The 57,671-nt window shown below is 67.0% G+C and carries 47 protein-coding genes, 1 tRNA gene and 1 riboswitch (2 of these 49 running past the window's edge); of the genes, 20 read left to right on the top strand and 28 right to left on the bottom strand.

Going from position 1 to position 57,671, the window contains the following annotated elements; all coding sequences use genetic code 11:
* The 7 genes from C8J40_RS01815 to C8J40_RS01785 form a co-directional block, all read right to left on the bottom strand.
* Positions 1-14 carry the start of an MATE family efflux transporter gene (locus C8J40_RS01815; RefSeq protein ID WP_132736267.1) on the bottom strand. It extends 1,360 nt beyond the left edge of the window, so the window shows 14 of its 1,374 coding nt (coding positions 1-14); it begins with the start codon at positions 12-14; its stop codon lies off the left edge, out of view.
* 381 nt (positions 15-395) lie between these two features.
* Complete coding sequence (locus tag C8J40_RS01810) at positions 396-1,484, bottom strand: PHB depolymerase family esterase (RefSeq protein WP_132895828.1); 1,089 nt, start codon at positions 1,482-1,484, stop codon at positions 396-398.
* Positions 1,485-1,607: 123 nt separating this feature from the next.
* Complete coding sequence (locus C8J40_RS01805) at positions 1,608-2,867, bottom strand: adenosylmethionine--8-amino-7-oxononanoate transaminase (RefSeq protein ID WP_132895532.1); 1,260 nt, start codon at positions 2,865-2,867, stop codon at positions 1,608-1,610.
* A complete protein-coding gene (gene bioD / locus C8J40_RS01800) occupies positions 2,864-3,481 on the bottom strand; it encodes a dethiobiotin synthase (protein WP_132895531.1) in 618 nt (205 codons plus the stop codon). Before bioD ends, C8J40_RS01805 begins: the two co-directional genes overlap by 4 nt.
* Positions 3,478-4,599 carry an 8-amino-7-oxononanoate synthase gene (locus C8J40_RS01795; protein WP_132895530.1) on the bottom strand — a complete coding sequence of 374 codons (1,122 nt, stop codon included), beginning with the start codon at positions 4,597-4,599 and terminating at the stop codon, positions 3,478-3,480. The genes bioD and C8J40_RS01795 overlap by 4 nt, the downstream gene beginning before the upstream one ends.
* Positions 4,600-4,817: 218 nt before the next feature.
* Positions 4,818-5,453, bottom strand: coding sequence for a 2-dehydro-3-deoxy-6-phosphogalactonate aldolase (locus C8J40_RS01790; protein ID WP_132895529.1), 636 nt, complete (start codon positions 5,451-5,453; stop codon positions 4,818-4,820).
* Complete coding sequence (locus C8J40_RS01785; protein WP_132895528.1) at positions 5,450-6,313, bottom strand: 2-dehydro-3-deoxygalactonokinase; 864 nt, start codon at positions 6,311-6,313, stop codon at positions 5,450-5,452. Before C8J40_RS01785 ends, C8J40_RS01790 begins: the two co-directional genes overlap by 4 nt.
* A 286-nt stretch (positions 6,314-6,599) precedes the next feature.
* Between C8J40_RS01785 and C8J40_RS01780 the strand changes: the two genes are divergently transcribed.
* A complete protein-coding gene (locus C8J40_RS01780) occupies positions 6,600-9,689 on the top strand; it encodes a helicase-related protein (RefSeq protein WP_243693186.1) in 3,090 nt (1,029 codons plus the stop codon).
* Between the two features lie 29 nt (positions 9,690-9,718).
* Here C8J40_RS01780 and C8J40_RS01775 read toward each other — a convergent pair whose 3' ends face one another.
* Positions 9,719-10,582: an N-formylglutamate amidohydrolase gene (locus C8J40_RS01775; RefSeq protein ID WP_132895526.1), complete on the bottom strand. Its 864-nt coding sequence runs from the start codon at positions 10,580-10,582 to the stop codon at positions 9,719-9,721.
* Positions 10,583-10,694: 112 nt separating this feature from the next.
* Here C8J40_RS01775 and C8J40_RS01770 point away from each other — a divergent pair, with 112 nt between their 5' ends.
* The 8 genes from C8J40_RS01770 to alr all read left to right on the top strand — a co-directional run bounded on the left by C8J40_RS01770 (position 10,695) and on the right by alr (position 19,726).
* On the top strand, positions 10,695-11,072 hold the full coding sequence (locus C8J40_RS01770; protein ID WP_055881295.1) for a response regulator: 378 nt from the start codon (positions 10,695-10,697) through the stop codon (positions 11,070-11,072).
* A gap of 44 nt (positions 11,073-11,116) precedes the next feature.
* A tRNA-Val gene (locus C8J40_RS01765) sits at positions 11,117-11,191 on the top strand.
* Positions 11,192-11,285: 94 nt separating this feature from the next.
* Positions 11,286-13,367 (top strand): TonB-dependent receptor, encoded by a 2,082-nt coding sequence (locus tag C8J40_RS01760; protein ID WP_132895525.1) that lies wholly within the window; start codon positions 11,286-11,288, stop codon positions 13,365-13,367.
* Positions 13,368-13,683: 316 nt separating this feature from the next.
* A riboswitch (cobalamin riboswitch) is annotated at positions 13,684-13,883 on the top strand.
* A gap of 114 nt (positions 13,884-13,997) precedes the next feature.
* Positions 13,998-15,896, top strand: coding sequence for a TonB-dependent receptor (locus tag C8J40_RS01755; protein ID WP_132895524.1), 1,899 nt, complete (start codon positions 13,998-14,000; stop codon positions 15,894-15,896).
* A complete protein-coding gene (locus C8J40_RS01750; protein ID WP_132895523.1) occupies positions 15,893-16,699 on the top strand; it encodes an ABC transporter substrate-binding protein in 807 nt (268 codons plus the stop codon). Before C8J40_RS01755 ends, C8J40_RS01750 begins: the two co-directional genes overlap by 4 nt.
* 157 nt (positions 16,700-16,856) lie before the next feature.
* Positions 16,857-17,825 (top strand): iron ABC transporter permease, encoded by a 969-nt coding sequence (locus C8J40_RS01745; protein WP_132895522.1) that lies wholly within the window; start codon positions 16,857-16,859, stop codon positions 17,823-17,825.
* Positions 17,816-18,595 carry an ABC transporter ATP-binding protein gene (locus tag C8J40_RS01740; protein WP_132895521.1) on the top strand — a complete coding sequence of 260 codons (780 nt, stop codon included), beginning with the start codon at positions 17,816-17,818 and terminating at the stop codon, positions 18,593-18,595. Before C8J40_RS01745 ends, C8J40_RS01740 begins: the two co-directional genes overlap by 10 nt.
* A 102-nt stretch (positions 18,596-18,697) precedes the next feature.
* Positions 18,698-19,726 (top strand): alanine racemase, encoded by a 1,029-nt coding sequence (gene alr / locus C8J40_RS01735; protein ID WP_207901133.1) that lies wholly within the window; start codon positions 18,698-18,700, stop codon positions 19,724-19,726.
* 169 nt (positions 19,727-19,895) lie between these two features.
* Here the strand turns inward: alr and C8J40_RS01730 are convergent, their stop codons facing one another.
* The 3 genes from C8J40_RS01730 to C8J40_RS01720 form a co-directional block, all read right to left on the bottom strand.
* Entirely contained in the window at positions 19,896-23,171 is a 3,276-nt protein-coding gene (locus tag C8J40_RS01730) for a TonB-dependent receptor (RefSeq protein WP_132895519.1), read from the bottom strand.
* 161 nt (positions 23,172-23,332) lie between these two features.
* A complete protein-coding gene (locus C8J40_RS01725) occupies positions 23,333-24,517 on the bottom strand; it encodes an acetyl-CoA C-acetyltransferase (protein WP_132895518.1) in 1,185 nt (394 codons plus the stop codon).
* 33 nt (positions 24,518-24,550) lie between these two features.
* Entirely contained in the window at positions 24,551-25,546 is a 996-nt protein-coding gene (locus C8J40_RS01720; RefSeq protein WP_243693160.1) for an alpha/beta fold hydrolase, read from the bottom strand.
* A gap of 77 nt (positions 25,547-25,623) precedes the next feature.
* Here C8J40_RS01720 and phaR point away from each other — a divergent pair, with 77 nt between their 5' ends.
* Positions 25,624-26,166: a polyhydroxyalkanoate synthesis repressor PhaR gene (phaR, locus tag C8J40_RS01715; protein WP_107961437.1), complete on the top strand. Its 543-nt coding sequence runs from the start codon at positions 25,624-25,626 to the stop codon at positions 26,164-26,166.
* Positions 26,167-26,169: 3 nt separating this feature from the next.
* The gene (locus C8J40_RS01710) at positions 26,170-26,355 is read left to right on the top strand and encodes a hypothetical protein (RefSeq protein ID WP_132736225.1); all 186 of its coding nucleotides are present in this window, start codon (positions 26,170-26,172) and stop codon (positions 26,353-26,355) included.
* A 4-nt stretch (positions 26,356-26,359) separates the two neighbouring features.
* Here the strand turns inward: C8J40_RS01710 and C8J40_RS01705 are convergent, their stop codons facing one another.
* The 3 genes from C8J40_RS01705 to C8J40_RS01695 all read right to left on the bottom strand — a co-directional run bounded on the left by C8J40_RS01705 (position 26,360) and on the right by C8J40_RS01695 (position 31,195).
* A complete protein-coding gene (locus C8J40_RS01705; RefSeq protein WP_132895516.1) occupies positions 26,360-27,811 on the bottom strand; it encodes a hypothetical protein in 1,452 nt (483 codons plus the stop codon).
* Positions 27,812-27,819: 8 nt separating this feature from the next.
* Positions 27,820-29,043, bottom strand: a complete 1,224-nt coding sequence (locus C8J40_RS01700) for a PDZ domain-containing protein (RefSeq protein WP_165911338.1) — start codon at positions 29,041-29,043, stop codon at positions 27,820-27,822.
* A gap of 601 nt (positions 29,044-29,644) precedes the next feature.
* Positions 29,645-31,195, bottom strand: coding sequence for a CpaF family protein (locus tag C8J40_RS01695; RefSeq protein ID WP_132895515.1), 1,551 nt, complete (start codon positions 31,193-31,195; stop codon positions 29,645-29,647).
* 145 nt (positions 31,196-31,340) lie between these two features.
* Between C8J40_RS01695 and C8J40_RS01690 the strand changes: the two genes are divergently transcribed.
* Positions 31,341-32,843, top strand: a complete 1,503-nt coding sequence (locus C8J40_RS01690) for a trypsin-like peptidase domain-containing protein (protein WP_132895514.1) — start codon at positions 31,341-31,343, stop codon at positions 32,841-32,843.
* On the opposite strand, the gene ada is transcribed toward C8J40_RS01690, so the two are convergent.
* Positions 32,819-33,871, bottom strand: coding sequence for a bifunctional DNA-binding transcriptional regulator/O6-methylguanine-DNA methyltransferase Ada (gene ada / locus C8J40_RS01685; protein ID WP_132895513.1), 1,053 nt, complete (start codon positions 33,869-33,871; stop codon positions 32,819-32,821). The genes C8J40_RS01690 and ada overlap by 25 nt on opposite strands.
* A 113-nt stretch (positions 33,872-33,984) precedes the next feature.
* On the opposite strand from ada, the gene C8J40_RS01680 reads away from it, so the two are divergent.
* Positions 33,985-34,830 carry an oxidoreductase gene (locus C8J40_RS01680; RefSeq protein ID WP_132895512.1) on the top strand — a complete coding sequence of 282 codons (846 nt, stop codon included), beginning with the start codon at positions 33,985-33,987 and terminating at the stop codon, positions 34,828-34,830.
* A gap of 286 nt (positions 34,831-35,116) precedes the next feature.
* On the opposite strand, the gene C8J40_RS01675 is transcribed toward C8J40_RS01680, so the two are convergent.
* Positions 35,117-35,794, bottom strand: a complete 678-nt coding sequence (locus tag C8J40_RS01675) for a dienelactone hydrolase family protein (RefSeq protein WP_132895511.1) — start codon at positions 35,792-35,794, stop codon at positions 35,117-35,119.
* A 297-nt stretch (positions 35,795-36,091) separates the two neighbouring features.
* On the opposite strand from C8J40_RS01675, the gene C8J40_RS01670 reads away from it, so the two are divergent.
* From C8J40_RS01670 to C8J40_RS01650, 5 genes are all read left to right on the top strand, one after another.
* Positions 36,092-36,646: a F0F1 ATP synthase subunit delta gene (locus C8J40_RS01670; RefSeq protein ID WP_121905252.1), complete on the top strand. Its 555-nt coding sequence runs from the start codon at positions 36,092-36,094 to the stop codon at positions 36,644-36,646.
* 4 nt (positions 36,647-36,650) lie between these two features.
* On the top strand, positions 36,651-38,180 hold the full coding sequence (atpA, locus tag C8J40_RS01665; RefSeq protein ID WP_055873607.1) for a F0F1 ATP synthase subunit alpha: 1,530 nt from the start codon (positions 36,651-36,653) through the stop codon (positions 38,178-38,180).
* A gap of 162 nt (positions 38,181-38,342) precedes the next feature.
* Positions 38,343-39,236, top strand: coding sequence for a F0F1 ATP synthase subunit gamma (locus C8J40_RS01660; RefSeq protein WP_132895510.1), 894 nt, complete (start codon positions 38,343-38,345; stop codon positions 39,234-39,236).
* Positions 39,237-39,253: 17 nt separating this feature from the next.
* Entirely contained in the window at positions 39,254-40,735 is a 1,482-nt protein-coding gene (gene atpD / locus C8J40_RS01655; protein ID WP_056065176.1) for a F0F1 ATP synthase subunit beta, read from the top strand.
* A gap of 126 nt (positions 40,736-40,861) precedes the next feature.
* Positions 40,862-41,113, top strand: a complete 252-nt coding sequence (locus C8J40_RS01650; protein WP_132895509.1) for an ATP synthase F1 subunit epsilon — start codon at positions 40,862-40,864, stop codon at positions 41,111-41,113.
* 730 nt (positions 41,114-41,843) lie between these two features.
* Here C8J40_RS01650 and C8J40_RS01645 read toward each other — a convergent pair.
* A complete protein-coding gene (locus tag C8J40_RS01645) occupies positions 41,844-44,015 on the bottom strand; it encodes a primosomal protein N' (RefSeq protein WP_132895508.1) in 2,172 nt (723 codons plus the stop codon).
* Between the two features lie 88 nt (positions 44,016-44,103).
* Positions 44,104-45,564 (bottom strand): diguanylate cyclase, encoded by a 1,461-nt coding sequence (locus C8J40_RS01640; protein WP_132895507.1) that lies wholly within the window; start codon positions 45,562-45,564, stop codon positions 44,104-44,106.
* Positions 45,565-45,718: 154 nt separating this feature from the next.
* Between C8J40_RS01640 and C8J40_RS01635 the strand changes: the two genes are divergently transcribed.
* Entirely contained in the window at positions 45,719-46,588 is an 870-nt protein-coding gene (locus C8J40_RS01635; RefSeq protein WP_132895506.1) for a tyrosine recombinase XerC, read from the top strand.
* On the opposite strand, the gene C8J40_RS01630 is transcribed toward C8J40_RS01635, so the two are convergent.
* The 4 genes from C8J40_RS01630 to rsmI form a co-directional block, all read right to left on the bottom strand.
* Positions 46,589-47,188, bottom strand: a complete 600-nt coding sequence (locus C8J40_RS01630; protein ID WP_132895505.1) for a DedA family protein — start codon at positions 47,186-47,188, stop codon at positions 46,589-46,591.
* Positions 47,189-47,359: 171 nt separating this feature from the next.
* Complete coding sequence (gshB, locus tag C8J40_RS01625) at positions 47,360-48,313, bottom strand: glutathione synthase (RefSeq protein ID WP_132895504.1); 954 nt, start codon at positions 48,311-48,313, stop codon at positions 47,360-47,362.
* A gap of 166 nt (positions 48,314-48,479) precedes the next feature.
* On the bottom strand, positions 48,480-48,893 hold the full coding sequence (locus C8J40_RS01620) for a YraN family protein (RefSeq protein WP_132895503.1): 414 nt from the start codon (positions 48,891-48,893) through the stop codon (positions 48,480-48,482).
* A gap of 48 nt (positions 48,894-48,941) precedes the next feature.
* Positions 48,942-49,799: a 16S rRNA (cytidine(1402)-2'-O)-methyltransferase gene (gene rsmI / locus C8J40_RS01615; RefSeq protein ID WP_132895502.1), complete on the bottom strand. Its 858-nt coding sequence runs from the start codon at positions 49,797-49,799 to the stop codon at positions 48,942-48,944.
* Between rsmI and C8J40_RS01610 the strand changes: the two genes are divergently transcribed.
* Positions 49,798-51,003 (top strand): penicillin-binding protein activator, encoded by a 1,206-nt coding sequence (locus C8J40_RS01610; RefSeq protein ID WP_132895501.1) that lies wholly within the window; start codon positions 49,798-49,800, stop codon positions 51,001-51,003. The genes rsmI and C8J40_RS01610 overlap by 2 nt on opposite strands.
* Before the next feature lie 263 nt (positions 51,004-51,266).
* Here the strand turns inward: C8J40_RS01610 and coaD are convergent, their stop codons facing one another.
* The 6 genes from coaD to clpA form a co-directional block, all read right to left on the bottom strand.
* Entirely contained in the window at positions 51,267-51,773 is a 507-nt protein-coding gene (gene coaD, locus C8J40_RS01605; RefSeq protein WP_132736179.1) for a pantetheine-phosphate adenylyltransferase, read from the bottom strand.
* Between the two features lie 21 nt (positions 51,774-51,794).
* On the bottom strand, positions 51,795-52,685 hold the full coding sequence (locus tag C8J40_RS01600) for a polyprenyl synthetase family protein (RefSeq protein ID WP_132895826.1): 891 nt from the start codon (positions 52,683-52,685) through the stop codon (positions 51,795-51,797).
* Between the two features lie 13 nt (positions 52,686-52,698).
* A complete protein-coding gene (locus C8J40_RS01595) occupies positions 52,699-52,938 on the bottom strand; it encodes an exodeoxyribonuclease VII small subunit (protein WP_056060585.1) in 240 nt (79 codons plus the stop codon).
* 74 nt (positions 52,939-53,012) lie between these two features.
* The gene (locus tag C8J40_RS01590; RefSeq protein WP_132895500.1) at positions 53,013-53,213 is read right to left on the bottom strand and encodes a hypothetical protein; all 201 of its coding nucleotides are present in this window, start codon (positions 53,211-53,213) and stop codon (positions 53,013-53,015) included.
* Between the two features lie 67 nt (positions 53,214-53,280).
* Positions 53,281-54,960 carry a diguanylate cyclase gene (locus C8J40_RS01585; RefSeq protein ID WP_243693159.1) on the bottom strand — a complete coding sequence of 560 codons (1,680 nt, stop codon included), beginning with the start codon at positions 54,958-54,960 and terminating at the stop codon, positions 53,281-53,283.
* A 595-nt stretch (positions 54,961-55,555) separates the two neighbouring features.
* A protein-coding gene (clpA, locus tag C8J40_RS01580) for an ATP-dependent Clp protease ATP-binding subunit ClpA (protein ID WP_132895499.1) crosses the window boundary here: on the bottom strand, positions 55,556-57,671 show its 3' portion. 203 nt of this gene lie beyond the right edge of the window; 2,116 of the gene's 2,319 nt are visible here — the last part of the coding sequence; its start codon lies off the right edge, out of view; it ends in the stop codon at positions 55,556-55,558.

The raw sequence follows: 57,671 nt of genomic DNA, 5'->3' as shown, positions 1-57,671 counted from the left end.
GGGGGCGAGGTCATGTAGCGGCTTTACCCGGGTTGGGCGGCAAGTCGATCATCGTATGGGGACGCTGCGTCGCTGCCGGAGCAACCAATCCTCCCCCGCAAGGGGGAGGATCGATGCGGCGATCCGGCTTGTGACGGGTGACGGGGACGATCGAGTAACCGCGTGACTTAAAAAGACGCGTGTTACGCCAATTCCGTCATCCCAGCGAAAGCTGGGATATCATCGTCGTGGCGATTGTCATCTGCCCCGTGGGATACCCCAGCTTCCGCTGGGGTGACGGATATTTTGAGGCGACGGCTATGCAGCGGTTAAAGCTTTGCAGGGGGTGACCGGTGGCAAATCCTGACCTCGAAGAAACGGCGTTGTCGACCGTATCGGTGCTCTCAGCCGGAACGCTACCGCATCAACCCGGCGGCGCGGAGGGCGTTCTCGATCGTAGCTTGGATACCGGCAGGGGGCTCCGGCCGAGGCTTCGCCGCGGGCTTCGACCAGACCGGGATCGCCATCTTCGCGACGCGTTCGATCGGCACTGACTTTGCCGCAGTCTCCGCCTTCGCCGCCGCAACCAGCCCCCAAGATTTCGCAATCACCGCCGTGCTCGAAATCCCGACATCGAGCATGAACGGCCCCGCGGCCCCCAGACGCTCGCCGCGCAACGGATCGATCGGCGTGCCGTGACCCATGCCCGGCACGGTCCAGTCCTCGACCACGTCGCGCGCCTGCGCGTCCGACCAGATCCGGTGGACGGCGGTGCCGACGCGTTCCGTGCGTACCGCGTTCGCATCGACGCCGTGGATACCGCGCCATTGCCGCGCGATCGTGTCCGCATTCGCGACGCTGACCGTCGCGTCCGCGCCGCCGTGCCAGATCGCCAGCGTCGGCCACGCCCCGTCATGGCCGCGCGCGCCGCTGCGAACCTTGTCGATCAAAGCCGTATCGCTCGTATCGCCATGCCCGCGCATCCGGTCGAGCGCCTGCGACACGCCGGTCGCGGTGCCGTAGGCCAGCCCGCCGATCGCCGCCCCGCCCGCGAACAAATCGGGTCGCGTGGCGAGCATCGCAACCGTCATCGCGCCGCCCGCCGACAGCCCGGTAACGTACACGCGGCTGCGATCGAGGCCGTGGCGTGCGATCATCGTCTCGGTCATCTGCGCGATCGATTCGGCTTCACCGCCTGCTTGCGCGGTGTCTTCGGAGGCGAACCAGTTGAAGCAGAGATTGGGATTGTTCGCGCGCGTCTGTTCGGGAAACAGCAGCGCGAAGCCGGCGCGATCCGCAAGCTGCGACCAACCCGACCCATGATCATAGCCCGCCGCGGTCTGCGTGCAGCCGTGCAGGACGACGACCAACGGCGCGTCCGCAGGAAGGTCGGCAGGCACATAGGCGTACCCGAGCAAGGCCCCCGGATTGGTCCCGAACTCGATCAACGGCGTCAGGCGGCTGGGCGCCGTAGTGCGCGGCGTAGGGGCCCCGGCGCGGGCCATGCGAGCGATGGTGTCGGCGATGTTTCTCACGTGAATCGAGCCTTTCGTCGCAAGGCGTACTCGGCCGCGATCTTATCTCAACGTGGGACGTACATCATTTGTTGCTGCACCGCAGCAAAAACGTCAGGAGTCTTGCCCCAGCACGTCGCACGCCTCGCCGATCGCCGCGTAGATCCGATCGAGATCGGCATCGTCGATGCAATAGGGCGGCATGACGTAGACGGTGTTGCCGAGCGGCCGGAGCAGCAGGTCGCGCGCGCCGAAGAAGGCGAGCAGACGCGGACCTATCTGCGAAAGATAGCCGTCTTCGCCGCGCAGCTCGACCGCGGTGATGGTGCCGATCTGGCGCGCATTGGCGATGCGAGGATGCTCGGCAAGTGCCTCCAGTCGCGAGGTTTGGCGTGCGGCGAGATCGGCGATCCGCTCGCGCACGGGTTCCTCGCGCCAGATCGTGAGATTGGCATTGGCGGCGGCGCAGGCGATCGGGTTGGCGGTGTAACTCGACGAGTGGAAGAACATCCGCGCGCGGTCGGTGCCGTAATGCGCCTGGTAGATCGCCTCGGTCGCCATCGTCACCGCGAGCGGGATCGCGCCGCCGGTCAGCCCCTTCGACAGGCACAGGATGTCGGGCACCACGCCGGCCTGTTCGCAGGCGAGCAAGGTGCCGGTGCGGCCCCAGCCGGTCATCACCTCGTCGGCGATGAACAGCACGTCGTGCGCAGCGCAGATCCGCCGCATCTCGGCGAGGATGTAAGCTGGATAGATGTGCATCCCGCCCGCGCCGAGCAGCAGCGGCTCGACGATGAACGCGGCCGGGTGCGCGGCGCAAGCCTTCTCGAGCGCATCAAGTGTTGCTTGTTCGAGCCCGGCGGCGGGGAAGGGGATCGTGCCGACGTCGAACAACAGCGGTTCGTACGCCCTGTTGAACACGCCGCGCGCGCCGACCGACATCGCGCCGATCGTGTCGCCGTGATAGCCATGCTCCATCACGAGGATACGGTGGCGATCCTCGCCGCGATCGAGCCAATAGCCGAGCGCCATCTTCAGCGCGCACTCGACGCTGGTCGAGCCGGAGTCCGAGAAGAACACGCGGGTCAATTCGGGCGGCATGATCGCGGTCAGTCCGCGCGCGAGGTCCTCGGCAGGCTGGTGCGTCCAGCCGGCGAAGATGATCTGGTCGAGCTTGCCCGCCTGCTCCGCGATCGCCGCCATGATCTTCGGGTTGGCATGGCCATGCGTGGTCACCCACCAGGACGAGATCGCATCGACGATCCGCCGGCCATCCGAGGTGTAGAGTGCGGCGCCCTCGGCATGCGTGACGAGCGGGATCGGCTCGCGCAGGCCGTGCTGCGTGAACGGATGCCAGACGGGGGAGTCACTCACCGGAACGCCTCCAGGTCGAAATTCGCGGCGAACGCCGCGGCCAGCGTCGCGGCGTTCAACGGATCGAGGCGGGGCAGGCGGCCGAGCCTCCGGACCTTGCCGAGTGCGGCGATCGTCGCCTCGCTATCCTCGACCGCGTCGCCAACGAACGCAATGCCGAGGATGGGTACGCCGCGGCTCCGCAACGCCTCGATCGAGAGCAGGCTGTGGTTGATCGTGCCGAGCCCCGTGCGCGCGACGAGCACCACCGGCTTGCCCCAGCGCGCGAACAGGTCGGCGAAGATCAGGTCGCGCGTCACCGGGACCATCACGCCGCCCGCGCCCTCGACCACCAGCGGGGCATCGACTTCGGGCAGCGCGAGCCGGTCGGGATCGATCGTCACACCATCGATCTCGGCGGCGAGATGTGGCGAGCACGGCGTGGTCAGCCGGTAGGCTTCGGGCAGGACGTGGTCTGCGGGAACGCCCAAGGTAACGACCGAAGCCGCATCGCTGCCATCCGCGAGCCCAGCCTGCACCGGCTTCCAATAGCGCGCGCCGAGCGCTGCGGTCAGGCCCGCGGCGAACACGGTCTTGCCGATATCGGTGTCCGTTCCGGTAACCACGATCGTCATTGCAGCGCCTTTCCCATTACCATTCCCAAAGCCGCGCTATCTGCCGCGGTGGCGTTCAAGGTCAACGATATCCGCAACCGCGACGTCCCGTCGGGCACGGTCGGCGGCCGAATGCCGCGCACGTCGAACCCCGCCGCCTGGATCGCGCTCGCGACACGCATCGTCCGTGCCGCATCGCCGAGTACCAGTGGCAGGATCTGCGACCCGGTCGCCGCCACACCGTGCGGCGCCAGCATTCGCTCCGCCGTCGCGATCAGGCCCCACAGCTGGTCCCGCCGCGCGGGTTCGTCGGCCATGATCCGCAACGCCTCGCCGACCGCCAGCGCCATCAGTGGTGACGGTGCGGTCGAGAAGATGAACCCGCGGCCGCGATTGACGATGAATTCGCGCATCACCGCCGGCCCGCACAACAGCGCGCCCTCGCAGCCGAGCGCCTTGCCGCAGGTTCGCAGCGTTATGACGTTCGCGCGCCCGTCGAGTCCCTCGGCAAGGCCGCGGCCATCGGTGCCGAACACGCCGGTCGCATGCGCTTCGTCGATCAGCAGGATGGCGTCATGGCGGTCCGCGACCTGCGCGAGATCGGCGAGCGGCGCGCGGTCGCCGTCCATGCTGTAGAGGCTCTCGACCGCGATCCATACGCGGCCCGTGCCACCCGTCGCACGCCATGCGGTAATCGCATCTTCGAACGCATCGGCATCATTGTGCGCCGCGCTAACGCAGGTCGCCCGTGTGAGACGCATGCCTTCATGCGCACTGGCATGGATCAGTGCGTCGTGGACGATCAAGTCGCCGCGCTGGGGCAATGTCGCGAACAGGATCGTGTTGGCGATGTAGCCGCTGGCGAAGAACAGCGCCGCCTCGGTCCCGAAAAACCGCGCGGCCTCCGCTTCCAGCGTTTCATGCTCGGGCGCGTTGCCGCGCAAAAGCCGCGAGCCGCCCGAGCCGACCGGTACGCCCCTCGACAAGGCTTCGATCATCGCGGCGCGCAGGCGGTCCGACCCGGCGAGCCCAAGATAGTCGTTCGAGGCGAAGTCGATGCCGGTGCGCGGGCGGAGCGATCGATATCGGTCGGCGGCGGCCAGCTTGGCGAGGTCTCGGTCCTGGTCGGCGAAGATCATCGCGCCGCCCTAAACCCAACGCGGCGGGAAGACGATAGCGGGTCCATGATGAGCCCCAATCGGTTGCCCCCTCCGTCACCCCAGCGAAAGCTGGGGTATCTCTATTGTCGCGCGGGAGACCCGAACCAGGAGACCCCAGCTTTCGCTGGGGTGACGAACGGGTGTGCGCGGCCTAGCGTATGCTACGCCCAGTTTCAGCGACGCCAACCGGTACGGCGCTACTCCGCCTTCAACGCCGCCATAAACCCGCGCGCCCGCGCGCCGACATCCGCTGCCGTCATCCCCGGCGCATACAGCGCCGAGCCCAGACCGAAGCCGGCGGCCCCCGCCTTGCGCCACTCGGCCATGATCTCCGGCACGACTCCGCCGACCGGCAGAACGCGCGTATCCTTGGGGAGGACGGCGCGCATCGCCTTCAGCACGGCGGGGCTCGCGGCCTCGGCGGGGAAGAGTTTCAGTGCCGCAGCACCTGCCTCCAGCGCCGCGAATGCCTCGGTCGGCGTCGCGATGCCGGGGAGCGCGACATAGCCGCGCTCCGCCGCCGCCGCGATCACCCGCACATTCGCGTTGGGCGCGATGATCAGCGTGCCGCCGGCCGCGCCGACTGCCTCCACATCCTCGACACGCAACACCGTGCCCGCCCCGACGACCGCGCGGCCCTTCAGCGTGCGCGCAAGGCGGGCAATGCTGTCGAGCGGCTGAGGCGAGTTCATCGGCACTTCGAGGATCGTGAACCCCGCCTCGACCAGCGCCTCGCCGATCGCCTCGACCTCCTCCGGCTTCACGCCGCGCAGGATCGCGATCAGCGGGCACTTCGCAAAGGCGTCGTCGAAAGCTTGGCGGTGCGTGGTCATGCTGCAAGATCCTGGATGCGGGTGATGCCGGCGACGAACGCGGCCTGACTGTCGATATGGTGCGAGGTGCCGCCCAGCGCATCGATCGCGCTGGCATAGAGTGCGCCGAGGGCCGGGTCGGCAAGGATGTGCACCGTCGTGCCGCGCTCGATCCGCGCGGCGGTATCCGCCCCGATCAGCAGACCGCTCGCGAACGACGCGGCATGCGCGTCGTCGGCGATCCCGAGCACGCCGCGCGCGCGGATCGCGAATAGGCTGGCGGCGAGATCGCGTTTCGCGCCCTCCGTGACGCCGTCGCGGAACGCTGCACCGGGTTCGACCGGATGGCCGAGCTGGCTGGCGAGGATGCCGTGCGTCCGCAACAGCGCGAAGAGTTCGCCGGTCATCGCGGTGGTGAAGCGGGTGATCGCGCCCGCTTCGATCGTCGCCCATTTGCAGTGCGTGCCGGGCTGGCACAGCAGTGCGTCGGCGGGCACCAGCCCGGCAGCGACCGCGCCGAGCAACTGCACCTCTTCGCCGCGCATCACGTCGGCATGCAACCCGTCGCGGTAGGACAGCCCCGGTACGATCGCGGTCCGGTCGTCGATCCGGTGGAGCCCTGCGGCAATCTCGGCGAGCCCGGCGGGCGCTGCGACATACGGTACGCTACGCCAGCCAATGGTTGATCCGACCATCCCCGCGAGGAGCATCGGCAGGTCGCCAAGCCGGTCGCGGATGCCCATGACCTCGGCCGCATAGTCCGCAGGCGCGACCGTCGCTGCGCCACGATCGTCGCGTTCCGAGGCAATGACGAGCCCCGCCTCGATCCGGAACGCGCGGCGGTTCGAGGTGCCCCAGTCGACCGCGATGAAAGACGTCATGTTCGCCACCTCACTCCCGTCGCGATGCAACGGTATTGATCGCCGGAATTATACGACAAATCTTCGATGTCCAGCACCGACCGCGTCGAGCACCCCGACAGCGACACGCATCGGCAGCATCCACCGGCAAACGCACTGATCGAGGATAGCGTCGTAGGAACACGCGTCGATGCGTCTCGTTCAGTTCGGACCAGCGAGAGGAATGCGTGTGCTTCAAACCAGCCGTCAGGCCGAGACCGAAACCGGCATCATACCGGCCGCGCCCCTTGCAGCGCCCCCTGCGGCGATCGCGGCGGCAATCGCCGATCGGCTCGCACAGGGTGATCTTGTCTACGTCGCGCTGGATGATCAGCGCGCGACCGATATTGCGGCGATCGCCACGGCGCTGGTGCCCGACGCGGTGGTCGTCCAGTTGCCGTCGAGCGATGCCTTACCCGGTGACGACGCGCCCGCCTCGCCGGCCAATGTCGGATTGCGCGTGGCGGCCTTGCGTCGTGTGCGCGCGGCGACCTTGGGCGATACCGGACCGATCCTGCTGGTGACTACCGCTGAGGCGACCGCCGTGCGCTACCCTGAGCCGGCGATGTTCGACGCCGCCCCGCCGCGGCTCGCGGTAGGCGATGCGATCGACGTCGAGGCGTTCGCGGCGACCGCAGCGGAGATCGGTTACATCGTCGACGATCGGATCGACGAGCCGGGCGAGATCGCGGTGCGCGGCAACGTCATCGACATTTTCCCCGCCGATCGTGCGACCCCCATCCGTATCGAATTTGCCGAGGGCCGGATCACCGCGTTGCGCGAATATGATCCCGTCTCGCAATTGGGATCGGCCGATATCGCCTGTATCGAGGTTGGCCGCGCGACCGAGCCCGTGGTCGAGAAGGGGGTCGCCCTCCTCGCGCATCTCCCCGACGCGGCGATCGCGTGCGACCCCGGCGTCGATCGCCGGCGCGCGCGGTTTATGGATCTTGCCGCCGATGGCCTGCCGCGTCGCAAAGCCAGTGCCGATCTGGTTGCGACCTGGTCATGGGACGCGGCGGTCGCCAAGCGTGACATGGTCGCGATCGATCCGGGCGACGCGCCGTCGCCCCGTTTCGTCGAGCACCGCGATCCCGCCCGCGCGTTTGCCAAGCTTGCGCGCGACGTGCTTGCCGATTCGCGCTTCGTGCTGGTCGGCTCGCCGCGCGACCTGCGGTTCCTCCAGCCGCGGCTCGAGCATCGTACCAAGATCGCGTTCACGGCGATCGAGCGATGGTCCGACATCGCCGCGGCCAAGCCCGGCACCGCGATGCTGCTGGTCGCGCCGATCGACCGTGGTTTCGTGGCGCCCGGCGTTACCGTCATCGCGGGCGCCGACCTACTCGGCGGCCGCGCCCGCGGCGACGAGATCGGTGCAAGCGGCCTTGGCGCGCTGGCCGGCCTGTCGAGCGAACTGCGGTGCGGCGACGTCGTCGTCCACGAGGAGTTCGGTATCGGCATCGTCCGCGGGCTTGAGGCGCTGCCCGATGCGGGCGGCGACGCGATCGTGCTGGGCTATGCGAAGGACGGTCGCCGCCTCGTGCCAGTGGCGGAAGCCGACCGGATCTGGCGCTATGGCGCGGATGCCGACGCGGTGACGCTCGACGCGCTGGACGGTTCGTCGTGGCAGAAGCGACGTGGCGCGATCGATGCGGCGATCGCCGAAAGCGCGCGTGATCTTGCGGCGATCGCGGCGGAGCGCGCGGCGCGCACCACTGACCCGATCGTCCCCGACCGCGCGGCCTATGAACGCTTCGCCGCCGGCTTCGCGTTCACCGAGACCCCGGATCAGGCACGCGCGATCACGACCACGCTGGCGGATCTGGCCAGCGGCAAGCCGATGGACCGGCTGGTGATCGGCGATGTTGGTTACGGCAAGACCGAGATCGCCTTGCGCGCGGCGGCGGCGGTTGCCTTGTCGGGCCGACAGGTCGCGATCGCCGCGCCGACGACCGTGCTCGTGCGGCAGCATATCGAGACCTTCGCGCGGCGCTTCGAAGGGACCGGCATCACCGTTGCCGGGCTGTCCCGCCTGTCGAGCACGACGGAAAAGACGCGTGTGAAGGCGGGGCTCGCGGATGGTTCTATCGGCGTCGTCATCGGCACCGGGGCGATCGCCGGCAAGGGAGTCGCCTATAAGGATCTCGCGTTGGTCGTGATCGACGAGGAGCAGCGGTTCGGGGCGGCCGACAAGACCAAGCTGCATACGCTCGGGGCCGGTCACGTGCTGACGCTCAGCGCGACGCCGATCCCGCGGACGCTGCAATCGGCGATGATCGGGCTTCAGGGCATGTCGGTGATCGCCACCCCGCCCGCGCGCCGCCAGCCGATCCGCACCGCGGTCGCCAGCTTCGACGATGCCACCGTCCGCGCTGCGCTTCGGCGCGAACGCGCGCGCGGCGGGCAGAGCTTCGTCGTGGTGCCGCGGATCGACGACATGGCGCCGCTCGCCGCAAAGCTGGCCAAGCTGGTGCCCGAACTCGGGCTCGTCCAGGCGCATGGCAAGATGCCTGCGGCCGAGATCGATGAGGCAATGGTCGGCTTTGCGGCCGGCGACGGCGATGTGCTGCTCGCCACCAATATCATCGAGGCGGGGCTCGACGTGCCGCGCGCCAACACGATGATCGTCCATCACGCCGACCGGTTCGGCCTGTCACAGCTCCATCAGTTGCGTGGCCGGGTCGGGCGCGGCGGGCGACGGGGGCAGGTGATGCTGTTGACCGACGGCGATGCGACGATCGCCGAGGCGACGCTGAAGCGGCTGCGGACGTTGCAGGCGTTCGACCGGCTCGGCGCAGGCTTCGCGATCAGCGCACGCGATCTCGATCTGCGCGGTGCGGGCGACCTCGTCGGCGAGGCACAGGCGGGGCATATGAAGCTGATCGGGATCGACCTGTACCAGCATCTGTTTGGCCGTGCGTTGCGGCTGGCGCGGGGGGAGGCGGTCGACGACTGGGTACCCGACCTGCACCTCGGGGTTGGCGGCAGCCTGCCCGACACCTGGATACCCGAGGAGGAGGTGCGCCTGTCGCTCTACGGGCGGTTGGCACGGCTGGAGGACGTCGCGGCGCTCGACCAGTTCGAAGCGGAGCTGGAGGATCGCTTCGGGGTGGTACCCGATTCGGCGCGTCGGCTGCTGTTGCTGGCGCGGATACGGTTGCGCGCCTGTGTTGCGGGTATCCGGCGGATCGACGCCGGTCCTGCCGCGATCGCGTTCACCCCGAACGACCGTCGCGCCGACGCGCCGCTTGAGGATCTGGTCGAGAAGAACGGCCGCTGGATCGCGCAACGGGCGGTGGCGGATCCGGTCGAGCGTGCCGCGCAGGTCGAGGCGTTGCTCGATGCGTTGACCGACTGATCGGCCTGCCAGTTGGAATCAGGCGAGGCCTATTCGGCCGCCGCGGCAAGCGGTGTCGAAAGGGCCTCGTCGGCAAGCCCGGCAAGCATCGCGCCCACCATATCCACCACCCGCGCGAAACCGGCACCCGGTGCATGCAGTTTGCGATCGAGATAGATTGTGCGGTCGAGCTCGAGCTGGATCGCGTGGATGCCCAGGTCGGGGCGGGCGTGGCGTTCGAGGATGTGCCCGCCCGCATAGGGCGTGTTGCGCGCGACCGAAAAGCCATGCGCGGTGCAGACCGTTTCGGCGCGGTCGACGAAGCGCGGCGCAGCGGCATGGCCGAACCGGTCGCCGAGCACGATCCGCGTCCCACCAGGGCCGAGCGGGGGCATCGAATGCACGTCGAGCAGCACCGCCACCCCGAACCGCGCATACGCTGCCTGCAACGCCGCCGCGATCGCCGCGTGATAGGGCCGGTGGTCGTCGACGATCCGCGCGGTCACTTCGGCATCGGTGAAGCGGCGCGCCCACAGGTCGCCGGCGCCCGAGACGCGGCGCGGCACCAAGCCAAGGCCGCTGCGCAATTTGGCGGACTGCTGCGCGGGCGGGATCGATCGCGCGCCTTCGTCGAGTTGGGCGTCGCGTTCGTCCTCACCGCGGTTGAGATCGATCCAGGCACGTGCGCGACGCTGGATGATCATCGCCTGATCCGTCCGCGCGCTCCGTGCCACCGCATCGACCAGCCGGTCCTCGAGCGGGAGCAGCGCCGCCAGCGGTACGCGCAACGCGGTCTTGAGCGAGAGCGGATAGTCGCGTCCGGCATGGGGTACGGAGATCACGACCGGGCTGGTCGGCGGCGCGGTATCCTGGTGTTCGAAAGGGGGCAAGCGCTCGAAGGGGGGCGATGACATGGCGAGCACGCTAGGGCGACGCGTCGGAACGGGCAATCGATCTGGAAATGTTAACCACTTTGCGCGTAGGGAAAGCGCGTCAATGTACGCGTGAAAACAGGACTTTAGATCGATGTTGCGAATTCTGCTGGCCGAGGACGATCAGGTCATGCGCGAATATCTGACGCGGGCGCTCGAGCGCTCTGGGTATGCCGTCACCGCCGTGGACCGCGGGACCGCGGCGATTCCGCTGCTCGAGACCGAGACGTTCGACCTGCTGCTCACCGATATCGTGATGCCCGAGATGGACGGGATCGAACTGGCGCAGAAGGCCGGCGAGATGTGCAAGGACCTGCGCGTGATGTTCATCACCGGTTTTGCGGCGGTCACCCTGAAGGCCGGGCGGGCGATGCCGCAGGCCCGCGTCCTGTCGAAGCCGTTCCACCTGCGCGACCTCGTCGCCGAGGTCGATCGGCTGTTCGAGATGGATAATGTCACCGGCATGCATTGAGCGCTTGCACCCCGCGATAAGCGCGGCTAGTGGAGCCCTCCGGCGGGCGTGTAGCTCAGTGGTAGAGCACTGTGTTGACATCGCAGGGGTCGCAAGTTCAATCCTTGCCACGCCCACCATAGAAAGCCCCGCTAACCTCTGGGTTAGCGGGGCTTTTTGCTGTCCGGGCGTTTCCGACCTTCCGGTATCGTGAAAAGCTGTCATGCGGCACGGATGATCCGCTTCTCGATTTCCGCCACCGCTATCCTGTCATCCAGCGCCCTGCTGTTGCCTGGCGCCGTGCTTGCGCAGTCCGACGTGCCGCCGCGCGCCGCCGACAGTCCGGCCGAGATCGTCGTGACCGGGCGCGGATTGGCCGACGCACCCGGCGACCGCGCCTATTCGATCGTCACGATCGGGCGCGACCGGATCCAGGCGAATGCGAGCAACCGGCTGGAGAGCGTGCTGGCCGACGTCGCCGGGTTGCAGCAGTTTCGTCGTTCGGATTCGCGCAGTGCCAACCCGACCAGCCAGGGGATTTCGCTGCGCGGGATTGGCGGCAACGCCTCCAGTCGCGCGCTGCTGATCTTCGACGGCGTGCCGCAGGCGGATCCGTTCGGCGGCTGGGTCGCATTCCCGGCCTATGCGACGGGGCGGCTAGGGCGCATCCGCGTGACGCGCGGCGGTGGCAGCGGCTATCAGGGACCGGGCGCGCTGGCCGGGACGGTCGAACTGGAGAGCGCGACGCCTGACGACCTGACACCGTTCCAGGGCAGCGTCGCCTATGGCAGCCGCGATTCGGTCGATGCGCAAGGGTCGGCGGCGCTGGTGCGCGGGTCGGGGTTTGCGACCGTGTCGGGCGCGTACGCGCGCGGTGACGGCTTTACGCCGACCGTCGCGGAGAGCCGCGGGATCGTCGATCGGGCCGCGCCATACGAGCAGGCGTCGGGCGCGTTGCGGACCGTCGTCGGGATCGGCGCGAAAACCGAATTGCAGATGAATGCGAGCGCGTTCACCGATCGGCGCGACCGGGGGAGCGACTTCACCGCGAATAAGAGCGAGGGGGCCGATGCGAGCATCCGGCTGATCGGGCGGGGCGCGTGGGGCTATTCGGCGCTGGCGTATCTGCAGACGCGCGCGTTCGCGAGCAGCTTCAACAGCATCACTGCCGCGCGCACGACCGCGATCCAGTCGCTGAACCAGTACAATACGCCGGCGACAGGGCTTGGCGGGCGGATCGAGATCGCACCGCCGCTGGGCGAGAGCATCACGCTCAGGCTGGGCGCGGATATCCGCGACGTGAGCGGCAAGACGCAGGAGCTCTATACGTTCGTCAACGCGGCGCCGACGCGGCGGCGGGAAGCTGGCGGGAGTACGACGACGACCGGCGTGTTCGCCGATGGAAGCCTCGTCGCGGGCTACCTCACGTTCAGCCTAGGTGGGCGGGTCGATTGGTGGTCGATCGATGGCGGCTATCTGACGGAACGGCCGCTCGCGACCGGCGCGGCGCTGACCGACCTGCGCTACGCGAACCGCGACGGCAGCGAGACTACCGGGCGGGCAGGCGTCGCGTATCAGCCTATCGAGGCGGTCACGCTGCGGGCCGCCGGCTATCGCGGATGGCGACTGCCGACGCTCAACGAACTGTACCGCCCGTTCCGGGTCGGCAACGACGCGACCGCGGCGAACGCGTTGCTGTCGCCGGAGCGACTGACCGGGGTCGAGGGTGGCGTCACGCTGACGCCGGCACCGGGCGTGAGCATCGCCGCGACCTATTTCTACAACCGGCTGAAGAACGCGATTGCCAACGTCACGACGACCAACCCGCCGCAGGTGCTGCCCGGGGTCGCCACCTACCGCGTCCGCCAGAACCTCGATGGGATCCGCGCGCATGGCTTCGAACTGGATGCGTCGTATCGACCGGGTCCGCTGGGCGTGCAAGCATCGTGGTCGCACACGAACTCGAAGGTCGAGGGTTCGGGGATCACCGCCGCTCTGGACGGCTTGCGACCAGCGCAGACCCCGCGCGACCAAGTGTCGGGGACGGTCGACTGGCGGCACGATGCTGCGGCGCTGTCGCTGACCGTGCGGCATGTCGGCCGACAGTTCGACGACGACCAGAATACGCGGGTGCTTAGGGCCGCGACGACACTGGATGCCTATGCCGCGCTGCCGATCCTGCGCTCGCTGGTTGCCGAGTTTCGGGCGGAGAATTTCCTCAACGAGCGCGTCGAGGCAGGGATCAGCGGCGCCAACATCGTCGAGCGCGCCACGCCGCGGACAATCTGGGTGGGGCTGCGCTACGGCGGGCGTTGATATTCGATCCGTCGCTTGCCAAGAGAAACGAAGACAGCATGTTTCCCCGCGAAGGCGGGGACCCAGTCTGGGCTCCCGCCTTCGCGGGAGAACAATTTCGGGGAACGTCACTATTTGGTACTAGTCACCACCCCGGCGAAGGCCGGGGCCCAATTGGAAAGGTGGAAATAACGGGGCACTGCGCTCGGTTATCGCCGTTCCCCACTTGGGCCCCGGCCTTCGCCGGGGTGGTGCGATAGACCATGAGTCTACTGAACCACGCCCCGGGTGGGGAGCATGAGTAGGCGCTGCGTTGACCCGTGTCTGGCGTGCGACTAATGCCACTCCCGTGAAGGGTTCCCGGCGACGGGATCAAAAGGGAAGTCGGTGCGCGGGAATCCGCAAGACCGGCGCTGTACCCGCAACTGTGACCGGATAGCGGCCACCCCGAATATGCCACTGGGTTTCGACCTGGGAAGGCGGGGTGGGCGCGATGACCCGGAAGCCAGGAGACCTGCCTTTCACGGTCGATCCACTGCGCGGGCGGGTGTCCGGCGCGGACGAGTGCTCCGGTCCAGCCGGGTTTCCTCGAGCGAGAGACGTCTGGCCGCCCCGCGAATGGTCGCAGGCGGTTCTGCTTAGGACGTACCCATGACGAAATTCTTCCTTCTGCTCGGCGCCGCGGCGATCGCAGCGCCCGCTTATGCCCAGACCATCCCCGATCCCGACGCGCCCGAAGTCGTCGTCACCGCAACCCGCGCCGCGCAACCGCTGAGCGAGATCGGCCAGGCCGTCACCGTCATCGACCGCGCCGAGATCGAGCGCCGCCAGACCGTTATCGTCTCCGATCTGCTCGCGACCACGCCGGGCGTGACGGTAACGCGCAATGGCACCATCGGCGCGCTGACCAGCGTCCGTATCCGCGGCGCCGAGGCGGACCAGACGCTCGTCGTGATCGACGGCGTCCGCGTCAACGATCCCTCGTCGACCGGCGGCGGCTTCAACTTCGGCAATCTCCTGTCGAGCTCGGTCGAGCGGATCGAGGTGTTGCGCGGCCCGAACTCGGTGCCATGGGGCAGCCAGGCAATCGGCGGCGTCGTCAACATCATCACCGCCGCGCCAACCGAAGGCGTCCAAGCGCGCGCCAACGCCGAATATGGCTATGCCGACAGCGTGTTCGCCAGCGCGGGCGTGTCGGGCAAGACCGGTCCGGTATCAGGCTCGCTGACCGGCGGCTATCTGCGCACCGACGGCATCTCGTCCGCCGCCAGCGGCACCGAGCGCGACGGCTATCGCCAATATGGCGCGACCGGGCGCGTGGGCGTCGAGTTCGCGCCGGGCATCGGCCTCGACCTGCGCGGCTATTTCGCCGACAGCCGCGTCGAGATCGACGGCTTCCCAGCGCCCGATTACGTGCTAGCCGACACGCCCGAATATTCGAAGACGCGCGAGGCTTACGGCTATGCCGGGCTGCACGCGAACTTCGCCGATGGCCGGTTCAACAACCGCGTCGCGTTCACGATCGCCGACATCAACCGCGACAATTACGACCCGAGCTTCGGCAGCGATCCGACCTTCATCGGCCGCGGCCGCAGCGAACGCTACGAATACCAAGGCGACTTCCGCCCGCTCGACCAGGTCCGCGTGGTCGCCGGCTTCGAGCGCGAGAACAGCCGCTTCAACGACGGCTTCACCTTCGCGGATACCGGCATCACCAGCGTTTACGGCCAGCTGATCGTCAAGCCGCTCGATATCCTCACCATCACCGGCGGCGTCCGCAACGACGATCACGACGATTTTGGCAGCCACACCACATTCGGCGCGAACGCGGCGCTGGCGTTGCGCACCGGCACGACGATCCGCGCAAGCTATGGCGAAGGCTTCAAGGCACCGACCCTGTACCAGCTCTTCTCCGACTACGGGAATCGCGGCCTCGATCCGGAGACCGCGCGCAACTTCGACGTCGGGGTCGAGCAGGCGTTCCTCGACAACCGGGTCCGCGCAAGCGTGACCTATTTCAACCGCCGTACGCGCAACCAGATCGACTTCCGCGATTGCAGCCCGGCGGAGCAGGTGACCGCCGGTTCGATCTGCGTCGGCCGCCCGTTCGGCGTCTATGACAACATCGCCCGCGCCGAGGCGGACGGCGTCGAGTTCACCTTGGCGCTGCGCCCGGTCGACGCGCTGACGCTGACCGCGAACTACAGCTATATCGACACCGAGAACCGCTCGATCGGCAGCGATTTCGGCAACGATCTCGCGCGCCGTCCCAAGCAGACCGCGAGCGTCGACGCCGATTACCGGTTCGCGTTCGGGCTGTCGGTCGGCGGCACCGTGACGATGGTCGGCGACAGCTTCGACGACGCCGCCAACACCGTACGGCTCGACGGCTATGCGCTGGCGGGTGTCCGCGCGGAAATGCCGATCACCGACCAGATCGCGCTGTACGGCCGCGTCGATAACCTCACCGACTCGCGGTACGAGACGATCGCGGGCTACGGCAATTACGGTCGCGCGGCGTATGGCGGCGTGCGGTTGCGGCTGAAGTGAGGCGCGGGGCGATCCTCCTCGCGCTCCTGCTCGGGGGCTGCGCATCGCCGCCGAGCGGGGGCGGGGGGATCGTCTCGACCAATCCGTGCGTGGATTCGGTGCTGGTCCGCATCCTGCCGCCTTCACGGATCGCCGCGATCAGCCATTATTCGCAAGATCCGTCCGCGACATCGATCCCGCTCGCCGTCGCGCGCCGGTTTCGCGGCATCGCCGGGACCGCCGAGGAGGTGATCGCGCTCCACCCCGATCTCGTCATCGCCAGCACGTATACGCCGCCGGCGACCCAAGCGGCCTACGCGCGGGCCGGGCTGAAGACGCTGCTGCTCGGCATCCCGGACTCGATCGCGGAGAGCCAGGCACAGGTGAAGCAGATCGCCGACGCGGTCGGTGCGCCCGCGGGTGGCGCGCGGATCAATGCCGATATCGATCGCGCGGTGGCGCGCTGGAGTCGCAAGGATGGGCCCAAGGATGACATGCCGCCCAGCGCTCTGCTCTATATCAGCGGCGATCTCGCAACCGGGGGGAGCACGTTGCTGAACGAGATGATGACCCGTGTCGGCTTCCGCAACGCCGCCGCGAGCTACGGCCTGACGCATACCGGCACGCTGTCCGCGGAGACGATCGTGACGCAACCGCCGGCCATCGTGATCGCCCCCGAACGCGCCAGCCGCGGCACCGCGCTGCGCCGCCGCCTGCTGCCGCGTACGCCGCAAGCCGTCTTCCCCCGCGTCCTGATCAACTGCGGCGGCCCGACCATTCCACCGGCGCTGGAACGCCTCGCGGCGATACGGGCGGCGCTGTAATGCGACACCCATACCAAAACCACCCCGGCGAAGGCCGGGGCCCAATTGGAATGGCGGAAATAATGGAGCGCTGCACGCCGTCACGATCGTCCCCCAATTGGGCCCCGGCCTTCGCCGGGGTGGCGGCAGTCGCCGGTATGCTTGCGGTGGACCTGTGATGACCCGCACGCCCAAACTCATCACCCTTGGCCTGCTGGTTGTCCTCCTGTTCGGCCTGTCGCTCGGCTGCGGGAAAGTCTGGGTGCCGCTCGACGCCTGGTTCTCGAGCGACCCGCGCTGGTGGATCATCCTCGAACTCCGCCTGCCACGCGCGGTACTCGGCCTCGTGCTCGGTGCCACGCTCGGGCTGTCGGGCGCGGTCCTGCAAGGCTATCTCCGCAACCCGCTCGCCGACCCCGCCGTCGTCGGCATATCGTCGGTCGCAGCACTCGGCGCAGTCGCCGCGATCATCTTCGGGGCCGGTTCGGGACCTGCCATCTTCGCCGCTGCAATGCTCGGCGCGGGCGGTGCGGTCGCGCTCCTCGCCGCGCTGACATGGCGATCGCCGAGCGCGATCACCTTCATCCTCGCCGGCACCGTGCTCGCCAGCCTCGCCGGCGCGCTGACCGCGTTCCTGATCTCGATCGCGCCCAACCCCTATGCGGTCGCCGAGGTGATCGACTGGATCATGGGCGCGCTGACCGATCGAGGCTGGGACGATATAAAGCTCGCGCTGCCGCCGATGCTGCTCGGCGGCGTCCTGCTGATGCTCACCGGCCGTTCGCTCGATGCATTGTCGCTAGGCGAGGCGGCGGCGCGATCGCTCGGGATACGGATGGGCCGCATCCGGTGGCTGGTCGTGCTCGGCACCGGGCTCGTTGTCGGTGCAGGCGTCGCGGTGACCGGCGTGATCGGCTTCGTCGGCCTCGTCGTGCCGCATCTGCTGCGCCCGATCTTCGGCCACCGCCCGAGCGCCCTACTGCTCCCCTCAGCGCTCGGTGGAGCCGCGCTCGTGCTCGCCGCCGACAGCCTCGTCCGCCTCGCCCCCGGCGCAGGCGAAGTCCGGCTCGGCGTCGCAATGGCGATGATCGGCGCGCCGTTCTTCCTCGGGTTGCTGGTCAAGGAACGAGGCCGGGCATGGATCTGATCGTCGACGCACTGCGCGTGAAGCTCGGCAAGCGCACCGTCCTCCACGACGTCTCCGCGCATCTCCGCCCCGGCCGAGTCACCGCGATCCTCGGCCCCAACGGCGCCGGAAAGAGCACGCTCGTCAAGGCCGCCGCCGCGCTCGTCGGTGGCAGCGCGGGCAGCGTCCGACTCGACACGCAGGACGTCGCGACGATGGACCCGCGCGCCCGCGCCCGCGCGATCGGCTACCTCCCGCAGGATGCGACGGTGCACTGGAACATCGTCGCACGCGATGTCGTCTCGCTCGGCCGCCTGCCGCACCTCGGCGCGCATGCCGCCCCATCGCCCGACGACCACGCCGCCGTCGATCGTGCGATGCACGATACCGAGACCGCGCACCTCGCCGATCGCCCGGTCGGCGAACTCTCCGGCGGTGAGCGCGCCCGCGTCCTGCTCGCGCGCGTCCTAGCAGGCGAACCGCGCTGGTTGCTCGCCGACGAACCGCTCGCCAGCCTCGACCCCTCGCACCAGATCGACCTGCTCGCCCGCCTGCGCGCCTACGCGGGCGGCGGGGCAGGGGTCGCGATCGTTCTCCACGACCTCGTCCAGGCGCAGCGCGCTGCGGACGACGCGCTGCTGATCGCCGACGGTCGCATCGTCGCGTTCGGTCCGGTCGCCGAGGTGATGACCGCGGACACGCTCGCCCAGGTGTTCGGCGTCCGCGTCGCGCCGCTCGACGATGGCGGCCGCCGCCTGCTGGTCCCGGTCGGGCGTGTCGAGATCGGCTAGCCAAGCGACACGCCCGGTGGATCGGGGCCAAGTCGGGGCCGGCGGGGTGAAAGATCATCGACGCGCGGAGCCCGGTTCACTATCCCGCGCCGGGTGATCGACATTCCCGCCCCCCTCCGCCTGCGCCTCGACGGCGACGCACTCGTCCAGAACTGGCGTACGCTCGACCGCATGAGCGGCACCGCGGCATGCGGCGCGGCGGTGAAGGCAAACGGCTACGGCCTCGGCGCGATCGAGGTCGCCCGCCGCCTCGCCAACGCCGGCTGCCGCGATTTCTTCGTCTCCAACTGGCAGGAAGCCGCCGAACTCGCGCCGCTGGGCCTGACCGTGTCCGTCCTCCACGGCGTTCGCGAAGACGACATGCCCGCCGCCGCAGCCGGTTTCGCCCGCCCGGTCCTCAACACCCCCACCCAGGTCGCCCGCTGGAAAGCCGTGGGGGCAGGCCCGTGCGACGTCATGGTCGACACCGGCATGAACCGCCTCGGCATCTCGACAGACGACATCGCCGGCGGCTTGCTCGACGGTGTCGAAATCGAAACGCTGATGAGCCACCTCGCCTGCGCCGACGAAGACTCGCCGATGAACGCGGCCCAGCGCGATCGGTTCGCCGCGTTGGCCGGCGCGACGTCGGCGAAGCGCACAAGTCTCGCCAACTCGGCCGGCATCGCACTCGACGGCTATGCGTTCGATCTCACGCGACCGGGGCTAGCCCTTTACGGCGGTGTTCCCCGGCCCGAACTGAGCACGATCCGGCAGGTCGTCCGCCCCGAAGCGCAGATCCTGCAACGCCGCCGCGTGCGCGCTGGCGACAGCGTCGGCTACAATGCGCGCTGGACGGCCGAGAACGACACCGAGGTCGCGGTCCTCAACCTCGGCTATGCGGACGGCTATCGACGGCATTTCACCAATGTCGGTGCGGCGTTGGCGTTGGGCCGGGTGTTGCCCGTCCTCGGCAGGGTCTCGATGGACCTGGTCGCGATCGACGTCGATGCGGCCCGTGAGTTGGAGGAGGGCGACTGGGTCACGCTGGACTACGCCCTGCCGACGAGTGCTGCGGCCTCGGGCCTCTCGCAATATGAGTTGCTGACCGGCCTCGGCCAGCGGTTCGACCGGGTGTGGTCGGTTAGCTGATCGTAAAAGGTTACCCGACCATCGGGGCCAACGCGTCCCGATGTGTCGCAGAGTAGGCGATCAGCCGCCTTGCAGCCGCCAGCTCACCGCATCCATCGCCTCGACCTGAAACGAAAAAGGACCGGGAATGCCCCGGTCCTTTCTCGTTTTCATCGCTGGTCCGGAGGGATCAGAACTTGGCCTGGAACCCTGCGTAGAACTTGCGACCCAGCGGTTCGAAGATCGCGGTGCCGGCACCGATACCCGTCGAGCCGAGCGGCGGCAGGCGATCCGTCAAATTGTCGATACCGAAGTAGAAGTTGGTATCGCGCGTGACGTTCAGGCCCAGCTTGATGTCCATGTAGAAGACATCGGGATAGTAGGGGATGTCGAAATCATCGAGGTTCTGCGCCACGCGGCCCTGGAAGGACTGGCGGTTCTCAATCGCGCCAACCGACTGCTTGGTGATGTAGCGCATCTGCAGGTTGCCGAAGAGCGTCCCGAAGTCTGCCCCCAGGTTCCAGTTGACCTGATCCTTCGGCGAACCGATCTCACCAACCGTCGTGTCGGCAAAGCCGGGCTGCGTCGGATCGGTGAACGAGCTGTTCGTGAACACGTGCGTGTAGACGATGTGGCTGTTGAAGCGGACATCACCAAAGGTGTGCGAGTAGTTCAGATCGACGTCGATGCCGCGGACCTGCAGCTTGGCGTAGTTCAACAGCGTCTGCTGAAGGCTGCCCTCGACAATACGATACTGCTCCTCGCCAACCGCGCCGGTCTGGCCAGCGCCCACGCGGGTGAAAAGCGAGCAGAACTGGTTTGCCGTCGTCGGCGAGTCATAGCAGCTGTTGATGATCCCCTGTGCCGATGGCGCGGTGATCACGTTGTTGACCTTGATGTTGTAGTAATCGACCGACAGCGTCAGCCCGGGGGTCACCTTCGGCTGGAACACCACGCCGTACGTGTAGGAGTCCGACTTTTCAACGTTGAGGTCGGGATTGCCGCCGCTCAGGATCTCGAGCGTCTGCGCGTAGACGTAATCATAGGTGGTCGGGATGCCAGCCGCCGCGCAATTTGCCGCACGGAACTGCGTACCGCCGGCCAGGTTGCGGGCCGAGCAGGGATCGCTGACGCTGGCGAAGTTCTGCGACTGCGGCGAGTACAGCTCCGACAGGTTCGGCGCACGCACCGACCGCGAATAATTGGCCCGCAGACGGATCCCGTCGATCGGCGCGTAAGTGACGTTGCCGCTATAGGCGTACACCGTGCCGGCCGATCCCTTATAGTCGGAGACGCGGCCCGATCCACTGAGCGTCAGCTCGCGGATCAGCGGAAGATCCTTCAGCAGCGGGATCTGGATCTCGCCAAACGCTTCCTTCACCTCGAACGAGGTCGGATCGAGCTTACCGATCGCGTTGTAGAAGGTGTAGCCGGCCGAAACCAACGGATCCTGCTCGTAGAACACCGTCTCACGACGATATTCACCACCCAGTGAGAAGCCGATGTCGCCACCCGGCAGCGTGAACAGCTGGCTCAGGTCACCCGACACGAAGCCGTTGATGTCGAGCTGCGTGATCTTGCCGCTCGAAGTGGTATCTTGCAGCACGTAGTTCTTCGCGGCCTGCGAGATGTTGCCGGTACCGAACGGGTTCAACGGCTGGCATGCGGCAATATCCGCGGCCTGAACCGCGGCGTTACCCGCGAGATCGCCACCGAACGATGCATCGGCGCGAGCCTGTCCAACGCCCGCCAGTTGCGAACCGCAGACGATCTGGCCGGTGGCCGGATTGGTGACCGCATCCAGCGCCAGCACCATGCGCTGGACGTTCAGATTGCCGAGAACCTTGGTGCGCTCGCGGAACTCGCCGTAGTTCCCCGACAGCTCGTAATGCCAATCGCTGTTGAAGTTGCCGCGGATGCCGCCGACCAGACGGTAGGTTTCACGACGTGCCTGCTCGGTGCGGACGCCAAGATCGGTCAGGTTCTTGCGCAGGATGAAACGGTAGGAACCATTGTTGATCGCCGCGATGTTGGCTGCGGTCAGCGGTGCATTGGTCGTAGGATTGATGCCACTGGCCAGGATCTGTGCGGCGATCGTGTTGCGCGCGTCCGTCGACAGATAGGGGTTGTCCAGGCGCGGACGCTCATACAGCAGATCGAGCGTACCACCGGTAAAGAATGCGGGGCCGGAGCTTCCCTGACCAACCGAGTCGGTCCGCGAATACTTTGCTTCGATGAACGGAACGAAGGCGTCCGAAACTTCGAAATGACCGATCAGGTTTGCCGAATAGCGATCAAGCTGCGGCAGGATCTGAACGAGCTGACCTTCACGACGCGTGTCGCCGTTGCCGCCGAGATAGTTGCCGGCTGGAACCGCGCTGGCGCGGAACGGGTTGGTGGCCGACCCGGTACCTGCCGTGGCGGCGAGCCCGACGCGCGTGCCCGTCTCCTGGGCCAATGCCCCTGACGACTGGAACAGATAGTTGCAGGAGAACGGCCGCCCGGCGTTGTTGAAGACCGCGCTTGGTGCGTTGTCACGTCCGCAGGCACCCGTTGGGCTCGCAAAAGCGACGAGGCCACCGGCCGATAGAGTGGCCGACCGGATATCGTTGAAAAATACCGAGTCGGGGATGCCGTCATAGTTCAGTTTCGTCTGACCGGCCGCAACGCCTGCGGTGTCCGAATCGGTCGCGATGAAACCGTTTACTTGGCGAAGATAATCGCGCTGCGAGGCGTACAGCGAATTCTGACGCGAATATTCGAGATCGACGGCGAGGTTGCCGCGGCCGTCGGCGAAGTTCTTGCCGGCGAGGACGCTGCCGAAATACGAGCCGGCGTCACCGCGCTCGCTGATCGCGCCCTGGCTGCGGATCTGCAGACCTTCGTAATTGTCCTTCAGGATGAAGTTGACGACGCCGGCCAGCGCGTCCGAACCATAAACGCCGGAGTTGCCGCCGGTCGTGATATCGACACGCTGGATCAGGTCGGTCGGAATGGTGTTGGTATCGACCGACACCGCGTTGTTCAGGACGTCCGAGCCGACATGGCGGCGGCCGTTGACCAGAACGAGCGTGCGCTGCGTGCCCAGCCCGCGCAGATCGAGCAGGTTAAGACCTGCGGTGCCGAGAAAGCGGGTCGAGTTCGCTTGGCTGAAGGTGCTCTGAAGCTGTGGCAGATCGTTCAACACGTCGCCGATCGACGTCTTGGCGGTCGAGGTGAGTTCGGCCACGCTGACGCTGGTCACGGGGACTGCGGACTGACCGTTGGGGCTTGCGATACGCGAGCCGGTGACCAGGATTTCCTCGCCGGCCTGCGGCGAAGCCTCCGTCGGGGCCTGCGTCGGGCTGGCCTGCTGCGTATCTGCAGGCAGGGTCTGATCGGTGGCGGACTGTGCGTGCGCTACGTTCGGCAGACCCGCAAAGGCACCGACAAGCGCCGTCGCGCTCAGAAAGCGTGAGAACTTCATAAAAACCCCCGTTTATCGGCGTTTACGCCTTATTTGATAACCAACGGTGATCGCATCATTGGAGTGAATCAACCGGTTTGTTGCGCCAAGATGAACGAGACGTAATTTCAGGTCCAAATTGTATCTTATTTGCAACAAACCGACAGCATGACTGGATTATCCTATCGTTCCAGACACATTGCGATCCCCATGCCGCCGCCGATGCACAGCGTCGCGAGGCCCTTCTTCGCGTCTCGCTTCTGCATCTCGTAGATCAGCGTCGTCAGGACGCGCGCGCCGCTGGCACCGATCGGGTGGCCGATCGCGATCGCGCCGCCGTTCACGTTGACCTTCGACGCGTCCCAGCCGAGTTCCTTGCCGACCGACAGCGCCTGCGCGGCAAACGCCTCGTTGGCTTCGATCAGGTCGAGGTCGGCTAGCGTCCAGCCGGCTTTCTCCAAAGCGCGTCGAGTGGCGGGGACGGGGCCGATGCCCATCACCGACGGATCGACGCCGGCCGAGGCCCAGCTCCTGATCGTCGCGAGGATGGTCGAGCCGCGGCGTTCGGCTTCATCGCGGCGCATCATCACGAGCGCAGCCGCGCCGTCGTTGAGGCCGCTCGCATTGGCGGCGGTGACGGTACCGTCCTTCTTGAACGCGGGTTTTACGCCCGAGACGCTCTCGATGGTCGCGCCGGCGCGGATGTATTCGTCGTCTGCAACGACCGTGTCGCCCTTGCGGCCCTTGATCGTGACGGGTGCGATCTCGTCCTTGAAGCGGCCCGATCCGCGCGCCGCCTCGGCCTTGTTCTGCGAGGCGACCGAGAACGCGTCCTGCTCGCCGCGCGTGACCTGGTATTGCTCGGCGAGGTTTTCGGCAGTGATGCCCATGTGATAGCCGTTGAAGACGTCGGTCAGGCCGTCGCTGACCATCGTGTCGACAAGGGCAAGGTTGCCCATCTTCTGCCCGCCGCGGATCGACTGCGCGTGCGCGGAGAGCGACATCGATTCCTGGCCGCCCGCGACGACGATGGTCGCGTCGCCGGTCTGGATCGCCTGTGCCGCGAGCGCGACCGCGCGCAGGCCCGAGCCACAGACCTGGTTGACGCCCCAGGCGGGGATTTCCTTCGGCACGCCCGCCGCCATCGACGCCTGGCGCGCGGGGTTCTGGCCTTGGGCCGCGGTGAGGACCTGGCCGAGGATCACTTCGGAAACGTCCTCGCCGGCGACGCCTGCCTGTTCGAGCGCGGCCTCGATCGCGATGCGGCCGAGTTCGTGCGCTGGCGTGGTGGCGAAGGCCCCCAAGAAGCTGCCGACGGGCGTGCGCTTGGCAGCGGTGATGACGACGTCGGTGGGGAGATCGGTCATGTCAGGATCCTCTATGGTTGGACCCCATGTAGGTCACCCGAGCGCGGCGATCCAGTTGGCGAGCGGCTCCCAGAGGCGCGCGCGGGCGCTGCGGCCGACGATCATGCCGACATGACCTGCGCCGAGATCGCGGCGGTCGGCGAGCCCGATCGCGGTGGCGGCGGGCACGATACGGTCGCTCAGCGACACGAACTCGACGGTCGGGCAGGCCAGCGTGAGCGGATCGACCGAGGTGCCTGCGATGACCCAGCCGCCCTTGCCGGGGAGGTCGTCGGCGATGCAGTCCTCGAACAGCGACGCGGCGGCGGCGTAGGGGAGGGGGGCACCCGCGTTCGCCCAATCCTCGAGTCGCACGAACGCGCGCGCCGCGTCGCTGTCGGGAGCGAGGTCCGCGAACGCTTCGTATTTGGCGATCGTACGGGCCGGGTCGAGCTGCCAGAAGCCCGCTTGCAGGACTTCCATCGGGAGCACGCCGAGCATCGCGGCCGCGGGTTTTACCGTGGCCCAGGTTGCGGCGAGTGTGGGGCGGCCTTCGCCGTAGCCCGCGAAATGCCACGGCGCAGCGATCGTCGCGACTCCGGCTACTGGCGTGATCGCAGCGGCACCAAGTGCGAGCGTGCCGCCGAGGCAATAGCCGACCAGTACCGGCGGTTTGGGCAGCGCCCGGAGCAACGGGACCAGCAAGCGCTCGACATGCGCCGCCAGATCGAGATCGCGGTCGTCGCTGCCGGGTGATCCCCAGTCGACCAGCCAGACACGAAATCCCTGCGCGGCAATCCATCGCACCAGCGAAGTCGCGGGCGAATGGTCGAGGATGTCGGGCGGATTTATCAGCGACGGGACGAACACGACGGGGCGCCCGCTGCCACCGTAATCGCGCAACGAAACTCGACCTGCGCGGTGAATTGCGGGCATCGGATCGGGCCGCTGCTCTCGTGGTGCGGCCTGATAGGCGCGCAATCCGGCTAGCGCGCGGGCCATCCGTTCGGGCGATGCTGCGGTCTCGCTGCGCAGCACATTAAGGAACAAGGGTAAGGGCCTCGGACCTTGTTGCGGTGCGTCATCAAAGACTGTAGCCTCCGTTTCAAACATAAGACGGGGGATCCATGAAGAAGCAACCGGCTGCCGACGGAATCGTCATCATCAAGAAATACGCCAACAGGCGGCTCTATAACACCGAGTCCTCATCCTACATCACACTCGATCATCTCGCGACGATGACCCGCGAGGGCCGCGACTTCAAGGTGGTCGATGCCAAGACCGACGAGGACATCACGCACAACGTCCTCACCCAGATCATCATGGAGGAGGAGAGCCGCGGCGAGACGATGATGCCGGTGAACTTCCTGCGCCAGCTGATCTCGATGTACGGCGACTCGATGCAGACGATGGTGCCGGGGTATCTGGAGGCGTCGATGGACAGCTTCCGTCGCAACCACGATCAGTTCAAGTCCGCGGTCGAGGGTGCATTCGCCAACTCGCCGTTCGCCGATATCGCCAAGCGCAACCTTGCGATGTTCGACGTCGCCGCGCAGGCGATGACGCCGGCCGCGACGACGCCGGCCCCAGCCGCCAGCAAGGACGACGAGATTGCAGCATTGCGCAGCGAACTCGCCAAGTTGCAGGAAAAGGTCGAGAAGCTCGGCTGAACGATGAGCGCGGTGTTGTGGAGCGCGAGTGGCGGGCTCGCCGCATTAGCCATCGCCGCCGGGTTCGGCGAACGACGCCGGCGACGGCGGCACGATCCGGACTCGGTCGGCTGGGTCGACTGGCCGACCGTCCAGATGCTCGCGCTGATCGCCCTCGCGGTCACGATCGGGCTCGCGTTCAAGTCCTGACCGCTCAGCGGTTCAGGCGATACACCGTGTGCGGCAAGGCGCCGACCTTCACGACGCCCACCAACCGATAGCGGTCGGCGATTGCCGCCGCCACGCGTGCCCGGGTTGCGGGGTTGGTATCGGCTTTATCCGCACGGACGACGATCACGCCGGGATTGGCGGCGAGCAGGCGCGCGGTCTCGGTGGCCGGATCGATGCCCAGACCATGCGCCTCGGTCATCCGGCTGAGATGGCTGCGGAAAATGTACGGCGTCGGCAAGCAAGACTGCGTCAGGTAATAGAGGATCGGTTCGCTGCCGAACGTGAACAGGCAGCCCGGGGGATGCTGTCCGACCATGTGGACGAGTGCGGCGACCTGTCGGGCCGTGCCGCGACGGGCGACGCGTATCCCGCCGAGGACCGCCGCCGCGACCACGCCGAACAGCAGCACCGCGATCAGCGATCTGCGGCGTGCACGTGTCGAAACGCGAGCCAGACCGGTGCCTGCGGCGACGGCAAGCGGAAGCGCGACGGGTAGCAGGTACAGCAGCTCGAAGTTGCGCATGATGATGACGGCAAGACCCGCCGCCACGAGCCAGCCCATCGCGAACGGTGCCGATCGCCGACCGTGCCACGCCGGCACGACCAGCGGACAGCTCAACGCAAGCGCGCCTGCCAGTTTCAGCAGGCTGGAGCCGAAACCGTCATCGTTCTGCTGGCCGAAGATCGACAGGAAGTTCGCGAACACGAACGCATCGTTGTGGCCCGCCAGCGCATAGACCGCCCACGCGATCGCAGTCGGGAATAGCGCCGCGGCGACCCAGAACGCAGCGTTGCGGATCAGGCGCGCGATCGAGCGATCGGTTGCATGGGACTGTTTGAGCAGGACCAGACCGAAGAATATCCCCTCGAACATCGCGGTATATTTGATCTGCATCGCCAGGCCGATCAGCAGCATGGCGCCGACCCCGCGCGAACCGACGCGACGATCGTCGGCATCGCGGCCGAGCACCAGCAACGCGGCGCCGGCCATGAGCGCGTTGCCCCAGATCGCGGATTGCCCCCCTGCGCCGTCGAAGATCATCACCCAAACGAGGTAGATCAGGCCGGCGCCGAGCTCTGCCGTGGATGCCGTCGTAGACGATCGTGTGGCCGATCCGGGGGCGGTAAGTCGGTGCACGATGCGACCGACCAGGAAGGCCGTCCCCGCCGCAACGAGCGTCGCGGCAAGCTGATACATCACGATGCCGTTACCGCCGACGCTGCGGATGCCGGCGAAGATCAGGAACAGCCCGACCGGTTTGCGATCGAAGATATCGACGAACGGCCACGCCCCGTGGAGCAGGCGATCGCCGACCAGCAGGTAGAATTGCTCGTCGCTATGGATCACCGGATTGCCGAATAACGGGCTGCGGAGGGCGAAGGCGATGAGGAGCAGGACAAAAGCCTGCCCCGATCGGTGACGCAGGCTAAACATGGGCAGTCCTAATAAAAATGCGTCAGTTCGAGCCGTCGCACAGTGCCGTCGCACAGTCCGAGCGTGACGATCCGGCCGGGCGCACCTGCCGACCATGCTGCGATCGGGCTGGTCGCATAGTCCGCGGCGATCGGCACGCCGTCGATGCTGCAGATCAGGTCGCCGTCCTTCCAGCCCGCCGCGGCCGCGGGGCCGCCGCGCATGACATGGAGAACTTTCAGCCGGTCCTTCTCGATGCCGATGAGCAAGCCGCTGGTCGATCGCGGCGGTGGCAGGTCGGCTTTGGGACCGCGGCTGAATACCATCCGCCGTGCGCCGGGGTCGAGCAGCACGCGGTAGTTCTGGAGAAATCCCGAGCCGATCCGGCCTGCGGTGCCGATCGCCTGCGAGAAGCCGCCCGCGGGCTCGATCCGGACTTCGGCCTCGCGCGCGACCATCTCGCCGACGCGAATCTCGGGAACGATCGCGAGGCCGCTGACCGCCGGGCCGGCGAGCCCGAACGAGATCGCGCTGGTCGTGCGCAACGCCGTCAGGTTCGCCGCCTGCCATCCCGCGGCCGTAACGGTGACCGACGAGCCGTCGCCGGTGTCGACCACGATCGGCGCGAGGCGTCTGCCCCCCAGCGTGATCGTGCTTTCGTAGACGCTGCGCTCGGTCGAAACGCGGAGCGGCGCGGTTTCGCCCTTGAACGGCAGGCGCCCTGAGCGGAGCAGGCGAAAGCGCTTGGCGGCATAATCGATGTCGAGCGCGTGGCCGGCGAGCATGTCTGCGCCGACCAGCAGGTCGACGGCTGACATGCTGCCGGTGGCGATCGCGGGCAGGTCGGCGACCGTCACGCCGCCGCCGATACGCGCAAGACCGCCGAGCGCGATCGTACGCGTCGGCATCCAGCCGAGCGCAACCGATCCGCCGATCGCGGTCGCGCTGCCGCCGGCCACCAGCTTGGCGGTGTCGAGCGCGGGGGAGGCCTTGGCGAGCAAGCTGTAGCTGACGCCGGTGTCGAGGATCGCGGTGACGTCGCGTCCGTCAAGCTGCATCGTGAAGCGGATCTGGTTGCCCGGGGTAAGGTCGAACGGAATCCAGCGCGCCTCGGCATCGGTCGCGAGCCGATAGACGCCGCGATCTCGCGCGGCCGGGGAGATGGCAGGCGCCGTCGCCGATTTCGAGGGCTCGCGCGCCGAGACGAAGAGGACCGCGATCAGCGGGACGAGGGCTAGCAGGGCGCGACGCATGTAGGGGCGTCCCTAACGGGTCGGTCGCTGCGCACAAGCGTGGGCAGGGCGTGCCCGTAGAAGAAGCTGCCTACCCCCTCGCTGCAAGGACGTGGCTCGTGGCTAGTGACGAGGGATGGTCCGCGCTTCCATGTTCTCCCGCGAAGGCGGGAGTCCAGTCTGGGTCCCCGCCTTCGCGGGGAAACAATCTTCTCTCGTTCTGAGCGCAAAAGTCGATCGATGATCCTCCCCCGCCAGGGGGAGGTGGCTGGCCCTTGCCAGTCGGAGGGGGCGGAAAGGACTCCCGTCTGTTGCCCGTCCTCCCCCTCCGTCACCTTCGGCGACACCTCCCCCTGGCGGGGGAGGATCATTGGGGTTGCACCGTTATGTGAGGACGGCAGAAGGTAGGTCGAGGCTGTCGAAACCAACCGGCAAACTCAGACAACTATCCAGCCCGGGGACGATGCGCAGCGCATAGAAAACACACCACCCCGGCGGAGGCCGGGGCCCAGTTGGGAGACGTCGCCAACTGCGGACTGCGCTTCGTTATTACCACCTTGCCGACTGGGCCCCGGCCTTCGCCGGGGTGGTATTGGGAGGCTAAGGGCGCCAAAAAAACGCCTTACAGGCACGCCTCGAGATACGCCTGATCGAACCCGAATTGCTTGGCCTTCTCCAGCGTATACGGCCGCAACCCCATCGAGCGGTATTCCCCCAGGATCTTCCCGTCCGCCGACTCGTCCATGTATTCGAACTTGAACAGCTCCTGCGTGACGATCACCGGGCCCTCCATGCCGATCACCTCGGTGATGTTGGTCACCCGTCGCGAGCCGTCGCGCAGGCGCTTCACCTGGATGATCAGCTCGACCGAGTCGGCGATCTGCCGCGAGATGGCTTCCTTCGGCACCTTGATGTCCGACATCATCACCATGTTCTCCATACGCGCGAGCGCCTCGCGCGGGGAGTTGGCGTGGAGCGTGCACATCGAGCCATCGTGACCGGTGTTCATCGCCGCGAGCATGTCGAAACACTCGGAGCCACGAATTTCGCCCAGGATGATCCGGTCAGGCCGCATACGCAGCGCGTTCTTGACGAGATCGCGGATCGAGATCTCGCCCTGACCCTCCAGATTGGCCGGCCGCGTTTCGAGCGGCAGCCAGTGCGGCTGTTGCAGGCGAAGTTCGGCGGCGTCCTCGATCGTCAGCACGCGCTCGCCGGGGTCGATCATCTTCGACAACGCGTTGAGCATCGTCGTCTTGCCCGAACCGGTACCGCCGGAGATCACCACGTTGAAGCGCGACGCCCCTGCGATCTTCAGCGCGGTCGCCATCTTCGGCGACATCGATCCGAACCCCGCCATCATGTCGAGCGTGATCGGCTTGGCGGAGAATTTACGAATCGAGATCGCGGTACCGCGAAGCGACAGCGGCGGCACGATCACGTTGACGCGCGAGCCATCCTTCAGGCGCGCATCGGCGAGCGGCGAAGTCTGGTCGACGCGACGGCCGACCGAGTTCACGATCCGCTGCGCGATCTGGAACAAATGCTCCTCGTCGCGGAACTGAATCGGCGCGAGTTCGAGCTTGCCCTTGCGCTCGACATAGGTCTGCTCCGGCCCGTTCACCATGATGTCGGTGATGTTCGGATCCGCCAGCAGCTCCTCCAACGGCCCGAGCCCGAGCAGCTCGTCGACCAGCACCTTTTCCAACGCGAACTGTTCGCGGCGGTTGAGCGTCAGCTTCAGTTCGGCGAGCACTTCGCCGATGATCGGGCGGAATTCCTCGGCGAGTTCGTCCTTGCCGAGCGTCGCCGCCGCCTCAGGATCGACGCGTTCGAGCAGGCGCGGGAGCACCTGTTCCTTGATCTTGTGGATCGACTGCTCGAAACCCTCGACGCGGCTGTTGCCCGCTTCGCCGCTCGCGTTCTGGCGGTCCGACAGGCGCTGCATCGCGTCCATCTGCGTGCCGGGCATCGTGCCGGGGCCGAAGCCGTCGGATTCGCCGGGCATCGGCAGCGATTCGATCGGCGGGAATTGCGACCCGCCCTCGGGCTCGGATCGCGGCGCGGGGCCGCCGCCTTGCATAGACCCGCCCTGCATGGGACGGGCGACGCCGAATGCGGGCCGGGCCGCTTGCCCCCCGCTCATGCCATTACGACGCCCGAATGCACTCATGCCCAAATCCCCGGATAAGTGCAGACAGGGTTAAGCGCGAAGGCTTGATAATTCGCTAACCAAACCGGAATGGTGCCGGAGTGGTGGGTGTCGTCGGATCGGCTGCAGGGTTGATCGCGGTCGAGAACTCCCCGAAGGCTGGGGAATGATCCGCCTGCTGCTCCTTCTCGCGCTGACTTTCGGGTTGGCGAGCTCCGCGTCTGCCGACGACATCGCCGCCACCGGGCGCGGCGTGGTGCGCGTCGTGACGATCGCGGTGGTCGACGATCAGGTGGTCGGCTTCGGTCACGGCAGCGGCTTCGCGATCGCGCCCAACCGCATCGTCACCAATGCGCACGTTGTCGATCTCGCCGAGCGCTATCCCGACAATGTCGTCGTCGGGATCGTCCCTACGGAGGGCACCAAGTCGTACCAGGGCAAGGTGATCGCGTATGATTCGCAGCGCGACCTGGCGCTGATCGAGTTCACCGGCGCGCGCCTGCCGCCAAGCGCGCTCTATACCGGGCCGATGAGTGAGGGCGACGCGGTGGTGTCGCTCGGCTTCCCGGGGAACGTCGATCTGGCGACCGCGCGGTCGGCGGCGGATTACATCCGGCCGATGACGCCGGTGCGGTCGGAGGGCGTGCTTTCGGGCCGCCGGGTGCTGAGCAGCGTCGAAGTCTTGCTCCATACGGCCAGCATCGCGCGGGGTAATTCGGGCGGGCCGTTGCTCGATCGCTGCGGGCGAATAATCGGCGTGAACTCGGCGATCACGCGCGGCGAAGAGGGCGATTCGACATTCGGCTTCGCGATTGCGGATACCGAGCTGGCGGGCTTCCTGCACGACGCGAAACAGCCCTACGCGTCGATCGGCACGGGCTGCACCTCGATCGAGGATCGGTTGCGGCAGGATAGCGACGCGGACGCGCGCGCCACCGCCGATGCGGCGTCGGCCAAGCGCGATGCCGCGACGCAGGATGCGATGGCACGCGAGGTTGCGCTGGAGAAGGCGCGGACCGAGGCGTCGCGCAGCCGCGAGAACGTGATGGCGATCGCCGGGCTGCTGCTGGTGGCTGGCGCGCTCGTGATCGGAAGCGCGGGGCTGCTCGAATCGCGGGGCCAGCGGCGGCAGGCGGTCTGGGCGCTCGGCGTTGGCGGGCTGAGCGTGCTGGTCGCGATCGTCGTGTTCGTGTTGCGGCCCTCGGGTGAGGTCGACGTACCGCTGTCCGCATTGCCCAAGACACGGATCTCGACGCCCGATGCGGCGCTCGGCAAGCTGATGTGCACGCTGATCCCCGAGCGCAGCCGCATCACGATCTCGTCCAGCGACGACGTGCCGATCGACTGGGGCGCGAAGGGCTGCGTCAACGGCAAGACGCAATATGTCGAGGCGAACGGGCGATGGGACCGCGTGCTCGTGCCCGACGCCGAGCAGACCGTGTCCGTCCTGTCGTTCGATCCGGCGACGCGGGTGTATTCCAACACGCGCTATCTGCTGTCGGCGGCGGGGATGACCGCGGCATGGACTGCGCGTGGTGTCGTGCCTAACGTGTGCAACATGGACGATGCGGCGCTGGGTCGGCTTGCGGGCCAGCAGGCTGCGGTGCGGGCGGTATTGCCGCCGTTGCCGAACGAGAAGCTCGTCTATTCCTGCAAGTCGGCGCGCTGAGCTTCGGAGGCTAGGAGAGCACGCTTGCGGTCCAACCCATAGGCATAGCCGCCAAGCGCGCCGCCGATCCGCTGCGCACGGTGGCAAGGGATGACGATCGAGACGGGGTTTTGCCCGCACGCGGTGCCCGCGGCGCGGACCGCGGCGGGGCGGCCGGCGAGGGCGGCGAGTTCGCTGTAGGTGCGGGTTTCGCCGATCGGGATGGTGCGTAGGGCTTGCCAGATCGCTTCCTGGAAGGCGGTGCCGCGGACGTCCAGCGGGAGGTCTTGGTCGCGCTCGGGGGATTCGACGGCGGCTACGACCTGTGCGGCTAGATCGGCGAGCGCGGCATCGCCGGGTTCGATCTTGGCGTTGGGGAAGCGGCGGTGGAGTTCATCGGCATCTTCATCGAACGACACGCGGCACAGGCCCTTGTCAGTGGCTGCGACGAACAGCGCGCCGAGGCTCGTGTCGGCGACCGTCCACCGGATCGTCACGCCTTCGCCGCCGTGGGCCCAGGCGCTGGGCGCCATGCCGAGCCGCTTGGCGTCGGCTTCGTAGAAGCGGCTAGGGGCGGAATAGCCGGCGTCGTAGATCGCTTCGGTCACGGTCGAATCCTCCGATAAGGCGTCGCGCGCCCGCCCTGTGCGCAAAGCGCGGGCGTAGGCCGCTGGGGTGACGCCGGTGGCGCGCTTAAACAGGCGGTGGAAATGATGGGGGGCGTAGCCGACGCTGGCGGCGACCTGGTCGAGCGATAGCCTGTCCTCGGCGGCTCCGAGCAGCGCGACGGCGGCGGCGACGGCGGTCCGGTCGCGGCCGACTTCGTCCGGGGTGCAGCGCAGGCATGCGCGGAAGCCAGCGGCGCGGGCGCTCGGCGGATCGGGGTGGAAGGTGACGTTCTCGCGCTTTGGGTGACGCGCGGGGCAGCTTGGCTTGCAGTAGATGCCGGTGGTCTTCACGCCGACGATGAACCGGCCGTCCCACGCGCGGTCGCGGGCTTCGAACGCGGTCCAGGCGGTGTCGTCGTCGAGGCGAGGGGCGGTGCTCATCGCGTCATTATAGGCGCTGGTTGCCCGCGCGCATCCCGTGGCTTGCGGTCAAAGCGGAGCCAATCGCCAACCCGGCCGTTCTCTTGGACATACCCCATAACGAAAGATGTCTCATGGCCTCCGACACGCCCGTCTGGTTCATTTCCGGCTGCTCGACCGGTTTCGGTCGCGAACTCGCCAAGCTCGTGCTTGCGCGCGGTTGGCGTGCGGTGGTTACCGCGCGGGATGCGGATCGGGTCGCCGATCTGGCGGAGGGGGCCGAGGATCGTGCGCTGGCGGTGTCGCTCGACGTGACCGATCAGGCGCAGATCGACGATGCAGTGGCGCAGGCCAAGGCTAAGTTCGGGCGGATCGATGTGCTCGTGAACAATGCGGGCTACGGCTATCAGGCGTCGGTCGAGGAGGGCGAGGAGTCCGAAATTCGTGCGCAGTTCGATGCGAACGTGTTCGGGTTGTTTGCGCTGACTCGCGCGGTGCTGCCGGTGATGCGCGCGCAGAAGAGCGGGCATGTAATCAACATCACGTCGGTCGCGGGCCAGGTCGGGTTCCCGGGGTCAGGCTATTATGCCGCGTCGAAGCATGCGGTCGAGGGCTGGTCCGACGCGTTGCTCGCCGAGGTGAAGCCGCTCGGGATCAACGTGACGTGCGTTGAGCCGGGACCGTTCCGGACGGATTGGGCCGGGCGTTCGCTGAAGCAGACGCCGGTGAAGATTGCGGACTATGCGAACACGGCGGGCAAGCGGCTTGATGGGACGCGTGAGGTTAGCGGGACTCAGGCCGGCGATCCGAGGCGGGCCGGCGAGGCGATGATCGCGCTGACCGAGGACGCGAACCCGCCGCGGCACTTGGTGCTGGGGGCTTGGGGGTATGATGCGGTGACCAAGAAGCTGGCGGAGCGGTTGGAGGAGATCGAGGCGCATAAGGCGGACAGCCTTGGGGCGGACTATCCAGCGGAGTAATCTGGAAGGCGCGACAGAGAGTTGTTTCCCCGCGAAGGCGGGGATCCAGACTGGGCTCCCGCCTTCGCGGGAGAACAAGGAAGTAAGGGGTGGCCTTCGCGTCTGAAGTGCCGGCCTGCGCCGAGGCCTTCGACTGTCCTTTAGCCCCTCTACCAGAGCCACCACCCCGGCGAAGGCCGGGGTCCAATTGAGGGACGTTGCTAACGGAGCGCATCCCTCAATTATTGCCACCTTTCCAATTGGGCCCCGGCCTTCGCCGGGGTGGTGCCAAAGGGAATGAAGTGGCTCAGCCGCCGTTAGCGCGGAACAGGTCTAGCGTGCGTTGTTTGGCCAAGTCCGCGCTCGGCTCGTGGTAATCCTTCCGGCGGTCCGAATTGAACCCGTGGCCCGCCTCGTAGACGTACACCGTCGCGTTCGGCCAATCCTTCGCGATCACCTGCTCGACGCCCTCCATCGGGATACCGTGGTCGTGGCGACCGAAGTGCAGGATCACCGGAACCTTCGGCTCCTCGTCCGCCGCGGCGGGGATCATGCTGCCGTAATAGCCGCTCGCCGCCGCGACGCCGGTCAGCTTGGTCGAGGCGAACCATGCGACCGAGCCGCCATAGCAATAGCCGACCACGAACACCGGCCCGGCGGGGGCGAGCGTGTCGATGCAGGTCTGGACGTCCTTCAACGACAGGTCGAACGGGTGGAGCTGCCGCGCGAGTTCGACGCCGCGCGCGAGGCCGTCGCCCGAATAGTCCGCCTCGAAGCCGGGATGCTCGCGGTCGAACAGGGCGGGGGCGAGGACCTCGTAGCCATCGGCGGCGTACTCGTTGCAGAGGTCGCGGATGTGGTCGGTGACGCCGAAGATCTCCTGCACCAGCACGAGGCCACCGCGACGCTCGCCGGTCGGCTGTGCGTGATAGACCGCGACGGTCGCGCCGTCGGACATCGTCATCGTTTCCATCGTGCCGGTCATTCTGTTTCCCTATCCGTCATGCCGGACTGGTTCCGGCATCCACCGTGCCGCATCGGCAACAAGCCGTAGGGTTAGCGGAGCGGTGGACCCCGGAACAAGGCTCTCTTGAGCGAAGCCGAAAGACCCGGGGTGACGGAGAGTGAATGACAAAACAGTCACAAACCCGTCCCCCCGACCCTCCCGCCGGGTTGCCAATCCGACAACCCGATGCTAACCGCGCCGCGTCCCAGGAGAGGTGCTTTCGCGCCCTCTCGTCCTTTGGGTCGGTTATTCGTTGCAGGCGAGGATAGAGGTTCCGTGGAGACATCCGGCGGTATTCAAGCGAGCTTAGGCGGGCGTTACGCGCTGGCCCTGTTCGAACTCGCGCGTGACGCGAAGACGATCGACGCGGTCGAGTCGAGCCTGGCGAACGTGCGTGACGCACTCGCGCAGTCGGAGGACTTTCGCACGCTGACGTCCAGCCCGATGGTCTCGCGTGGCGCCGCCGTGAAGGCAGTCTCCGCGGTCGCCGACGAGCTCGGTGTCGATGCGACCACCAAGAGCTTCCTCGGCGTGCTCGCCGAGAACCACCGGCTTGGCGCACTGCCGAAGATCATCAAGGCATTCCGGACACTTGCCGCGCAGCATCGCGGTGAAATTGCCGCCGAGGTGACGTCCGCGCATCCGCTGACCGACGAGCAGGTGATCGAGCTGAAGCATCAGCTCCGCCAGCGCGTCGGTCGTGAAGTTTCCGTCGACCTCAGCGTCGACCCATCGTTGCTGGGTGGACTCGTCGTCCGCGTCGGCAGCCAGATGATCGATTCGTCGATCAAGACGCGTCTCAACACTCTCGCGCACGCGATGAAGGGCTAAGCTAATGGATATCCGCGCCGCAGAAATCTCGAAGATCATCAAGGATCAGATCGCCAATTTCGGCACCGAGGCTCAGGTCAGCGAGACCGGCCAGGTGCTGAGCGTCGGCGACGGCATCGCGCGCATCTTCGGCCTCGACAACGTCCAGGCCGGCGAGATGGTCGAATTCTCGAACGGCGTGCAGGGCATGGCGCTCAACCTCGAGGCCGATAACGTCGGCGTCGTGATCTTCGGGAGCGATTCCGAGATCAAGGAAGGCGACATCGTCAAGCGCACCGGCACGATCGTCGACGTGCCGATCGGCAAGGAGCTGCTCGGCCGCGTGGTCGATGGCCTCGGCAACCCGATCGACGGCAAGGGCCCGATCCACACCACCGAGCGCAGCCGCGTCGAAGTGAAGGCACCGGGCATCATCCCGCGCCAGTCGGTCAGCGAGCCGGTCCAGACCGGGCTCAAGGCGATCGACGCACTCGTTCCTGTCGGCCGTGGCCAGCGCGAGCTGATCATCGGCGATCGCCAGACCGGCAAGTCCGCCGTCGCGATCGACGCGTTCATCAACCAGAAGATCGCCAACGCCGGCGACGACGAGTCGAAGAAGCTGTATTGCGTCTATGTCGCGATCGGCCAGAAGCGCTCGACCGTCGCACAGCTGGTCAAGACGCTCGAAGAGAACGGCGCGATGGAATACACCATCGTCATCGCCGCGACCGCGTCGGACCCCGCACCGCTCCAGTATCTCGCACCGTACACCGGCGTCGCGATGGGCGAGTATTTCCGCGATCGCGGCATGCACGCGCTGATCTGCTACGACGATCTGTCGAAGCAGGCCGTCGCGTATCGCCAGATGTCGCTGCTGCTGCGTCGTCCTCCGGGCCGTGAGGCGTATCCGGGCGATGTGTTCTATCTCCATAGCCGCCTGCTCGAGCGTGCGGCGAAGATGTCCGACGCGAATGGCGGCGGCTCGCTGACCGCGCTGCCGATCATCGAGACGCAGGCGGGCGACGTTTCGGCGTACATCCCGACCAACGTGATCTCGATCACCGACGGCCAGATCTTCCTCGAGACCGATCTGTTCTTCTCGGGCGTGCGTCCGGCGATCAACGTCGGCCTGTCGGTGAGCCGCGTCGGTTCGGCCGCTCAGACCAAGGCGATGAAGAAGGTGTCGGGCTCGATCAAGCTCGAGCTGGCGCAGTACCGCGAGATGGCGGCATTCGCGCAGTTCGGGTCGGATCTCGATGCGTCGACGCAGAAGCTGCTCAACCGCGGCGCGCGCCTGACCGAGCTCCTCAAGCAGGCGCAGTTCTCGCCGCTGCCGTTCGAGGAGCAGACCGTGTCGATCTTCGCCGGCACCAGCGGCTATCTCGACAAGGTGCCGGTCGCCGACGTGACCCGCTACGAGCAGGCGCTGCTGGCCGACATGCGTGCGAACCATGCCGACGTGCTGAAGCTGATCCGCGATACCCGTGACCTGGGTAACGAGGCGAAGGACAAGCTGAAGGCAGCGCTCGAAGCGTTCGCGAAGACTTTCGCCTGATTAGCTCCCTCTCCCCTGCGGGGAGAGGGCTGGGGTGAGGGGTTGTACCGGGCGTTGCGCTTTGCAACTGCCCCTCACCCCGACCCTCTCCCCGACGGGGAGAGGGAGCAGAGCGTGTAATCCGACCCTCCTCTGTGAGGAGCGAGGGAGCAGGAAGAGAAGATGGCATCACTTAAGGCCCTCAAGATCCGCATCGGCTCGGTGAAGTCGACGCAGAAGATCACCAAGGCGATGAAGATGGTCGCCGCTGCGAAGCTGCGCCGTGCGCAGGACGCGGCAGTTGCCGGGCGTCCGTATGCCGAGCGCCTCGAAGCGGTGATGGCGAGCCTCGCGGGGCGCGTCGGCATCGCGCCGGGCGCGTCGCCGCTGCTCGCGGGCACCGGCAAGGATCAGGTCCACCTGATTGTCATCGCGACGTCGGAGCGCGGCCTCGCGGGCGCGTTCAACACCAACATCGTCCGGGCGGCACGCCGCAAGGCCGAGGAACTGATCGCGGCCGGCAAGACGGTGAAGTTCTACGTCGCCGGCAAGAAGGGGCGCGTGATCAAGCGCTTCTTCCCGAACGACATCCTCGCCGATCACGAGATGGGCCAGATCAAGCGGCTCGCGTTCAGCCATGCGCAGGAAATCTCCGAAGACCTGATCAAGCGCTTCGGCGAAGGTCAGTTCGACGTCGCGCATCTGTTCTACGCGAAGTTCGTCTCGGCGCTGGTGCAGGTCCCGACCGGCATCCAGATCATTCCGATCCCGCTGTCGACGATCCCCGGTGCAGAAGCCAAGCCCAACGCTCCGGCGGAGGCTGTCGTCGAGTACGAGCCCGACGAGGAAGCGATCCTCGCGGATCTCCTGCCGCGCAACGTCGCGATCCAGATTTTCCGTGCGCTGCTCGAAAACGCAGCGTCGGAGCAGGGTTCGCGCATGAACGCGATGGACAACGCCACGCGCAATGCCGGCGACATGATCACGCGCCTCTCGATCCAGTATAACCGTACCCGCCAAGCCGCGATCACGACCGAGCTGGTCGAAATCATCTCGGGCGCCGAAGCGCTCAAGTAAGTCCAAGGAAGCAGACAATGGCAACCGCCCCAGAGACCCTCGGAACCACGCTCGCCCCCAAGGCCACCAACAACACCGGCCGCATCTCGCAGGTCATCGGTGCGGTCGTCGACGTGCATTTCCCCGACAATTTGCCCGCCATTCTGTCGGCGCTCGAAACCGACAATAACGGCAACCGGCTCGTCCTCGAAGTCGCGCAGCATCTCGGCGAGAACACCGTTCGCACGATCGCGATGGACGCCACCGAGGGTCTGACCCGCGGCCAGACCGTCACCGACACTGGCTCGCAGATCCGCGTGCCGGTCGGCCCGAAGACGCTCGGCCGCATCCTCAACGTCATCGGCGAGCCGATCGACGAGCGCGGGCCCGTCGGCGCAGAGACGACCGCCCCGATCCATGCGTCGGCACCGCTGTTCGTCGACCAGTCGACCGAGAGCGCGATCCTGGTCACCGGCATCAAGGTCATCGACCTGCTTGCACCGTACGCAAAGGGCGGCAAGATCGGCCTGTTCGGGGGCGCAGGCGTCGGCAAGACCGTGCTGATCCAGGAGCTGATCAACAACATCGCCAAGGGCCATGGCGGCACCTCGGTGTTCGCAGGCGTCGGCGAGCGTACCCGCGAGGGTAACGATCTGTACCACGAGTTCCTCGACGCGGGCGTCATCGCCAAGGATGCCGACGGCAATCCGCAGTCGGAGGGCTCGAAGGTCGCGCTGGTGTTCGGCCAGATGAACGAGCCGCCAGGCGCGCGCGCTCGCGTCGCGCTGTCGGGCCTGACGATCGCCGAGTATTTCCGCGACGTCGAAGGCCAGGACGTGCTGTTCTTCGTCGACAACATCTTCCGCTTCACGCAGGCGGGTGCAGAGGTTTCGGCACTGCTCGGCCGTATTCCTTCGGCGGTGGGCTATCAGCCGACGCTGTCGACCGACATGGGCGCGCTGCAGGAGCGCATCACGTCGACCAACAAGGGGTCGATCACCTCGGTGCAGGCCGTGTACGTTCCCGCCGACGATCTTACCGATCCGGCGCCGGCGACGTCGTTCGCGCATCTCGATGCGACGACCAACCTCAACCGTGCGATCTCGGAGCTGGGCATTTACCCGGCGGTCGATCCGCTCGATTCGACCTCGCGTCTGCTCGAGCCACGCGTCGTCGGGCAGGAGCATTACGATACGGCTCGCGCCGTTCAGTCGACGCTGCAGAAGTACAAGTCGCTGCAGGATATCATCGCGATTCTCGGCATGGACGAGCTGAGCGAAGAGGATAAGCTCACCGTCCAGCGTGCGCGGAAGATCCAGAAGTTCCTAAGCCAGCCGTTCCACGTCGCCGAAGTCTTCACCGGCATCAGCGGCAAGTTCGTCCAGCTCGAGGATACCGTCCGCTCGTTCAAGGCAGTGGTCGAGGGCGAGTATGATCACCTCCCCGAGGCCGCGTTCTACATGGTCGGCGGCATCGACGAAGCCGTCGCCAAGGCCGAGAAGATGGCTGCGGAAGCGTAAGACTATCTAGCTCCCTCTCCCCTCCGGGGAGAGGGCTGGGGTGAGGGGCCGCCACGAGCGCCTTCGCCCGGTACTGCCCCTCACCCCGACCCTCTCCCCGCAGGGGAGAGGGAGAAGGCGAACAAGATGCTGCATTTCGAACTCGTCACGCCAGAAAAGCTCGTCCGCTCGGAGGAGGTCTACATGGTCGTCGTCCCCGGCACCGAAGGCGATTTCGGCGTCCTCGAAGGCCACGCGCCGTTCATGTCGACGGTCCGCGACGGCGGCGTGCAGATCTTCCGCACGCAGAACGGCACGCCGGAGGTCATCGCGATCAAGGGCGGTTTCGCCGAGGTCAACGCCAAGGGCCTGACCGTCCTCGCCGAACACGCCGAGTAAGCTCTCTAACTGACCTAAGCTTGTTTCCCCGCGAAGGCGGGGACCCAGACTGGGCACCCGCCTTCGCGGGTGAACAAACTTCCTCGATTTGAGACGGCGAGCGCGCCCCTCAAACCGTCATCCCATCGAAAGCTGGGATCTCCCCGTTCCGGGTCGCAGCGCCCGCCCCGATGGTATCCCAGCTTCCGCAGGGATGACGGTCGTGAGAGGGGACGCGCCCCAAAGAAATATGCGGGCAGACGTCTATCGGCTTGCGAGCTTGCGCCGGCCAGCCGCGCCCCGCCAGTCCGTCATCCCAGCGAAAGCTGGGATCTCCCCGTTCCGGGTCGCAGCGCCCGCCCCGATGATATCCCAGCTTCCGCTGGGATGACGGTCGTGGAAGGGGGCGCGCTCCAAAGAAACATGCGGGCAGACGTCTATCGGCTTGCGAGCTTGCGCCGGCCAGCCGCGCCCCGCCAGTCCGTCATCCCAGCGAAAGCTGGGATCTCCCCGTTCCGGGTCGCAGCACCCGCTCCGATGATATCCCAGCGTTCGCTGGGATGACGGTCGTGGAAGGGGGCGCGCTCCAAAGAAACATGCGGGCAGACGTCTATCGGCTTGCGAGCTTGCGCCGGCCAGCCGCGCCCCGCCAGTCCGTCATCCCAGCGAAAGCTGGGATCTCCCCGTTCCGGGTCGCAGCACCCGCCACGATGATATCCCAGCTTCCGCTGGGATGACGGGTGGGGCGCCGCTACAGGAAATTATACGGGTCGACGTCTACCGTCACGCGAACCTTCGACGGCCAGTCCAGCTTCCCCAGCCATTCCCGGATCACATCCTGCACATCCAGCGCCCGCCGCGCATGGACCAGCAACCGATACCGGTGCCGCCCCCGCAACATCGCCAACGGCGCCGGCGCAGGGCCATAGACGTTCATGCCCTCGACCTCAGGCGCACTCCGCCCCACCAGCTTGGCCGTATCGTGCGCACACCCCTGGTCCTCCGACGACACCACGATCGCGGCGTAACGCCCGAACGGCGGCGCCCCCGCATCCTTCCGCGCATCCGTCTCCGCCGCATAGAACGCATCCGCATCGCCGGTGATCAGCGCCTGCATCACCTGCGCCCCCGGACTATGCGTCTGGATGAACACGTGCCCGGGCTTCTCGCCACGCCCCGCACGTCCCGACACCTGCCGGATCTGCTGGAACGTGCGTTCCGCTGCACGCAGGTCGCCGCCATCGAGTCCGAGATCCGCATCGACCACGCCGACCAGGGTGAGGTTCGGAAAATGATACCCCTTCGTCACCAGCTGCGTGCCGACGACGATGTCGATATCGCCCGCCTCCATCCGCCCGACGAACTCCGCCGCCTTGGCCGGCGACCAGATCGTGTCCGACGTGACCACCGCGGTTTTCGCCTCCGGAAACAGCGCCGTCACCTCGTCCGCGATTCGCTCGACGCCGGGCCCGCACGCGACCAGCGTATCCTCGCCCTTGCATTCCGGACACACCCGCGGCGTCGGCTCCGCATGCCCGCAGTGATGGCACGCCAGCCGCCGCGTCAGTCGATGCTCGACCATCCACGCCGTACAGTTCGGGCACTGGAACCGGTGCCCGCAGGTCCGGCACAACGTCAGCGGCGCATAGCCCCGCCGGTTGAGGAACAGCAGCGACTGCTCCCGCCGCTCCAGCGTCGCCTGCATAGCCTTCACAAGCCGCGGGGCCAGCCAGCGACCACGCTCGGGCGGTTCCTTGATCAGGTCGATCGGCTCGATCGTCGGCATCTCCGCCGCGCCGAACCGCCCCGGTAGCTTCAGCTCCGCATATCGCCCGGTCACGACCTGTTGCCGCGTCTCGATCGCCGGCGTGGCGGAGGCGAGTATCACCGGGCACCCCTCGAACTTGCCGCGCATCACCGCCACGTCGCGCGCGTGATAATGCACGCCCTCCTCCTGCTTGAAGCTGGTCTCGTGCGCCTCGTCGACGACGATCAGTCCAAGATCGCGGTACGGCAGGAACAGCGCCGAGCGCGCACCGACCGTCACCAGCGCCTCGCCACTCGCGATCGCCCGCCACGCGCGGCGGCGTTGGGTCGAGCGCAGCCCCGAGTGCCAAGCGATCGGCTCGCACCCGAACCGGTCGTGAAAGCGCTTGAGGAACGGCTCGGTCAGCGCGATCTCGGGCAGCAGCACCAAGGTCTGCCGACCATCGCGAATCGCCTGCGCCACCGCCTCGAAATACACCTCGGTCTTGCCCGAGCCCGTGACCCCGTCGAGCAGCGTCGGGTGGAACGCGTGTTCCGCCACCCCCGCTACCAGAGCATCCGCCGCCGCGCGCTGGTCGTCGGACAGGACCGGCTCGTGATGCGACGGATCGGGCGCGGGGTAGGGGGCGTCGATACTCACCTCGACCGCCTCGATCGCACCGACCTTCACCAGCCCGCGAATGACGGCGTCGCTCACCTCCGCCAGCGTCGCCAGTTCGCGGATCAGCCCTTGCCGATCGCCGATCCGTTCGAGCGCCTGCTCCCGCTGCGGCGTCAGACGCGGCGGCACCACTCCCGTAGAACGATATTCGATAGCCGTCCGCGCGCCCTCCAGCGCCGAGGTCGAGGCGAGCGTCATCCGCAACACCGACGCCGCCGGCGCGAGATAATAATCCGCGGTCCACTCGACCAGCCGCCGCAGCGGCGCCCCCAAGGGCGGCACGTCGGCGACCGCGAGCAGGTTGCGCAACCGGTTGTCGCCGACCTCGGCATCCGACGGCATCCGCTCCGCCTCCCACACCACGCCGAGCAGTTGCCGGGGCCCGAGCGGCGCGACGACGATCGAGCCCGGCCCGACGTCCATGCCGGCAGGCACGCGGTAGTCGAGCGGCCCGAGGGCGGCGTTGAGGATCAGGACACGGGCGCGGGACGACATCGTCTCGGTATATGGGGGCAGATCGACTCCGCGTGAACCGCCTACGCGACCTGTGCGTCAGACCCGGCCTGGACGGCGGCGCCGAGAGCTAGGCCGCGGTCTTTCGATCGGAGCGTCGGCGCTCGCCGACCCGTTCGCGTTTCGCCTGATACAGGATCGTATCGGCGCGGTGGACGAAATCGCGGATCGTGTGACAGTCGTGATCGAGCATCGCGATCCCGACCGTGCCGGCACTGACCATCGCCAGTCCGCCCATCGCGATCGGAAAGCGCAGCGCCTCCTCGAGTCGTCGGCGGACGTGGCTCATCGATGTGGCCAGCACCGGATCGTCGACGATCACCGCAAACTCGTCGCCGCCGAGCCGTGCGGCAAAGCTGCCCTTGAGCCACGGCGCTTCGAGCACGCGTCCGACTCCGCGCAACACGTCGTCGCCCGCGGTATGGCCGAGCGTATCGTTGATCGCCTTGAACCCATCGAGATCGACCAGCGCCAGCAATAGCGGCGTGCCTTGTTCGTGCGCGCGGAGCATCGCGCTGTCCAGCGCACGATCGAACGCAGCCCGGTTGGCGATTCCCGTCAGCGAATCGGTGTCCGCCGTGCGGCGCAGCGTCACTTCGAGCGCGTGGCGTTCGGTCACGTCCTGGAACACGCCGACCAGCGCGGCGGGCGTGTCGCCGTCGCCCTCGCATTCGCCCATCACGCGGACCCGGCGCAGTTCGCCCTGCGCGGTGGTGAAATCGACCTCGATATCGAGCGGTGCCCCGGTCTCGACCGCGCGCGCCAACCCGGCGCTGATCTCCGCGCGCGCATGCGGGGGATAGAAGTCCATTGCCGTCGCCATCGTCGGCCGCTCGGACATCGGCAAGCCATAGATATGATAGACCCCGTCAGACCATTCGATATCGTCGTTGGCGAAATTGACGCGCCACGATCCGAACGCCGCCATCCGCTCCGCTTGGCGAAAGATCCGGTCCTGCCGGGCCAGCGCGGCGGCCTGCCGGTCGGCGATGGTCGCGATCGTTATCGCCTGATGCGCGGCGGCGCGCGCCGCGATCGTCGTCTCGGCCAGCGTCGCAAGATGTTGCAACGCGCGCCGTCCGGCGTCGCTGAGGCTGCGCGGGGCGGTATCGATGATGCACAGCGCGCCGATCGCGTGACGCTCGCCGGTGTCGTCAATCGCGTGGATCGGCGCCCCCGCATAAAAGCGCAGGCCGTTGTCGGGAACGACCATCGGGTTCGATTCGAATCGCGGGTCTAGCGTCATGTCGTCGATGACCATCGGACCGCTGCCCCGGATCGTGTGCGCACACATGCCGACGTCGCGCGCGATCTCGCCCCGCGCGCCGGTGTTCGATGCCTTGATCCAGAGCCGATCGGAGTCGACCAGCGTCAACATCGCGGTCGGGCAATTGAGCATCTCTGCGGCCAGCGCCACCAGCGCATCGAAATCGCGCTCGGGTTCGCTATCCAGCAGCGCGAGCGCGTGCAGCGCGGCTAACCGCCGTGTCTCGTCCGCGAACATGTCGGCCGGGGGCAGTGCTGAAGACATGATGTTTCTAATAAAGCGAGGGCGTTAATTTTCTTTGCCGGTTCCAGCGGATACTGTCCACCGCATGACCATCGCCATCCCCCCGTCTACAGTCTTGCTGCCGCGCGATGGGTCGACATCCGATGATGTTGATTTTTACAATAAGCCGCCATCAATGCTCTGGAGCGACCATTTGGCCCGCGATCGGCGCCGATCGGTCCATACGGTGCGCGCCTACCAGGCGACCGCGGAGCGCTTGACCGCGTTCCTGCAGGCGCATTGGGGCGAGCGCATCGACCGCGCCGACCTCGCTCGGGTCACCGCGTCCGATCTCCGCGCCTATCTCGCCGACCGCCGCGAACACGGGCTCGGCAACGCGTCCGCCGCGCGCGAATTGTCGGCGGTGCGCGGGTTCCTCGCTTGGGCGAACGACCGCGCCGAGCAACCGCGCATGCGGGGGCCTCGCGTCAAGACCGGCGTGCCGCGGCCGATCTCGCCGGCCGAAGCCGTCGCGCTGGCCGAGGAGGTGGCGGACGATGCGACCGAGCCGTGGATCGGCGCGCGGGACTGGGCGGTGCTGATGCTGCTGTACGGGGCAGGGCTGCGGATCGGCGAGGCGCTGACGTTGCGCGGCGATATCCTCCCGCTCGGCGAGACGATCCGGGTGACGGGTAAGCGCGCCAAGACCCGCATCGTACCGCTGTTGCCGCAGGTGCGTGCGGCGATCGAAGCCTATATCGCGCAGACGCCGTGGCCGGTCTCGCGCGACGAACCGCTGTTCCGCGGCGCGAAAGGGGGTCCGCTGTCCCCGGTCGTGATCCGTCGCGCGGTACAGGCGGCGCGGACCAGGCTGGGGCTGGGCGATCGGACGACGCCGCACGCGCTACGCCATAGCTTCGCGACCCACCTATTGGGTCGGGGGGCAGACCTGCGCGCGCTCCAGGAGCTGCTCGGGCATGCGAGCCTCAGTTCGACGCAGGTCTATACGCAGGTCGATGCCGGACACCTGATGGACGTCTACCGCAACGCGCACCCCAGGGCCTGATTACCCCTTCGGCTTCCACGTCACGACGCGCCAGCCATAGCCGAGGATGATCACGACGAACGTCGCCACCGCGACCGGCCCGACATAGCGGTCGAGCTCCTCGAAATGCGAGCCGAGCAGGATGCCGGCATAGGCGAGCACGGTGTTCCAGATCGCACTGCCAGCCGCGGTCCAGATCACGAACTGCCAGATCGGCATCCGCGTCATGCCCGCGGGCAGCGAGATGACGGTGCGGAAGGTTGGCATGAACCGGAAAACGAAGATAACCCACCCGCCGCGCTTCATGAAGAACCGGTGGATTGTCTCGACGTCCGACCATTCCATCGTCAGCCAGCGCCCGTTGCGCTCGATGAACGGGCGGAAGCGCTCGTAGCCGATGTTGCGGCCGATATAATACCAGAAGTAATTGCCGACCACCGACCCCGCGGTGCCCCAGGCGATCAGCGGAACGACGGTCATGTCGCCGCGCGCGACCGCCATGCCGCCGAGCCCCATGATGACTTCGGACGGGACCGGCGGAACGATATTCTCGAGCGCCATTAACAGGAAGATACCGAAATATCCGCCCCAGGCGATCAGATCGAGGATGAATGCGGTCATGGGTATGAGATACTGCCGGGACGCTGGATGGGTTCCGCGAGGCGTTCCACCATTGCACCACCCCGGCGAAGGCCGGGGCCCAATTGGGGGACGGTTACGACGGAGGGCGGCGCTCCGTTACTGCGACCTTTCCAATTGGGCCCCGGCCTTCGCCGGGGTGATGTTCGGCGACTATCGCGCCGCGACCTTCGCCTCGATCGCATCCCAGATCATGCCGGCGACATCGGTCCCATCGAACTTCTCGATCGCCACGATCCCCGTCGGCGACGTCACGTTGATCTCCGTCAGCCAGGTGCCCCCGATCACATCGATCCCGACGAACAACAGCCCGCGCTTCTTCAACTCCGGCCCGAGCACCGCGCAGATCTCGCGCTCCTTGTCGGTCAGTTCCGACTTCTCCGCCGACCCGCCGACCGCGAGGTTCGAGCGGATCTCGCCTTCGCCCGGCAGCCGGTTGATCGCACCCGCCACTTCGCCGTCGATCAGCACGATCCGCTTGTCGCCCTTCGCCACGTCGGGGAGGAACGCCTGCACCATGTGCGGCTCGCGCCACGTCATATTGAAGACCTCCATCAGCGCCGACAGGTTTGCGCCGTCCGACTCGACCTTGAAGATCGCCTTGCCGCCATTGCCGTGCAGCGGCTTGATGACGATCGCGCCGTGCTCGGCGAGGAATTTCCGCGCCTCGTCGAGCGAGCGCGTGACGAGCGTCGGCGGCATGAACTGCGGATAGTCGAGCACGAACACCTTCTCGGGCGCGTTCCGGACCTGCGCCGGATCGTTCACGACGAGCGTCTTGGCGGCGATTCGCTCGAGCAGGTGAGTCGCGGTGATGTAGCCGAGGTCGAACGGAGGATCCTGGCGCATCAGCACGACGTCCGCCTCGTCGCCGAGATCGAGGTTCACGGGCTCGCCGACGCTGAAATGATCGCCGACGACGCGCTGCACGGTGACCGGATGCGCCTTCGCCCAGACACGGCCGTCGCGGTAGTTCAAATCTTCGGCCGAATAATGGAAGAGCGTATGGCCACGATCCTGCGCGGACAACATCAGCGCGAAGGTCGAATCGCCGGCGATGTTAATGCTGTCGAGCGGGTCCATCTGGACGGCGACGGTGAGGCTCATTCTCGCATTCCTTCCATGCACCCCGCTTTGGCCGTTACCCCAGCGGACGCGGGGGTCTCCCAGTTACGGAGAGACCCCAGCGTCCGCTGGGGTGACGGGTTGGGATGGTTCGGATCGGGACTTAGGAAGGCGGGCGGGATTTGTCACCTACGCTCGCCTGATCGCCTCAGCCTATCCCGCCTCCGATCCACGCATTCTCGATATGCCGCGGCCGCGTACCCGGTGCGAGCAGGATGACGTCGACGCGGATATCGTCGCCCGGCCCGGCATAGCGCGGCATCAGATACTCCGCCGCCGCCGCCACGCGCGCGAGCCGCCGCTCGTCGATCGCGAAGTCGAGTTCGGCAGCGGTCGCGCGGGTCTTGACCTCAACGAACGCGATCAGGTTACCTTTGCGCGCGACGAGATCGACCTCGCCGGCGGGCGTCCGCACGCGGCGATCCAGGATGCTCCAGCCCTTCAGCCGTAGCCACCACCCCGCCAATCGCTCGCCCCGACGACCGGCGGCTTCCGCAACTTGTCGGTCCTGCGTGTTCCCCTTCCGCTTGCGGGAGGGGTTAGGGGAGGGGAAGGGCGGCACGTCCGTGGCATGCCCTCCCCCGACCCCTCCCGCAAGCGGGAGGGGAGATCAGCCCTCTGCCTTCAATTCCAGCGCCCGCGCATAGAGCGCCTTCCGGTCGAGCCCGAGCTTCTTCGCCACCTCACTCGCCGCCTGCCCGGTCGACAGTCGCGTCAGCGCCTCGACCAGCGCCGCGTCACCATCCTCCGCGCTCGCCGGCGGCGCTTCACCCGGCGGTGCGACGACGATCACGATTTCCCCGCGCGGCGGCGCGTCCGCATAGCGCTCGGCCAAAGTCGACAGCGTCCCCGTCACCGCCTCCTCGAACTTCTTGCTGATCTCGCGAGTCACCGCCGCCTCGCGGTCGCCGAGCCCCTCCAACAGCGCCGCCAGACACGCCCCCAACCGCGGCCCCGACTCGTACATCACGAGGGTCGCGCGGATCGTCGCCACCTCCGCGATAGCCTCCGCCCGCGCGTGCAGCTTCGACGGCAGGAACCCCACGAACAGGAACCGGTCGGTCGGCAGGCCCGCCAGCGTCAGCGCGGCGACGGCAGCACAAGGGCCGGGAATCGTCACCACCAGGTGCCCCGCCGCGCGCGCATCGCGCACCAGCTTGAAGCCCGGGTCGGAAATCAGCGGCGTCCCCGCATCCGACACCAGCGCCACCGCCTGCGTCGCCATCCGCGCGATCAACGCCGGGCGCACACCCTCCGCGCTGTGGTCGTGATACGGCACCATCGGCGTTTTCGTGCCGATATGGCGGAGCAGACCGGCGGTCACGCGGCTGTCCTCGACCGCGATCACGTCGGCGCGGCGGAGGATGTCGGCGGCGCGCGGCGACAGATCGCCAAGATTGCCGATCGGGGTCGCGACGATGTAGAGGCCGGGATCGAGAAGAGATTCAAGGTTCATGGGGATGGTCATGGCAGACGCGACGACGATAGGGCAACCGGGACGGCACCGCGCATTCGGCCGGTGGGTGGCACTCGGTGCGGCGTGCTTGCTTGGCGCATGTCAGACGATCGTCCCGCGCGGACCGGTCGAGCCGTCGCAGCAGCGCCCGACCACGCGTCCCGTCGATCGTCCTGAGATTGGCGTCGAGACCGGCATCCCGCGCGATGCCGAGCGCAACCGCGTCGCGCTGCTCGTACCGCTGTCGGGCAGCAACGCCGGCGTCGGCACCTCGATTGCCAACGCGACGATGCTCGCGCTGCTCGACACGCAGAACCAGCGCGTCCGGATCACCAACTACGACACCGCGACCGGTGCCGCCGCCGCCGCGCAGCGCGCGATCGCGGAAGGTGCGCAACTGATCCTCGGCCCGTTGCTCGCCGACGACGTCCGCGCGGTCGCACCGATCGCGCGCGCCGCGAACATCCCGGTGCTCAGCTTCTCCAACGATCTCGGCGTGGCGGGCAACGGCGCGTACCTGATGGGCTATGTCCCGACCCAGTCGATCGCGCGCGTCGTCGATTTCGCCCGGACACGCGGCGTCAGCAATTTCGCCGGCCTCGTCCCCAACGGCCTGTACGGCGAGCGCGCCTCGACCGCGTTCCTCCGCGCGGTCGAAGGCGCCGGTGGCCAGGTCGTCTCGCTCCAGACCTACGCGCGCGGTCCCGGCGGCATTTCGGGCGCGGTCACGCGGTTGGCCGCAAAGGCCCCTTATGACGCGGTGTTGATTGCCGACGGAGGCGCCACCGCAGCCTCGGCGGCAGCGATGGTCAAGCGCGGCGGTGCGTCGACGCGCATCCTCGGCACCGAACTCTGGAATTCCGACACCAGCATCGCCGCCAAGCCCGCACTGTCCGGCGCCTGGTATGCCAGCGTCTCGGACACGCTCTACCGCCAATACGCCGCCAAATACCGCGCACGCTTCGGCGCCGGGCCCTACCGCCTGTCGAGCCTCGGCTATGATTCGGTGCTGCTGACGGTCCGCATCGCGCGCGATTGGAAGCCCGGCACCCCGTTCCCGGTCAACCGCCTGCGCGACGGCGACGGCTTTGCCGGCATCGACGGCGCGTTCCGCTTCGGCCGCGACAACGTCGCCGAGCGCGCGCTGGAAGTGAAGGAAATCCGCGGTGGCACGACCACCGTGGTCTCGCCCGCGCCGACCGGCTTCGGGAAATAACTTTCGGGTTCTGAGGCTGCAGCAGCGCCAGATTGGCTTCTGCAGCCCGGGCCAGATTGGCTTCGGCAGCCCGGACCGGGTCGGCGGTTATCCCGATCGGACATGCAAAGCGTGTTTCCCCGCGAAGGCGGGGACCCAGTCTGGGCTCCCGCCTTCGCGGGAGAACAAGGCAGCGGAAGTTGCTAGGTCCGCGGCTTCAAACCGGACGGCGGTCTATCCTAGAGGTGCTTCATTCCCGCCCGCGGGATGATGCACCATCCTGATCAGCTCCCCTTACGGCCGATCTTCTCGACCCGCGCGACGACCTCTTCGCGCACGGCCTCGGGCACGAACTTGGCGATATTCCCGCCGTACAACGCGATCTCCTTGACCAGCCGGCTCGCGATCGGCTGCAACGCGACATCGGCCATCAGGAACACCGTCTCGACGCGTGGATTGATCTGCTGGTTCATCCCCGCCATCTGATACTCGTATTCGAAATCGGCGACCGCACGCAGGCCACGGACGATCACCTTCGCCCCTTGCCGCTCGGCAAAGTCCATCAGCAGCGAATCGAATTCGACCACCTCGATGTCGCCGCCGATCCCCGCGACTTCGCGGCGCACCGTCGCCATCCGTTCCTCGATCGTGAACATCGGCGACTTCGACGGGTTGGTCGTCACCCCAATCACCAGCCGGTCGACCAGCTTCGCGCCGCGTCGGATGATGTCCATATGGCCCAACGTGACCGGATCGAACGTGCCTGGATAGACACCAATGCGTGCGGTCATGTTGAACTCCCGGTTATACGCTTAGCGGTCGCGTTCGAGCACGAAGCGCGCGATGTCGCGCAACAGATCGGCTTCCTTGCCATAGCTATGCAGGTGCGCGATCGCCTGGTCGACCAGCATCCGCGCCTGTTCGCGCGCGCGCTCGGGCCCGAGCAGCGACAGGAACGTCTCCTTGCCCGCGACCTCGTCCTTGCGCAGCGACTTGCCGACGACCGCCTCGTCGCCCTCGGCATCGAGCAGGTCGTCGGCGATCTGAAACGCAAGCCCCAGGTCATGCGCATAGCCGCGAAGACCGACCCGGCCCTCCGGCGGCAAGCGCCCGAGGATCGCGCCGGCCTCGACCGACGCCGAGATCAGCGCCCCCGTCTTCATCTGTTGCAACCGCGTGACGGTATTCAGGTCGAAGCGCGTGCTCTCCGCCTCGATATCCATCTTCTGCCCGCCCGCCATGCCGTTCGGGCCAGCGGCGCGTGCCAGGTCCATCACCAGTTCGATCCGCACGAACGGATCGGGATGCGTCGCCGGATCGGCCAAAATCTCGAACGCCAGCGCATGCAGGCAGTCGCCCGCCAGGATTGCGGTCGCCTCGTCGAACACCTTGTGGACGGTCGGCTTGCCGCGCCGCATGTCGTCATCGTCCATCGACGGCAGGTCGTCATGGATCAGCGAATAGACGTGGATCGCCTCCAAAGCGGTCGCCGCCCGTGCCGAACATTCGGGCGCGACGTCGAACAGATTGGCGGTCGCGAACACGAGCAGCGGGCGCAACCGCTTGCCGCCACCGATCGCGGCATGCCGCATCGCACGGTACAGGTCTCCGCGCGGATCGTCGGGGATCGCCAGCAACTGGTCGAACTGCCGGTCGATCTCGGCCGCGACGTCGGCGAGGGCGGCATCCAGCGTGACGGGCATCTGGCTCACTGCGTCAGCCCGCCGCGAACGGGCGGACGCCCGCGGGCTTGCCGTCGCCGTCGAGCCGGATCGCCTCGATCCGCGCCTGCGCCGCATCGAGCCGGTCGGCGCAACGCTGGCGCAGCTTGTTGCCGCGCTCGTACAGCTCGATCGCCTGCTGGAGCGGCGTATCGCCACTTTCCAGCTTCCCGACGATAAGCTCGAGTTCCTTCAGTGCATCCTCGAACGCGAGGTCTTCGATCGGCGTGTCCATGTCCGTCGCTATGGCGCAGGCACGCGATGGGGGTCAAGGACGTGGCGGCGGGGTTCAGACGGGTTCGGACGCGTTCAGCGCAGTCGGCTGACCGTCCAGGTATAAAGTACCGAGACGCCGACCAGCCCGAAATCGACCGCCGCCTGCATCCGGTGCGGCGCGGGATCGCGCGCATCATGCGTGACCAGTTGCACATCGACGGTCGGGTGCCGCACGGCGATCGCGGTGAGCGCGATCAGCCCCGCTATCGCCAGTGTTGCCTTACGATTTCGCATCCTGTGTCCCCCCGGCCATGGTTGCGATCATGTCGCACTTCGTGATCCCCGACAAGTCGAGCGGTGATCAGGCGGCGATGCACAACGACGGCGCCTCGCGCGCGCGGTCGCGGCCCGCCGCCTTCGCCGCGAACAGCGCGCGGTCGGCGCAATTGTAGAGCAGCTTCCAGTCGGTCTCGTCGAGCAACGGTCCGGTGCACGCGCCGATGCTCGCGGTCACGGCGATGTCGAACGGCATGCGCTGGCTGCGCAACCGGTCGAGCACGGAATCGGGCGCGACGGCATTCGCCGCATCGACCAGGATCGCGAACTCCTCGCCGCCGATCCGCGCGACCAGTGCGTCCGCCGGCACCGCGTTGCGCAGCGCGCGCGCAACCACGCGCAGCACCTCGTCGCCGCCGTCATGGCCGATCTTCTCGTTAACGCGCTTGAAATGATCGACATCGGCGATCAGCAGCATCTGGTCGCCCGTTCGGCCGATCGCACGCGTCAGGAACGCGCGGCGGTTGAGCAATCCGGTCAACGGCTCGGTATCCGCCAGCAGCCGCGCGGCGATCTCCTGTTCGCGCGCGGTATCGCGCTCGACGCTGAGCAGCCGGATCCGGTAGGCGATCGCGAGGCTCGACAGCATCGATTCGAGCGCCATCGACAGGATCGTCGAATTGTCGAGCCACAGGCTCCAGTCGAGGAGTGCGAAGGCGTTGGCGACGCGCAGCCCGGCCACTGCGATCGGCACGCTCCACGCCAGCGCGAACAGCCACAGGAAACTGCTCCGCACGCGCCACGCACGGAACAGGACGGCGGGGATCAGCACCAGCAGCGCGAGATACGCACAGGCCAGGATCGTATCGAGCATATGGAAATGCCACGGTGCGCACGTCGCCCACAGGGCGCCGGCAGCCAGCAGCCCGGCGATCACCCAGTTGCTCGCGGGCCGCAGCCAGCCGGCGAACACCGCGCGCTCGAAGAAGGTGCGCGCGAACAGCAGCGCCGACGCCGCCGATCCGGCCAGGAACAGCGCGTTCAGCCGCTGGCGATCATTGTTGTCGAGGCCCTGGAACAGCTGGCCCAGCGCCCCCGACGAGGTCAGCGCATAGGCAAGCAGGCACAGCACGAGCAGGCAATAGGCGGGCTGGAACGCCTGCCGAAGCGCGCCCCACAATGCGAGATTGTAGACGATGAGCGCGATCGCCATCCCGCCGAACGCGCCATACAGCGCGGCGAGCAGGATCTCGGTGGTATCGCGCTGTTCGTGATCGGCGATCGCCGGGCCGAGGATCAGCCCGCGCAGGTTCGCCGCGCCCTCGACATGCCACAGCAGCCGGACCGGCGCGGCATCGTGATGCGGGATCGGCTGGACGATCACCGCGCCAAGCCCGAGCAACCGCCCCGCGGTGCGCGAGGTGAAGCCGGTCTGGCGGATCGACCCATCGGCGTACTGTACGTACAGCGTGACCCGGTTTACCCAGGTGCTGCCGATCCGCACGGTATGATCGTCGCCGCTGATCGCGGGCAGGCGCTGCGACAGGATCCAAAAGTCGCCGCCGCCGAACCGCGTCTGCGATGTCGTGCAGTCGAAACCGGCCGGTTTGGCGAACAGCGCGGCAGGCGTCTGGCCGGTAAGGGCAGGGCGGACGCAGACCGAAAGCGGCGTGCCCGTGACCGCGACGGCAGGCGCGGCAAGGGCAAGACCGAAGCCCAGCGCGAGCGCGCCGATCATCCATCGCAACCATGCCAAGCGTTCCATGCCGCGACGCTAGCGCCGCTTCCCCAATTATCGGTAAACGCACGCAGATTCCTCGCGACGCATCGATCCTCCCCCGCCCGGGGGGAGGTGGCGGGCACTTGCCAGACGGAGGGGGAGGGAAAGACGACGTCCGTCGCGAAGTCCTCCCCGCCCTTGTCCTTCCCGCCACCTCGTAACGTGGATGCGTATCCCATCCGCCCATCAGCCCCACCCCGGCGAAGGCCGGGGCCCAGTCGGAAAGGTCTCAGTAACGACGCGCTGTCCGCAGTTATCACCGTTTCCCACCTGGGCCCCGGCCTCCGCCGGGGAGGGGCCTGTGGCGGTTAGGGGGGCTTGTGTTGCTGGGGGAAGCTTGGGGTTAGGGTAAATGGATCGAAGCATTCAGGCGCAGCACCTGCCCCTTGTTCTCCCGCGAAGGCGGGAGCCCAGTCTGGGTCCCCGCCTTCGCGGGGAAACAAACTTCTCTCGTTGTGAGCGTTCCGAACCAAAATCCGGACGGTCGACCCGGTCCACCCATGCAACGCGCCCGAACAAAAAAAGCCCGCCGCCGGATCGCTCCGACGGCAGGCCCTTTAAACCACATCAAAACCCGAGATCACTCGGTCTCGACGGTCTCCACCTTGCCCTTCTTCTTGGGCTTCTTCGGTGCCGCCGGCTCGATCGCGAACGACAGCGCGCCGTCCTTCATCTTCACCGTCACCTCGCCGCCGTGCACCAGCTTGCCAAACAACAGTTCCTCGGCGAGCGGCTGCTTGATCTTCTCCTGGATCAGGCGGCCCATCGGCCGTGCGCCGTACAGCTTGTCATAGCCCTTGGTCGTGAGCCATGCCTTCGACTCGTCGTCGAGGACGATGTGCACGCCGCGATCCGCCAGCTGGAGTTCGAGCTGGAGGATGAACTTGTCCACCACCCGCGCCACCACTTCGGTCGGCAGGTACCCGAACGGCACCACCGCATCGAGACGGTTGCGGAATTCGGGCGTGAACATCTTCGTCACGGCCACCTCGTCCTCGCCCTCGCGCGACAAATTGCCGAAGCCGACCGTCTCGCGCGCCATGTCGCTGGCACCCGCATTGGTCGTCATGATCAGGATGACGTTGCGGAAATCGACCGACTTGCCATGCTGGTCGGTCAGCCGCCCGTTATCCATCACCTGCAACAGGATGTTGAACAGGTCCGGATGCGCCTTCTCGATCTCGTCGAGCAACAGGACGCAGTGCGGGTTCTGGTCGATCGCATCGGTCAGCAGACCACCCTGGTCGAACCCGACATAGCCCGGGGGCGCACCGATCAGGCGACTGACCGAATGCCGCTCCATATATTCGGACATGTCGAACCGCTGGAGCGGAATGCCGAGGATCGTCGACAGCTGCTTGGCAACTTCGGTCTTGCCGACACCCGTAGGCCCGGTGAACAGATAGTTGCCGATCGGCTTCTCCGGCTCGCGCAGACCCGCCCGCGCCAGCTTGATCGCCGAGCTGAGCTTCTCGATCGCCGCATTCTGCCCGAACACCACGCGCTTCAGGTCCGTCTCGAGCGTGGCCAGCGCCAACTTGTCGTCGGTCGAGACCGACTTCGGCGGTATGCGCGCCATCGTCGCGATGACCTGCTCGATCTCCTTCGGCGTGATCGTCTTCTTGCGCTTGTTCGGCGCCACCAGCATCTGCATCGCGCCGACTTCGTCGATCACGTCGATCGCCTTGTCCGGCAGTTTCCGATCGTTGATGTACCGCGCTGACAGCTCGACCGCCGACTTGATCGCATCGGGGGTGTACTTGACGTTGTGGTGATCCTCGAACGCCGAGCGCAGGCCGGCGAGGATCTTGATGGTATCCTCGATCGTCGGCTCGTTCACGTCGATCTTCTGGAAGCGTCGCAGCAGAGCGCGGTCCTTCTCGAAGTGATTGCGGAACTCCTTGTACGTCGTCGAGCCGATGCACCGGATCGTGCCGCCCGACAAAGCCGGCTTGAGCAGGTTCGAAGCATCCATCGCGCCGCCGCTCGTCGCACCCGCACCGATCACGGTGTGAATCTCGTCGATGAACAGCACCGCATCCGGCAGCTTCTCGAGTTCGTTGACGACCGCCTTCAGGCGCTCCTCGAAGTCGCCACGATACCGCGTTCCGGCCAGCAACGCGCCCATGTCGAGCGAGTAGATCACGGCAGGCAACAGCACGTCGGGCACGTCGCCCTCGACGATCTTGCGCGCCAGGCCTTCCGCGATCGCGGTCTTGCCGACGCCGGGATCACCGACATACAGCGGGTTGTTCTTCGATCGGCGGCACAGGATCTGGATCGTGCGATCCACCTCCGGCCCGCGCCCGATCAGGGGATCGACCTTGCCGTTCTTGGCCTTCTCGTTGAGGTCAACCGTGAATTGCTTGAGCGCGCTTTCCGTCTTGCCCTTCTCCTGTCCCTTGGCCGGCTTCTCGTCGTCCGCACCCTTTGGCGTGGATGCTTCGGTCGCCTGCTGCCCGCCCTTGCCGACGCCGTGGCTGATGAAGCTGACCGCATCGAGGCGGCTCATGTCCTGCTGCTGCAGGAAATAGACGGCATAGCTCTCGCGCTCGCTGAACAAGGCGACGAGCACGTTCGCACCGGTCACTTCGTCGCGGCCTGAGGACTGGACGTGCAGGATTGCGCGCTGGACGACGCGCTGGAACCCGCTGGTGGGCGAGGGATCGGTCGCTGCATCGACCTTCAGCGCATCG

It is taken from the genome of Sphingomonas sp. PP-CC-3A-396, assembly GCF_004343105.1.
Classification (GTDB): Bacteria; Pseudomonadota; Alphaproteobacteria; order Sphingomonadales; family Sphingomonadaceae; genus Sphingomonas.
The sequence above is the reverse complement of the archived record's forward strand: the minus strand, read 5'-3'. Positions and strand labels throughout refer to the sequence as shown.

Coding starts and splice junctions, on each gene's coding strand:
- C8J40_RS01810 (WP_132895828.1), bottom strand. CDS start 1,484: ATGGCCCGCGCCGGGGCCCCTACGCCGCGCACTACGGCGCCCAGCCGC.
- bioD (WP_132895531.1), bottom strand. CDS start 3,481: ATGACGATCGTGGTTACCGGAACGGACACCGATATCGGCAAGACCGTG.
- C8J40_RS01795 (WP_132895530.1), bottom strand. CDS start 4,599: ATGATCTTCGCCGACCAGGACCGAGACCTCGCCAAGCTGGCCGCCGCC.
- C8J40_RS01790 (WP_132895529.1), bottom strand. CDS start 5,453: ATGACCACGCACCGCCAAGCTTTCGACGACGCCTTTGCGAAGTGCCCG.
- C8J40_RS01785 (WP_132895528.1), bottom strand. CDS start 6,313: ATGACGTCTTTCATCGCGGTCGACTGGGGCACCTCGAACCGCCGCGCG.
- C8J40_RS01775 (WP_132895526.1), bottom strand. CDS start 10,582: ATGTCATCGCCCCCCTTCGAGCGCTTGCCCCCTTTCGAACACCAGGAT.
- C8J40_RS01770 (WP_055881295.1), top strand. CDS start 10,695: ATGTTGCGAATTCTGCTGGCCGAGGACGATCAGGTCATGCGCGAATAT.
- C8J40_RS01760 (WP_132895525.1), top strand. CDS start 11,286: ATGATCCGCTTCTCGATTTCCGCCACCGCTATCCTGTCATCCAGCGCC.
- C8J40_RS01755 (WP_132895524.1), top strand. CDS start 13,998: ATGACGAAATTCTTCCTTCTGCTCGGCGCCGCGGCGATCGCAGCGCCC.
- C8J40_RS01745 (WP_132895522.1), top strand. CDS start 16,857: ATGACCCGCACGCCCAAACTCATCACCCTTGGCCTGCTGGTTGTCCTC.
- C8J40_RS01740 (WP_132895521.1), top strand. CDS start 17,816: ATGGATCTGATCGTCGACGCACTGCGCGTGAAGCTCGGCAAGCGCACC.
- C8J40_RS01730 (WP_132895519.1), bottom strand. CDS start 23,171: ATGAAGTTCTCACGCTTTCTGAGCGCGACGGCGCTTGTCGGTGCCTTT.
- C8J40_RS01725 (WP_132895518.1), bottom strand. CDS start 24,517: ATGACCGATCTCCCCACCGACGTCGTCATCACCGCTGCCAAGCGCACG.
- phaR (WP_107961437.1), top strand. CDS start 25,624: ATGAAGAAGCAACCGGCTGCCGACGGAATCGTCATCATCAAGAAATAC.
- C8J40_RS01710 (WP_132736225.1), top strand. CDS start 26,170: ATGAGCGCGGTGTTGTGGAGCGCGAGTGGCGGGCTCGCCGCATTAGCC.
- C8J40_RS01705 (WP_132895516.1), bottom strand. CDS start 27,811: ATGTTTAGCCTGCGTCACCGATCGGGGCAGGCTTTTGTCCTGCTCCTC.
- C8J40_RS01700 (WP_165911338.1), bottom strand. CDS start 29,043: ATGCGTCGCGCCCTGCTAGCCCTCGTCCCGCTGATCGCGGTCCTCTTC.
- C8J40_RS01695 (WP_132895515.1), bottom strand. CDS start 31,195: ATGAGTGCATTCGGGCGTCGTAATGGCATGAGCGGGGGGCAAGCGGCC.
- C8J40_RS01690 (WP_132895514.1), top strand. CDS start 31,341: ATGATCCGCCTGCTGCTCCTTCTCGCGCTGACTTTCGGGTTGGCGAGC.
- ada (WP_132895513.1), bottom strand. CDS start 33,871: ATGAGCACCGCCCCTCGCCTCGACGACGACACCGCCTGGACCGCGTTC.
- C8J40_RS01680 (WP_132895512.1), top strand. CDS start 33,985: ATGGCCTCCGACACGCCCGTCTGGTTCATTTCCGGCTGCTCGACCGGT.
- C8J40_RS01675 (WP_132895511.1), bottom strand. CDS start 35,794: ATGACCGGCACGATGGAAACGATGACGATGTCCGACGGCGCGACCGTC.
- atpA (WP_055873607.1), top strand. CDS start 36,651: ATGGATATCCGCGCCGCAGAAATCTCGAAGATCATCAAGGATCAGATC.
- C8J40_RS01660 (WP_132895510.1), top strand. CDS start 38,343: ATGGCATCACTTAAGGCCCTCAAGATCCGCATCGGCTCGGTGAAGTCG.
- atpD (WP_056065176.1), top strand. CDS start 39,254: ATGGCAACCGCCCCAGAGACCCTCGGAACCACGCTCGCCCCCAAGGCC.
- C8J40_RS01650 (WP_132895509.1), top strand. CDS start 40,862: ATGCTGCATTTCGAACTCGTCACGCCAGAAAAGCTCGTCCGCTCGGAG.
- C8J40_RS01645 (WP_132895508.1), bottom strand. CDS start 44,015: ATGTCGTCCCGCGCCCGTGTCCTGATCCTCAACGCCGCCCTCGGGCCG.
- C8J40_RS01640 (WP_132895507.1), bottom strand. CDS start 45,564: ATGTCTTCAGCACTGCCCCCGGCCGACATGTTCGCGGACGAGACACGG.
- C8J40_RS01635 (WP_132895506.1), top strand. CDS start 45,719: ATGCTCTGGAGCGACCATTTGGCCCGCGATCGGCGCCGATCGGTCCAT.
- C8J40_RS01630 (WP_132895505.1), bottom strand. CDS start 47,188: ATGACCGCATTCATCCTCGATCTGATCGCCTGGGGCGGATATTTCGGT.
- gshB (WP_132895504.1), bottom strand. CDS start 48,313: ATGAGCCTCACCGTCGCCGTCCAGATGGACCCGCTCGACAGCATTAAC.
- C8J40_RS01610 (WP_132895501.1), top strand. CDS start 49,798: ATGGCAGACGCGACGACGATAGGGCAACCGGGACGGCACCGCGCATTC.
- rsmI (WP_132895502.1), bottom strand. CDS start 49,799: ATGACCATCCCCATGAACCTTGAATCTCTTCTCGATCCCGGCCTCTAC.
- coaD (WP_132736179.1), bottom strand. CDS start 51,773: ATGACCGCACGCATTGGTGTCTATCCAGGCACGTTCGATCCGGTCACG.
- C8J40_RS01600 (WP_132895826.1), bottom strand. CDS start 52,685: ATGCCCGTCACGCTGGATGCCGCCCTCGCCGACGTCGCGGCCGAGATC.
- C8J40_RS01595 (WP_056060585.1), bottom strand. CDS start 52,938: ATGGACACGCCGATCGAAGACCTCGCGTTCGAGGATGCACTGAAGGAA.
- C8J40_RS01590 (WP_132895500.1), bottom strand. CDS start 53,213: ATGCGAAATCGTAAGGCAACACTGGCGATAGCGGGGCTGATCGCGCTC.
- C8J40_RS01585 (WP_243693159.1), bottom strand. CDS start 54,960: ATGGAACGCTTGGCATGGTTGCGATGGATGATCGGCGCGCTCGCGCTG.